We start from the raw sequence: 56,347 nt of genomic DNA on the forward strand, positions 1-56,347 counted from the left end.
GGCGGCTCGCCCCGCCGCAGCTCGCGCGCGATGCCGAACAGCGCCGCGCTCCAGGCCGCGGCCAGCAGCGCCCAGCCCCAGGTGCCCTGAAGGGTGACCAGCGCGAATGGCGTATAGCTGCCGGCGATCAGCAGGTAGATGGCGCAATGGTCCACCCGCTGCCAGAACAGCTTCATTCGGCCGCGCGTGCTGTGGAAGAGGGTGGAGGCACCGTACAGCGCCACCATCGAGAGCCCGAACACCAGCGCGCTGGCGGTCCTGGCCGGGTCGTTGCCGGGCACCGTCTTTGTCAGCAGCAGGGCGGAGCCGGCCGTGGCCAGCATCAGGCCGAGCAGGTGGCTGTAGCCGTTGAAGCGTTCGCCTTGGTACATGGTGTCACCTCGAAGGAATGCATGGAGTGGGCCTCGGTTTTGCTGCGCCGTCGTGACACATCAGACAACGAAGGTCACGGCTGCACATCAACCGTTGGCCTTAGACCTCCTGCATGTTGAGGACCGCCGAACGCACTGGCCCTCCGGCTTGCCACTGCGCCGGCGATGCCCTAAGTTCCCGGAGAACAAGCCGACCAGGAGACAGCCATGCCCCGCTTCGACACCGTCCGCATCGACCAGGATCCGCAGCACCCGCGCATCGCGCGCCTGCTGCTCGACCGCCCGGAGAAGCTCAACGCCATCGGCAACACCACGCCGGCGGACATCCGCCATGCCGTCGAGTGGGCCCAGGCCGAGGACGAGGTGCACGTGATCGTGGTGGAGGGCGCGGGCCGCGCCTTCTGCGCGGGCTACGACCTGGGCGAGTACGCGGAGGGACGCGACCTCGAAGGCCAGCCCGACCATCCTTGCCGGCAGGAGAAGAAGCCCTGGGACCCGATGCTCGACTACGCCGCGATGAAGGCCAACACCGAGGACTTCATGTCACTGTGGCGCTGCACCAAGCCCACCATCGCCAAGGTGCACGGCTACGCGGTGGCGGGCGGCAGCGACATCGCGCTGTGCTGCGACCTGCTGGTGATGGCCGACGACGCGAAGATCGGCTACATGCCCACGCGCGTGTGGGGCTGCCCGACGACCGCCATGTGGACCTACCGCCTCGGCGCGCTGCGTGCCAAGCAGCTGATGTTCACCGGCGACACGATCAGCGGCACCCAGGCCGCCGAATGGGGCCTGGCCAATTTCTCGGTTCCGCCGGCCGAGCTCGACCAAGCGACGCTGCAGCTGGCGCAGCGCATCGCCGGCGTGCCGAGATCGCACCTGATGATGCACAAGCTGGTGGTCAACCAGGTGTGGCTGTCGATGGGCCTGGAGCAGAGCCAGATGTTCGCCACCGTGTTCGACGGCATCACGCGGCACAACCCCGAAGGCATGTGGTTCCGGCGCCATGCCGAGGTGGAGGGCTTCAGGAGCGCGGTGGCTTGGCGCGACAGTGGCCGGCCTATTCCCGAGGGCGACGAAGCGCGCGCCTTGGTGGCCGAGCTCGAGGCACGCCTGGCACAGGCGCGCGCCGCCGCCTCAGCGCGGCAGCAGGGCTGACAGGCCCTGGCCGGCCAGCAGCCCGCCGAGCAGCAGCATCACAGAGCCCACGAAGGCGTCGAGCCAGCGCCACGCGGCCGGCCGGGCGAACAGCGGCGCCAGCAGGCGGGCGCCGGTGCCCAGCGTCGCGAACCAGCCCGCGCTGGCCAGCGCGCTGCCCGCCACGAAGGCTGCCTTGCCGGCCCCCGGCTGCTGCGCGCCGACGGCACCGACCAGCAGCACCGTGTCGACGTACACGTGCGGATTCAGGAGGGTGAAGGCGGCCGTCTGCGCCATCACGCGCGAGAGCGGACTGGCGGCGCCGGCGTGCGCGGCATGCAGCGCGCCGGGCTTCAGCGCACGCCGCCAGGCCAGCGCCGCATAGACGAAAAGGAAGAGGGCGCCGCCGATCGTCAGCGCGGGGGCCAGCACCGGCAGCCGCTCGAGCACCCGCCCCATGCCGACCACGCCGAGCGCCACCAGGAGCGCGTCGGCGACGGCGCAGAACAGCACGACCGGCAGCGCATGCTCGCGCCGCAGTCCCTGGCGCAGCACGAAGGCGTTCTGCGCGCCGATGGCGACGATCAGGCCCAGGCTGAGGGCGAAACCGGTGGTGAACGAGGGAAGGAAGCTGAAGCTGCTGGCCATGCACCGATGATTGGCGCCACGGCAAAATCAGTCCAGTTAACTTTTCTGCAGCTGCATTAGGAATACTTCATTGCTGGACTATCTCTCCCTCTCGGCAGTGGCGCAGGTGGTGCGCGAGGGCAGCTTCGAGCGCGCGGCGCGTGCCCTGCACGTCACGCCCTCCGCGGTGTCGCAGCGCGTCAAGCAGCTGGAGGATCGGTTGGGCCTGGCGCTGGTCGTGCGCGGCTCGCCCTGCGTGGCTACCGAGGCGGGGGCCTGGCTGTGCCGCCATGTGGAGCAGGTCGACATGCTCGAGCGGGAGCTCCACCGCGCCATGCCCGCGCTCGGCGCCCTGGACGACGCCGCCCGGCGCCTGACCCTGCGTGTGGCCGTCAATGCCGACAGCCTGGCCACCTGGTTCATTCCCGCCCTCGCCGCCTTCAGCGCGCGCGAGCCGGCCCTGGTGGATCTCAGCGTCGACGACGAGACGCACACGGCCGAGTGGCTGCGCTCCGGCACCGTGCTGGCTGCCGTGACCTCCAATCCCAAGCCCGCACAGGGCTGCCGCAGCGTGCCGCTGGGCCACATGCGCTATCGGGCGACGGCGAGCCCGGCGTTCAAGAAGAAGTATTTCGCCCGCGGCGTGAGGGCCGAGGCGCTGGCCGAAGCACCCAGCCTGGCGTTCAGCCGCAAGGACAGGCTGCAGGCGCAATGGCTGCAGGACGTATGCGGCGAGCCGGTCGAGGTACCGCGGCATTGGCTGCCGTCGAGCGAGGCCTTCGTGGCGGCCAGCGTGGCCGGCATGGGCTGGGGGATGAATCCCGCAACGCTGGTCGCGCCGCACCTGCGCGACGGCAGCCTGGTGGAACTGGTGCGGGGCGCGGAGTTGCAGGTGCCGCTGTACTGGCACCACGTGCGGCTGAAGATCCCGATGCTGGAGCGGCTCACGCAGGACGTGCTCGCGGCCGCGCGCGAGGGGCTGGAGCCGTAGGGCCGCGCTGCCTGATCAGGCCCACCAGTGCCGCACGGTGATGGCGATCACGCGCGCCGCCTGCCGGCGCAGGTCGTCCGAAGGCGGGCGCTGCACCGGCGCACGCCGCGGGACGGCGGGGTTGGGGATCAGGAACAGGTGTCGACCCCGCGCCGAAGCGGAGGCGGGTGGATGGAGGGTTTGCATGCCGTGCCTTGGATTTTTCTCGGGAAGGCAGGGCATCTTAGCTGTATAAAAATACAGTGTCATGACAGCCTCCTGCCAAGGCCTCGCACGGCTCGCAAGAAGAAGAGGTCGAGCCGCCCTCAGCCGGCGCTGCGCCGCACCTGCACCGTGGCTTCCAGGCCCTCGTAGGCCTCGGCTTCGCCGAACCAGCTCCCGCTGATCGGCGCCGCGAGGGCAGGGTCGCGTGCCACGCCGACGCGGATCAGCTGCCCGCTGCCCATCAGCAGGTTGTTGGTCGGATCGAAGGCGACCCAGCCTGCACCCGGGAGGTAGGCGTGCAGCCAGGCGTGGGTGGCGCCCGCCCCGGTGATCGTCTCGCCCGGCGCGGCCTCGCCGTCGTCGAGCGCGGCGTCGTAGAGGTAGCCCGAGACGAAGCGTGTCGCCACGCCGAGCCGTCGTGCGGCCTCCATCATCAGCAGCGCGTAGTCGCGGCAGCTGCCGCTGCCCAGCGCCAGCGTCTCCAGCGGGGTCTGCGTGCCTTCCTCGTCGCGCGCCGAGTACTGCAGGCTCTGGCCGATGTGCGCGTTCATGCGGGTCAGGACATCGAGCGTCCCGTTGGGCTTGTCGATGTGCAGGAACTGGTGGGCCCAGCGGATCAGCGTGCCTTCGGGGTCGTCGTGGTGCGGACGCAGGTAGTGCTCCAGGTCTAGCCGGTCCTGCACCGAGTAGGCGAAGGGCAGGTATTCGGCCATCGGCTCCAGCGTGAGCACGTCCGGCGGCGCCGACACATGCTCGATGGCGAACGAGCACACGATGCGCAGCTCCGTCGCCTCGCCGATCGGCTGCACCAGCGCGATCGAGTTGGAATACGGATCCTGGATCATGCGCACATGCGCGTCGGGGCTGACATGCAGGTCGGTGGCGAGCACCCGCAGGTCGTGGCTGTCGCGCGGCCTGAACATCACGCGGTGCAGGCCGAAGCGCACCGGCTCCTTGTAGCGGTAGACGGTAGTGTGGGTAATGTCGTAGCGGGTGGCCATGGCGGAATGATTGTCCTGCCGGCGGATGACACGCTGCCCGTTCGCGGACGCTCAGCCGGACGGCGCATTGTGGCGCCGACCGGCCGGCCCGCGCTGCGCATCGAGGGCCCGGGCCTGCGCTGCCGGCAGCGCCAGGGGCTCGCCATGCCAGCGCGCCGCCAGGAGCTCGGCACACAGCGCCGCGAAGCTGAGGCCGCGCGAACCCATTGCGGTGCACAGCCAGGGGCCGGCCGGCGCATCGGGGCTCATCGGGCCGACCAGGGGACGCCGATCGCTGGAGGCGCAGCGCACGCCGGCCCAGGCCTGCAGCTCGCCGTGCTCGAACAGCGGCGCGAGCTGCCGCGCTGCCTCCGGGTGCAGGCGCGCGAGCCGCTGACGGTTGGCCTCGGTGTCTTCGCTGCGAAGCCCGGTTTCGTCGTCGTCGCGATCAAAAGTGGCGCCGCTGAGCCAGAGCGCGCCGCCGGGAGCGGGCACATGGGCGATCAGGTGGCCATCGCCGTTGACCGGCATCGGGGGCAGGCGCATGCCCTCGGCCATGCGTCCCCAGGCGAGTTGACCGCGCACCGGCTGCAGCGGCATCGCCGGCGCAAGCGCGGCGCTCTGGTGGCCGGCCGCGATCACGACGCGATCCGCTTCGACCAGCAGCTCGCCTTCGGCATCGCGCAAGACCCAGAGGCCCGAATGCCCAGGTGAAACCTCGATCCGGGCAACGCGGCTTCCCGTCCGGATGCGAATGCCGGGCTGAGCCAGCCAGGCCTCCACCAGGCGCGCAGGGCGCACCCAGCCGCCACGGGCATGCCAGATGCCCGCCGCATCGGCGGGCAGGCCGGCCTCGCGCAATTGCTCGGGCGACGCATGCCAGGACTCGTTGGGCCCGTCGGCGCTCCAGCTTTCCGGCAGGCGGGCCAGCCCGGCGCTGCGGCGCTCGAGCACGCCGCTCGCGCGCCAATCCGTGCCCTCGGCCAGCAGTGTCCTGGCCTGCTCCCAGGTGGCCCGCACGCCGGCGCGGATCAGCCGGGAGAGCAGGGCGTCGTCGGGCGAAACATGCGGCGCGAGCACGCCCGCGGGCAGGCCCGATGCGCCGGCCGCAGGATGCGCGCCGGCCTCCAGCACCTCCACCTGCCAGCCGCGCCGCGCCAAGCTGGCGGCGACGGCCGCGCCGGCGAGGCCCGCACCGACCACGGCACAGCGGCCCGGCGCCGAGACCGCCTCCGGATCCGGCACCTGCCGACGCAGCGGCCAAGACGGATCGAACACGCCCTGCAGGCAATCGCGCTTGGGCGGCAGGCCGGGGGCCTTTTGCAGCCGAAAGCCGCAAGGCGCCAGCGCATCGCGCACCGGCCGCGCCACGCTCCAGGTCGCCAGCCGCGTGCCGCGGCGCGCGAAGCGGGCCACGGCCTTGAGCGTCTCGGCCGACCACATCTGCGGATTGCGCTCGGGGCTGAAGCCGTCCAGGAAGATGCTGTCGGCCTCGAAGCGATGGTGGGCGCGCAGCATGGCCTGGACATCGCCGACGCACAGGGTGAGCAGCACCCGGCCGTCTTCGAAGACGAGGCGATGGAAACCCGGAAGCAGGCCCGACCACTGCGCCGCCAGAGCCTCGGCCAGCGGCGCGAGCTCGGGCTGGCTTGCCGCGGCGCGCAGGAGATCCTCGCGTCCGACCGGGTAGGCCTCGATCGAGACGAAGTGCAGCAGCGCAGGACGCAGCGGGTCCTCTCGCCAAGCCTGCCAGCTCGTCAGAAATGAAAGGCCGAGCCCGAAGCCGGTTTCGAGAATCCGCCATTGGGGCTGGCCGCCCCAGGCCTCCGGCAGGCCGCAGCCGCCGAGGAACACATGCCGGGCCTGCGCCACGGCACCGCTTTCGGAGTGATAGATGTCGCCGAAGCGCTCGCTGTACGGCACGCCGTCCGCACCCCAGGCCACCGGCTCGGCCACCGCGCGAGGCCGGGATCAGTTCGACGGGGGTACGTAGCCCTGCGCGACGTCCGCGCCTTCGCCGAAGAAATGCTTTTCCATCTGGCGTGCCAGGTACTGGCGGGCGCGCGCATCGGCCAGGTTCAGCCTGTTCTCGTTGACCAGCATGGTCTGCTGCTTGAGCCACGCGGCCCAGGCTTCCTTGCTGACGCTTTCCCAGATGCGTTTGCCGAGTTCGCCCGGGTAGGGCGGAAAGTCGAGCCCCTCGGCCTCTTTGCCGAGCTTGATGCACTGGACCATGCGTGCCATTTGGATGCCTCTTGAAGGGGTGGGGGGTTGCTTAGTTGATTTGGCTATTTAGAACTGAGAACTCAGTCGTTCCAGTTTCTTTATGCCCTATCCAGAATTCGAAGCCTCACTGTTATGCCTTCCTGAAGCACAAGACCATGAGCTACCGCCGCGACTTTATCAAGCTTTCCCTCGCTGCCGCCGCTTCGTCCGGCATCGCCCTGACGGCATTGCCGTCGTTCGCGCAAGGCGTGACGCTGCTCAACGTCTCCTACGACCCGACCCGAGAGCTCTACGTGGACTACAACAAGGCCTTTGCCGCCTACTGGAAGGCAAAGACGGGCCAGGAGGTCACGATCAAGCAGTCGCACGGCGGCTCGGGCAAGCAGGCGCGCTCGATCATCGACGGCATCGATGCCGACGTCGCCACGCTGGCGCTGGCCGGCGACACCGATGCGCTGGTGAAGCACGGTGGCCTCGTCAAGGCCGACTGGCAGAAGCGCCTGCCGCACAACTCGGCCCCCTACACCTCGACCATCGTCTTCCTGGTGAAGAAGGGCAATCCCAAGGGCCTGAAGGACTGGGACGACCTCGCCAGGCCCGGCGTGCAGGTGGTGACCCCCAACCCCAAGACCTCCGGCGGCGCGCGCTGGAACTACCTGGCGGCGTGGGAGTTCGGCAAGCGCAAGTACGGCGGCGATGCCCAGGCCAAGGAGTTCGTGGGCAAGGTCTTCAAGAACGTGCCGGTGCTCGACACGGGCGCCCGCGGCTCCACCATCACCTTCGTCCAGCGTGGCGTGGGCGACGTGCTGCTGGCGTGGGAAAACGAGGCCTTCCTGGCCTTGAAGGAATTCGGCCCCGAGAAGTTCGAGATCGTGGTGCCCTCCATCAGCATCCTGGCCGAGCCCACCGTGACGGTGGTCGACAAGGTGGTCGACAAGAAGGGCACCCGCGCCGTGGCCGAGGAGTACCTCAAGTACCTCTACTCCGACGAAGGCCAGAACATCGCCGGCCGCAACTACTATCGCCCGACCTCCGAGAAGGCGAAGGCCAGGTACGACAAGCAGTTCCCGAAGCTCACGCTGTTCAGCATCGACCAGGCTTTCGGCGGCTGGGCGAAGGCTGACAAGGAGCACTTCGCCGACGGCGGCTCCTTCGATCAGATCTACGCACCCACCAAGTGAGCGGGATCGCGCCATGCATCCCTGCATCACCGAAGACACTTCGCTCGAAGCGCCGCCGCGCCCGCTCTGGCGCGCGTTGCGCGATCTTGCGATCAGTGTCGCAGTGGTCGGCGCCATTGCGCTGATCGCGACCTTCCTGGGCGCGACCCCCGCCCATGCGCACGACAGGAACGAGCTGCGCACGGCTACCCCTACCAGTCAGCAGCTGCTGCAAGGACGGTTTTTCGATCCTGCCGCTGATTCCAACTCGAAGGAGCTTTCCATGTCCATCCAGGCGATCAACGTACGCAACCAGTTCAAGGGCAAGGTCCGCGAGATCATCCGCGGCGACGTGGTCTCCGAGGTCGATGTCGAGACCGCCTGGGGCATCGTGACGTCGGTCATCACTACCCGCTCGGTCGACGAGCTGCAGCTGAAGGTGGGTTCCGACGTGGTCGCGCTGGTGAAATCCACCGAGGTATCGATCGCCAAGCTATAGGGCCTGTCGACAGGCCTGAAGTCCCCACCGGCCGCGGCCGGCGCTCATTTGCCGTAACAATGGGTGCCACCAAGGAGAGAGCCATGGCCGGATTCGAAGTGAGTGAGATCGTGGTCGCGCTGCGCGAGGCGCGCGAGGAATGGCGTGATGCCCAGAAGCGCTCGCGCGAGCCGGGCAGCCGCGAGTTCCCCTCGCGCGATGCGCTGGCCGCGATCGTGGAATCGCTGAAAGGCGCGCTGTTTCCGATGCGGCTCGGCCCGCCCGAGCTGCGCCACGAGGGCGAGGACTTCTACGTCGGCTACACGCTCGAATCGGCCCTGCTGTCGCTGCTGGTGCAGGCCCGGCTGGAACTGCGCTACAACGCGCGCCATCAGCCGCGCGAAGCGGCCGCGATCGAGGACGAGGCACAGCAGGCGGTGCACGACTTCGCCGCGGCGCTGCCCGCGATCCGCCGGCTGCTCGACGGCGACGTGCTCGCTGCCTACCAGGGCGATCCGGCGGCACGCAGCGTCGACGAGGTGCTGCTGTGCTACCCGGGCATCCTCGCGATGATCCATCACAGGCTCGCGCACCAGCTCTACGCGCTCGGCCTGCCGCTGCTGGCGCGCATCGTGGCCGAGCTCGCGCATGCGCAGACCGGCATCGATATCCATCCCGGCGCACATATCGATGCCGGCTTCTTCATCGACCACGGCACCGGCGTCGTCATCGGCGAGACCACCGTGATCGGCAAGCGTGTGCGGCTCTACCAGGCGGTGACCCTCGGTGCCAAGCGCTTTCCGACCGACCCCGACGGCAAGCTCCAGAAGGGCTTGCCGCGGCATCCGATCGTGGAGGACGACGTCGTGATCTATGCCGGCGCCACCATCCTCGGGCGCGTCACGCTGGGGAAGGGCGCGGTCATCGGGGGCAATACGTGGATCACCGAGGACGTGCCGGCTGGCGCCAACATCACCCAGGCGAACCTGCAGAAGGCGGGTTGCGATTGAGTTGCGATGCTCAGAGGATGTCCATATTCAGCGTCAGCGTGGCCACACTCGAATCGCTCACACTCGAATCGACCCTGCCATGAGGCTTCATTGCCGTCGGCGCAGCGGCGCGAATCTCCCGCAGGATCGACCCCGTGAAAAGTTCGACGTATCTGTCACGGCTCGCGGGCATGAACTGGGCTGCGACGTCCAAGGGAACGTGGTACTCGTCCCTTTCCACCCACACCGACAGGCGCATGTCATTCAGTTGCGTCGGGCAGGGTAGGCCACATGCCCGCAACAAGCCTCGGATGCAGATCTGCATGATGGCGCCACCTCCTCGTCGGAAGGGTACATGTCAGTCATGTCGTATGCGAATCCGCCAAGGAGCTGGATTGCCTCCCTGTCCACGCCGTGCTCTCCGAACTTGAGTTTCCGCTCCTCGAAACCCTTGACGTAGTTCTTCAGTTGCTCGTGGTGACTCCGGAGTTCGTCACCGCTCGCAAAAATGAACTGCCTTCTGCAGTCCTCGGCGAGCTTTTTCAACGCAGGCCATAGCTTCGTGTCGACGATCGACAACGAATCAGTGCCGTAAAAGTCCGTTGCGCTGTGCCGGTCCGCGGAAGTCTTGAATTTCCCAAAGTGATCGGCGTTCTCCGTTGCGTTGACTTGCGCGATGTGACGGCGGATTGCCGCAACGTCCCGGATGATTTCGGTCAAAGGGGCGCCCGCCCGCCAGCGTTGTTCCACCCAAGCTTCCGCGGCGCGGCACCAAGTCGCCCAGCGTTGCTGATTGATGTCTACCTTGCCGCCCGCCACGCCCACTCCGTAAACGCGCGCCTGGCATGTATAGGACTGGCTGATCCCTCCATGCAGCTGATCTTCGAAGTTGCCCTGGGTGAGCAAGCGGAGCTCGAAGACCCGTCCGTCCGGACGGCCGACCTGCTGCGGACTCGCAAGTTCCGCGAGCTCCCGGTGAAGGGATTCGATCCTGCCCGGGTCCGCGCAGAGTGCCTCGGTCAGGTGCGCGAGGTTCGGCGTGTTGAGAAGCCCGGCCGGTGCGAGCGAGTCGAAAATGCCCGAGATGAACACTGCCTCACGGGCCGGAGCGTGTTGAGCCAATCGGGCGAGCAATTCCAGGGCCTGGGCATCCGCATCGACCCCGCCGTGCGCACGCTCCCATGCGACGCGAATGTCTGCAGGGTTGCAACGCGAAGTCGCTCGATGCTGCTCACCGGGCATGTGCATCAGCAGCGTTTTTGGGGGAGGTGCAGTGGTGGAGTGCATACGACAATCTGTATCCAGATGGCCTTTCAAGTTCCTCCCTGTCCCATCTGCGCGCGAGCGCAGCTTTGAGCAGCAACGCTACGGGCCAGCGGCCTTGACTTGGTGACAGCCGCCGTTGTGCTGTAGAAACGGTTTACCTGGAAAGGGCAGTCCATGCCGTTCCGCCCATCCACTTTTGCAAGGAGCTTTCATGAGCCAAACCCGAATCGCCGTCATCGTCGGCAGCCTGCGCAAGGATTCGTTCAACCGCAAGCTCGCGCTTGCCATCGCGCACCTCGCACCTTCGGACTTCGCCTTCGAGCATCTGCGCATCGACGACCTGCCGCTCTACAACCAGGACGACGACGGGAACCAGGCGCCTTCGGTCAAGCGGCTCAAGACGGAGATCGCGGCCTCGCAGGGCCTGCTGTTCGTCACGCCGGAGTACAACCGGTCGATGCCCGGTGTGCTCAAGAACGCAATCGACAACGCCTCACGACCCTATGGGCAGAGCGCGTGGGCCGGCAAGCCGGCAGGCGTGATCGGGATCTCGGTCGGTGCCATCGGCACGGCGCTCGCGCAGCAGCATCTGCGCAACGTGCTCGCCTATCTCGACGTGCCCACCATGGGCCAGCCCGAGGCCTTCATCCAGAACAAGGAAGGCCTGTTCGACGACAAGGGCCACATTGCCGAAGGCAGCAAGAAGTTCCTCCAGAGCTGGGTGGACGCCTATGTGGCATGGATCAAGCGGCACGGCAGCTGAACAGCTGAGAGTTGCCTGACAAGGCCCCCATGAGCGCAGGCGCCTTGCGCGCCCGCGGCATTCATCAGGCTGCGAGGGCGGCGCGGTCCTGGTTCGCGGCTTCGCCCGTCGCTGCCAGGATGTCGGCACGCGCAGCGCTCAGCGCAGCGGCCTTGGGCGCGTCGCCCATCGCCACCCCCTCGGCGCGTACGAAGCGCACGTCGGTGATGCCGAAGAAGCCGAGGATGGCTTTCAGGTAGCTTTCCTGGTGTTCCATCGCCTGGCCGGCTTCGCTGGTCGAGTAGATGCCGCCGCGGCTGGACGCCACGATCACCGTCTTGCCGCCGGCCAGGCCGACCGCGCCCTTGTCGGTGTAGCTGAAGGTGCGGCCGACTTGCGCCAGACGGTCGATCCAGGCCTTGAGCTGGGTCGGCACGCTGAAGTTGTAGAGCGGCGCGCCGATCACGATCACGTCGGACGCCAGGAACTGGCTCACCAGGCGCTCGGAAACGGCATTCTCCCGGCGCTGCGCTTCGGTGGGGCTGGCTTGCACGCCCACCTTGATGCCGAGCGCATCGGCATTGAAGTGGTTGGGGGTGTCGACGGCAAGGTCGAGGTACTCGACGGCCGTGTCAGGGTGGTTCTTGCGCCATTCGGCCACGATTTCGGCGGTGAGCTGGCGGGAGACGGAGTTCGCACCCAGGACGCTGGAATCGACGTGCAGCAGTTTCATGATCAATCGCTTTCTTTCGACAATGCGCCGGCACAGGGATCGGTCGGCATGAGGTAAGTCTATTTTTGAGTCGACTGGTTGATAAGACGGCAAAATTCACACAGATTGTCCTGCTGGTGGAACAATGACGGCCATGCAGGACCTCAACGACATGGTTTTCTTCGCCGAGGTGGCCGAGCGTGGCGGCTTTGCCGCCGCAGGGCGGGCCCTCGGCATTCCCAAATCCCGGCTCTCGCGCCGGGTCGCCGAACTGGAAGCGCGCCTCGGCGTGCAACTGCTGCAGCGCAGCACCCGGCAACTCTCGCTGACCCCGGCCGGCGAGCTCTACCTGCGGCACAGCATCGCCATGCGCGATGCCGCTGAGGCGGCCGCCGAAGCCATCGCCGAGGTGCAGACCGAGCCGCGCGGGCTGGTGCGCATCAGCTGCCCCATCTCGCTCGCGCAGAGCAACTTCGGCGTGCTGGTGTCGCAGTTCATGCGGCGCTATCCAGCGGTGCAGATTGAAATGCGCGTTCTGAACCGGGCGGTCGACCTGATCGAGGAGGGCATCGACCTGGCCCTGCGCGTGCGGCCAGTCATCGAGGACAGCACAACGCTGGTTGCCAAGCAGTTCGCCATCTCCCGGCCCGTGCTGGTGGCCACCCCGGAGCAGTTGCGGCGCCAGGGGCCGGTTCGCACGGTAGACGAGCTCGCGCGCCTGGACACCGTGGCCCAGTCGGCTTCCGACGGACGCGTCAGCTGGTGCCTGGAGGGTCCAGGCGGCGCGACACGCACCGTGCAATTCAGGCCGCGCTATCTGGCGGACGATCTGCGGACGCTCAAGTTCGCAGTCGTGGAGGGCGTCGGCGCCAGCATTCTGCCGGGCTACATGTGCAAGGAAGACCTCGAGCTGGGCCGCTTGGTCGAAGTCCTGCCGGAGTGGAGGCCTCCGCCGGGCATTCTGCACGCAGTGTTTCCGTCTCGGCGGGCGCTGGTGCCGGCGATCCGGAAGCTGATCGACTTCCTGGACGAGCACGCCGGCGCAGAGGGGTTCGAACTCATGGTCTGAAGATCTGCTTATTCGCTATGTGCCATATTCAAACAAGTAGATATTCGTTTGGCTTTGAAGCAATGCTCCGCAGAATCGGCGCTCCTTCCCTCAAAGGCAAGAAGAAAGCGAGCGACCATGGCAACCCTGCGCCTCGGCGACACGGCCCCCGATTTCACCCAGGACTCCAGCGAGGGCCCGATCGACTTCCACCAGTGGGCCGGCGACGCATGGGTCGTGCTGTTCTCGCATCCGGCCGACTTCACGCCGGTCTGCACCACCGAGCTGGGCAAGACCGCGGCACTGGCGACCGAGTTCGCCAAGCGCGGCGTCAAGCCGATCGCGATCAGCGTCGACCCGGTGGACAAGCACCATGAATGGATCGGCGACATCAACGAGACGCAGAACACGACCGTCAATTTCCCGATCCTCGCCGATGCCGATCGCAAGGTGGCCGACCTGTACGACCTGATCCACCCCAAGGCCTCGACCACGGCCACGGTGCGCAGCGTGTTCATCATCGACCCGAAGAAGGTGATACGCACGACCATCACATACCCGGCCAGCACCGGGCGCAACTTCGACGAGATCCTGCGTGTGATCGACTCGCTGCAGCTGACCGACAGCCACAAGGTGGCGACACCGGCCAACTGGCGCGACGGCGACGAGGTGGTGATCATCCCCAGCCTGCAGGACCCGGCCGAGATTGCCCAGCGCTTCCCCAAGGGGTACAAGGCCGTTCGGCCCTACCTGCGCCTGACGCCGCAGCCCAACCGCTGAACGAGTGAACGCGTGAGCACAGCGACCCTCATCATCGTGCCGGGCTGGCGTGACTCCGGCCCGGGCCACTGGCAAAGCCTGTGGGCCGAGCGCATGCAGGGCGCGCTGCGGGTGGTGCAGGACGACTGGGTCACGCCCAAGCGCGAGGCGTGGGTGGCCTCGCTCGAGAAGCTGGTGCTGGAAAGCCCCGAGCCGGTGGTGATCGTCGCCCACAGCCTGGGCTGCATCGCGACCGCGCATCTGCCCGAGGCGGCCGCGGCCCGTATCCGTGGCGCGCTGCTGGTGGCGCCGGCCGACCCGGAACGGCGCGCGGCGCTTGCCGACTTCGCGCCCGTGCCCCATGCCACGTTGCCGTACCGCAGCATTCTGGTGGCCAGCAGCAACGACCCCTATTGCCCGGTGCGCCTGGCGGGCGCCTATGCCCGCGCCTGGGGCAGCGAATTCGTTCGCATGCAGAATGCCGGCCATATCAACGTCGATTCGGGGCATGGCGAGTGGCCTTTGGGCCTGGCGCTGCTCCAGTCGCTGACGGACGAACCCAGCGCACCGATGGGCGACCGTGCCCCATACGAACCATTGGCAACCTTATGACTTTCAAGACGACGAAGACGATCATTGCCGCCTTGGCGCTGGCGGCTGCCGCCGGTGCCGCCTCGGCGCAGACCCTGCTGAACGTGTCCTACGACGTGGCGCGCGAGTTCTACAAGGACTACAACGCGGCCTTCGTGGCGCACTACAAGAAGACAACCGGCAAGGACGTCAAGATCGACCAGTCGCACGCCGGCTCCAGCGCGCAGGCGCGCGCCGTGGCTGACGGCCTGGAGGCCGACGTGGTGACCATGAACACCACCACGGACATCGACTTCCTCGCCAACGCGGGCGTCGTCGCCAAGGACTGGCCCAAGCGCTTCCCGCACAATGCGGCGCCCACCACCTCGACCATGCTGTTCCTGACGCGCAACGGCAACCCGAAGGGCATCAAGGATTGGGACGATCTCATCAAGCCGGGCGTCCAGATCGTGATCGTCAATCCCAAGACCGGCGGCAACGGCCGTTATGCCTACCTCGCGGCCTGGGGCTACGTGAAGAAGAAGGGCGGCACCGATGCGCAGGCCGCCGAGTTCGTGGGCAAGCTGTTCAAGAACGTGCCTATCCTGGCGCGCGGCGGGCGCGATGCCACCACCGCCTTCCTGCAACGCAATATCGGCGACGTGCTCATCACCTTCGAATCGGAAGTGGTCTCGATCGACCGCGAGTTCGGCACCGGCAAGGTCGATGCGGTCTATCCCTCGATCAGCATCCTGGCCGAGAACCCGGTCGCGGTAGTCGAGCGCACGGTAGCGAAGAAGGGCACCGGCGAGCTCGCCAAGGCCTACCTCGACTACCTGTACTCCGACGAGGCCCAGGAGATCGCGGCCAAGCACGCGCTGCGCCCGCGCTCGGAGGCCGTGCTCAAGAAGGACGTCGCCACCTTCAAGCCGCTGCAGCTCTTCACCGTGCAGGAACTGTTCGGCAGCCTCGGCGAGGCGCAGAAGGTGCACTTCAACGATGGTGGGCAGTTCGACAAGCTGTACACGCCCGGCGGAAAGTAAATGAGTGGAGCTTTGTCTTCGGCGCTGCCGTCCTCGGCAGCGCCCTTGCCGCGTCCGGGCAACACCGGCGTGTCGCGGCGCGTGCTGCCGGGCTTCCATCTCACGCTCGGCTTTTCGATCTTCTATCTCTGCCTGATCGTACTGATCCCGCTGTCGGCACTGGCCTTCAAGACCTCCTTGCTGAGCTGGGAGCAGTTCTGGACCGCCGTGACCGCGCCGCGGGTGATGGCCTCCTACCGCCTGACCTTCGGCGCCTCGCTGATCGCGGCGCTGGTCAACCTGGTGTTCGGCCTGCTCGTGGCGTGGGTGCTGGTGCGCTACAAATTCCCCGGCAAGCGCATCGTCGACGCGCTGGTCGACCTGCCGTTCGCGCTGCCCACCGCCGTGGCCGGCATCTCGCTGACCGCGCTGCTCGCGGGCAACGGCTGGATCGGCCAGTATCTCGAGCCGATGGGCATCAAGCTGGCCTTCACGCCGGCAGGCGTGGTGATCGCGCTGATCTTCATCGGACTGCCGTTCGTGGTGCGCACCGTGCAGCCGGTGCTCGAGGACACCGAGAAGGAACTGGAGGAAGCCGCCACCAGCCTGGGCGCGACGCGGCTGCAGACCTTCATCAAGGTGATCCTGCCCTCGATCATGCCGGCGCTGCTGACCGGCTTCGCCATGGCCTTCGCCCGCGCGATCGGCGAATACGGCTCGGTGATCTTCATCGCCGGCAACATGCCGATGATCTCGGAGATCACGCCGCTCATCATCATCGGCAAGCTGGAGCAATACGACTTCGCGGGTGCCACGGCGGTCGCGCTCGTGATGCTGGTGATCTCCTTCGTGCTGCTGCTGGTCATCAATGCGCTGCAGGCCTGGCAGCGGCGGCGTGGGGCGTCGGCATGAGCACTACCCGCACCGTTCGCCGCGCCCAGGCCGGCACCACCGAGTCACCATGGGTGCGCTTCACCCTGATCGGTCTGGCGCTGGCCTTCATGTTCCTGTTCCTCGTGCTGCCGCTGGCCGCGGTCGCGACCGAGGCCTTGCGCAAGGGCGTCGACGCGTACCTCGACGCATTGAAGGAGCCCGATGCCTGGAGCGCCATCCGCCTCACGCTCATCACCGCTGCCATCGCGGTGCCGATGAACCTGATCTTCGGCGTGGCTGCCGCCTGGGCCATCGCGAAGTTCGAGTTCCGCGGCAAGGCGCTGCTCACCACGCTGGTCGATCTTCCCTTCGCGGTGTCGCCGGTCGTCGCAGGCCTGATCTACGTGCTGGTCTTCGGCGCGCAGGGCTGGTTCGGCCCGTGGCTCGCGGCGCACGACATCAAGATCATCTTCGCCGTGCCCGGCATCGTGCTGGCCACCGTCTTCGTGACCTTCCCCTTCATCGCGCGCGAGTTGATTCCGCTGATGCAGGCGCAGGGCACCGAGGAGGAGCAGGCCGCCATCGTTCTCGGCGCGACAGGCTGGCAGACCTTCCGGCGCGTGACCCTGCCCAACATCAAGTGGGGGCTGCTGTACGGCGTGATCCTGTGCAATGCGCGCGCCATGGGCGAGTTCGGCGCGGTGTCGGTGGTCTCGGGCCACATCCGCGGCCAAACCAACACCATGCCGCTGCACGTCGAAGTGCTCTACAACGAATACCAGTCCGTGGCCGCCTTCGCCGTGGCCTCGCTGCTGGCCATCCTGGCGCTGGTCACGCTGGTCATCAAGTCGGTCATCGAATGGCGCCACGAGCGCGAGATGAAGGCCCTGGCCGAGCTGCCGCCCGAGCAGCCGCTTGCCGCCGCGCGCGCGTGAGGAGAAACACACCATGAGCATTGAAATCCGCAACGTCAGCAAGCAATTCGGCGACTTCCACGCGCTGCGCGACGTCAGCCTCGACGTCGCCTCCGGGGAGCTGGTCGCGCTGCTGGGCCCTTCGGGCTGCGGCAAGACCACCTTGCTGCGCATCATCGCGGGCCTGGAGACGGCCGACGCCGGCAGCATCCTGTTCGCCGGCGAGGACACCACCGACGTGCACGTGCGCGAGCGCCAGGTCGGCTTCGTGTTCCAGCACTACGCGCTGTTTCGCCACATGTCGGTGTTCGAGAACGTGGCCTTCGGCCTGCGTGTCAAGCCGCGGAGCCTGCGCCCCAGCGAGGCGCAGATCAAGGCCAAGGTCCACGAACTGCTCAAGCTGGTGCAGCTCGACTGGCTGGCCGACCGCTATCCGGCCCAGCTCTCGGGCGGCCAGCGCCAGCGCATTGCCCTGGCCCGCGCGCTGGCGGTCGAGCCCAAGGTGCTGCTGCTCGACGAGCCCTTCGGCGCCCTCGACGCCAAGGTGCGCAAGGAACTGCGCCGCTGGCTGCGTCGGTTGCACGACGAGCTGCACGTCACCAGCATTTTCGTCACGCACGACCAGGAGGAGGCGCTCGAAGTCGCCGACCGCGTGGTGCTGATGAACAGCGGCCGCATCGAACAAGTCGGCTCGCCTCAGGACGTGTGGGACCATCCGGCCAGCCCCTTCGTCTACGGCTTTCTCGGCGACGTCAACCTCTTCCACGGCCGCGCGCACGAAGGCGAGGTGCATGTCGAAGGCATCCGCATCGATTCACCCGAGCACCGGGAGCTGCAGAACGGCAAGGCCCTGGCCTATGTGAGGCCGCACGACCTCGACATCGAGCGCTACGTGCCCGGCGCCAGCGGCATCGTCGCGACCCTGAGCCGCGCCATCGTGGTCGGGCCGATCGCGCGCCTGGAACTCGAACCCGTGGAATCGAATCCAGACAATCCTGGTTCCGGAACCATCATCGAAGCGCAACTCCCTGCGCAACAGTTCCGGGACCTGGGCTTGAGCGAAGGCGAGACGGTGGTTGCCACGCCGCGCCGGGCCCGCGTCTTCGTAGAGGGGCACTGATTTGTTCGACTGGTATTTCCGGGCGCCGCGCCGCGCGCTCGCGCTGATCTGCGCTGCCTGCGTGGGCATGCTGGCCTTCGGGCTCTATCTGCAGCACGTGGTGGGCCTCGAGCCGTGCCCGATGTGCATCGTGCAGCGCTATGCGCTGATGCTGGTGGCGGTGTTCGCCGGCCTGGGCGCCCTGGGCAGGAGCCGCGGCCTGCAGGTCACCGGCACCACGCTGGCGCTGGTGATGGCCGTCGGCGGCGCCTACACCGCTGCGCGCCAGAGCTGGCTGCAGTGGTATCCGCCCGAAGTCGTGTCCTGCGGGCGCGACCTCTACGGGATGATCGAGACCTTCCCGCTGAAGCGGGCGCTGCCGCTGATCTTCCGGGGTGGCGGGGACTGCACGCAGATCGACTGGACCTTTTTGGGCCTGTCGATCGCGAACTGGTCCTTTATTGCCTTTGTGGTCTTCGGTCTGCTGTTGCTGGGCCTTCTGTTCTCGCGTGGCCCACGCCCCGATGCCCTGAGCGGCAGGGCGTCGAAGGCGGCGTGACTGGGCGCGCGTCAGACCTCGACGCCCTCACTCTTTTTCTCAACGTTCAGGCGGCCTGAGAAGGTCGCCTCGATTCCGTCGGGGATCGATAGTTTCAGCACTCCTCTGCTAGCCTCATCGCCGTCGACGATGAAATCCGCCTTCCAGTGAATTCCAAGGACATTGTTCTCGGGCAGCGACAGCCAGTCCTGGACTTCGTTAGCCACTGCATAAGTTTGCCAATCAATCGAGATCTTGTAGTTAATTCCATTTTTTTCGGAATTGACATGGGAAAGTTTCCATTTGCATGCCCCCATGCCCTGGGTTGAAATTCTTTCGTGGCTTCCGTCGCTCTTCTGAAGCATCAGCGGCCCGTCGAATGTTGTTGCATTGGTGCTGGTGATCATTCTAAAAGGAACACTTTCGCCTCCCGGGTCGGCCAAGCAATGAAACAGCGGACTCAATGTGGTCTGATTAAGAACTGAAGAGAGCACCATGGTCGTGTTGGGGTCTTCTCCCGCAAATGCTTTAACCGCGTAGGCAACGGATATGTTGCGCGGGCCTTGCTGATCAGTTCCCTCTGGTAATTCGTTGGATTTGAATACAGTGCCTGGTTCGGTCGGAATCTCGTAGTTGAATCGCCAGAAATCAGCAATCGCTTGCTTGTGAACGGTGATCCGGCCGATCTGTTCCTTTCCATATAACAAGCTATTTGCTTTTGCGCGCTCAAGCATGTCCGCGATGGTTGATCCGGCATCGCCGCTTGCCTGCGAAGGCAGGTCGGGGTATTTGGAGAAGGCGGGGACTATGTGGAGGATCTGACTTCCACTCAAATTGCCGTTTTCATCTACAATTGCGCCCTCCGGCAAATTAGCATAAATGAAATTGGATTTGAATTTGTTCAGGTAACTGCTGAAGTCGGCGGGCGAGTTCATTGCCAAGCCGGTAAGCGCGCCGAGGGATGCATAAAATCCTTCTGGCTGGGTGAGAAGCTTGTGGAGTGCATTCAGTTGCCGGCCGAGTTCAAGCATGCCCTCGCGTTTTGCTTCTGGGCAGCTATCGATGAATTCCTTGTTGGCGAGGAGATTGATGCTGAATTTTAATTTCTTGAAGTTATCGGTCAACTCTATCGTGGCCTCTTCCATTCTTTTGTCCTGCGGTCTGCCGTCGAAAACTTCTTTCAGCAGCTTGTTTATGTTTCTGTCGAAATTAAGGCTGAGGTCAATAATTTCTTCGTATTCGTGCGAGGTGTGGAAAGGGCAATTGGGCAGATTTTCCTCGATGAAGGCCGTGGTTTTGGCTCGAAGCTGCTTGCGATAGTTTCCGCCGCTCAGTTCATGAGCTGCACCTCGAATGTCATTCATTGCCTTTTGCAAACCATTTGCCAATGGCGACGCCTTCTCGTTTTGAGATGAAAACGGCGTTCGCGCCTTGCCGGTGTCGAAGTCAAGCTCGATTCCCTTGAAATATTTTTCTGCGAAGGCTTGCTGATGGAGCTCAATCTGTTCGGATAACATGGATTTCAGATCTCCCACCATCAGCGGGGCCGCGTCGACTACGAAATTGGCTTCATCGAGTTCTTTCGTTATAAATCCGCTTGTTATCGAGGCATGCAAGGCTTCGTTTTGTCCTGCGCCATTTGTTCCTGTGATTGTCAAGATGGCCCGACGCGCGGCAATTCTCCGAGCCAGGAATTGCTTAGGGAACAGTGCTTGCTTGAATCCAGTCCCCTTGCCTTTGCTTATATAGAGGACGAGCGAACCGTCTTTGTTCGTTTTTGCGTGAAGCACGCGCTTGTCTTTTGCGCTATTCAGGAAACTCTGCAGTTGGTCGACGGTTGCAGTAGCGACGGGAAGCGAATGTATTTGAGGCATGACGTTTGACCGTGAAAATGAGGTGTGCGATCGGTTTTCTCAGCCTTGGTTGGTAACTGGCTGGCAGCGGCAGTAGCAGAGTGCCGCGCTTGTTTTTGATCCAAAAATTCTGTCCTCTGCCGTTAAGCAAGGGAGTTCGGGCTCAAAATCTCCGCTCTGGCCTGCTCCTGCTGCGCGCCACGTGCGACAACTTCTCGTCATTCCCGCGCCCGAGCAATAAAAAGCTCGAAGTCCGACTGAAAATCCACGACTGAAGGCTCTGCAACTAGGATGTGGCTACAGAGTTGAAATTCACCGCCCGGCTCGGCGAGGGCCATCGCCCAGCCTTTCGAGGCGTGCTCGACGGACGTGAGCATCATTAAGAGTTCGCAGGTCGCGAGCCGGTGCTCTTCAGGAGGGCGGCCCAGGTCCGTTTCGAGACTGAGCGTGCCCCGATCCTCATCTAACTCTGCAAGGACGATCGAACCATCCTCCAACTCGATCGCCCAACGGGGCGCGTCAGCCTCCTGGACGATGCTTTCAATGCGCTGATCGCTTTCGCCCAGTTCGACCAGGAGCCGGGCCGTTTGTCTTGAATCCATGTTCATAAATACCTGCTTGCGGAGTGACGGTAGCACCGCGTGCGCTGTGCATTCACCATCACGAATTGACCACCCTGTAAACTTGGAACCCTTTGTGACCGGCTTTCTCTTGGCCTTTGTAACAGCCACTCAATCGAAAGTTCGATGTCGAGACGAAAAAAGTCATGCATGGTTAAGAGCGGCTGAGCTAGCCAGTAAACTTTAAGAGAACTCTGGCGATTTCTTCTTATTTTCTGAAGCAACAAAAGATGTTTTCAAGCGAGCCGAGCAGTGGGATGCTGTGGTGCTGGACATGACCTCCCCGCCGGCCCAAGTCATCGGTGGCGGTTCTCGGTACCCTGATCCTGAGTGTGTTTTTCAGCCGTGAGTGAAGGGCTTGAGATTCATGACGCCAACGTTGCCGATCGCGCGGCGCACTTCGTAAAGTGGACCATCCAAGTGACGGGGTCGGCGCTATAGCGGCCAAGCCTGTGCGGCACGGCGAAAGGGCTGCCAATCCACTGGCCGGGTATCAAGCCGTGGCCCCCCTCCTGCTGTGAGGCCGCGACAACGCCTTCCGGCGTCGAGAACCAGTTGATTGCGGGCCCGTTCTCCTATCGCGGCGGCAGGAGCCAGGGTTGCTCAAAGCGGCAGCGTGTCGAAAGCCGCGTAAGAGGTCGCCAGCCAGCTCTTGACGCGCTGGCGCTCCAGCAGCCCGAGCGCGTTGGGGCCCTCTCGGTCGTTGACCGCCTTCCAGAAGCTGGTGTTGCGCGCATCGATCTTGCGCATGCTCGCATCGTGCAGGCGGGGCAGGGCGACTACGCGCGCCCCACTCGCAATGGCCTTGCTGAGCGACTGCGAGCCGAGCAGCAGGGCGAAGTCGTTGCCGCGGCCGTAGTTCTGCACCACGATGTAGTTGGGCCGATTGCCGAAGGTATCGATCAGCGTGCCGAGCAGGTCGCTCGAGTCCTTGCCGTCGTCCAGCACGTGCCAGAAATTGACCGTCACGCCGAGCCCGGCGAAGACGTCGAAAAGCTCCGAATCCTTGATCCAGCGCGCCAGCGGCGCCAGCGTCTGCGCCGCGAGGTCGACGATCACGCTCTGCTGCGGATGCGTCTCGAAGCCGTTGACCACCGTGTCCAGGCCCTCGTAGCTGTCGACCACCACCGGCGAGGCGAAGCCCTCGTAGAAGCGGGTGAAGGAGCTGTGCGATCGATCGGTGTCGAAGCCCACGAAGGGCTTGCTGTGGTCGATGAAGTACTGCGCCAGGACCCGGGCGGTGACGGACTTGCCGACACCGCCTTTTTCGCCGCCGATGAAGTTGATGGAGCTCATGGGTTCGTGGAAGAGGAGGTGGTTGAACGCCGAGGCATTCTAGGGGTGAGCAACAGTGACATGCGACTGCTACGTTGGTTGTCACCCCCGTGCTCACCCCATCCTTAACGCTGTGGTCTCCAAGTGGGATCATGCCGAGTGACTGACCGACCGTCTCGCTCAGTTGAGCATAAATCGGTCGGACCCCTGTTTGAACCTTGCCTCTGCGTCGGTTGGTAGGTCCAAGGTCAATTTGAATTGTCACCGTGGTCGGGAGCTCGCTGGCGCGCGCGTCTTATGTATCGCTTTCAGTTATCGCTAGGCGGCCCGAGTACTCTGCCTGAATACCCGTTGGGAGCTTGACAGACAGGATGCTATTTCGAGCCGCGTTTCCGTCAACAAGAATCTCGGTTGATGCGTGAATGCCGAGTACACTATTCTTATTCAATGGAACCTCGCCTTCATGGCCCCGTCTAGCTTCGGCATACGTTGGAAAGTCAACTGCAATCAGAAAATCGGCGCCCACACGTGAAATCGTAAATTTAGTGGCGCCGAACTGCTTCGCAACAACGGGTTTCGTTTCGCCTCTACTATCCATGATAGTGACCTCGGGAGCAGGCTCATGTTTACCTTCGGTCTTGGACTTGAACATTTTTAGAGCGGATTCTTGCCCGTAGACCACGAATGCCAATAACTCGGGAGTCGCCTGAGTCAGAAGCGAAGAAAGTGCAAGCGCAGTGTTGCTGTTTTCTTCTGGCGTAGCATCTTCATCGCTAACAAAGTCCAAAAGAGTCCGTGCAATCTGCCGCGAACGAAGCACCTCATTGGCTGTCTTTCGATAGTCTTCTGAGTAATTGTGATATGCCAGATATTCGTCCGCGTCCGCTTTGGTGGGTAAAGGTAAGTCCTTTACGGTCCCGTCGGTGTTTTTAAATTCGTAGTTCAGTCGATGAAAATCAGCTCTAGCAAGACTGGCTACAAGTATTCCGTTTAAGGGCACCGGACGATCGATCTGTCTTGCTGCTTCAAAGTCTAGAAATTTGCCCAATTTTTCGGAGATTGCATCTTCAAGGTGGGGGGCTGGGGTATCGGAAGTGACAGGGTACTTCGTAAATTTATACCGCCCGGACAAATTTCCTTGTTTGTCCAAAATGGCGCCTGCAGGAAGTCTTTTACGAATGCGATCAAGTTTGGCCTCCGCCTTCTGTCCCAAGCCGTAGGCGATCCTTTTTTTCGCGGAACGATCGAGAGTTGGCAGTTCGGCCATCCCCGGAAACCTGCGAGGCGAGAGCGTGCCAGAGGTGAAGAGCTCATCGCCTGACGACGATTGCTCGCGGATCTGGATTGGCTGCGTTTCGCCGCTTGAGGAACTTTTTTTCTGCGGAGTGATGATCTCAGTCAAGTTCTTTTTCGCCGGGCTCCGCACCAGCGTTTTAGCAGCCTCCGGTCTGGCCCCGCGGATCCCGGTTGTTTCCGTCAGTTGAAACCGCAACGCCAAAGCATCGTCGCTGGCAAGTTGAGATGAAGAACCTTCGGACCTTGTATCGTGTAATTTAATCGGAATAAAAGATGCGGGCTCTGTGGGCCGAGTTGGGAATTTCGCCCCCTCATCAATACTAAACGTCACATGCTCTTCAGAAGTTCTTTGTTCTGTTCGGTCTTCGACATCGCAACCCTGTGGCAAAACAGGTAGTTGAGTGTGAGGCGAAAAGGTACTGGTTTCCCTTGGCGAGCCCATCAATATCTGATGACTTTCTGCTTTCTCTCGTTTTTTATCTCGAGGACTGCGAATGATGGTTGCAAGCGGTTTTTTTTGCGATGGAGAGGCCGAATCGAGTATATCCTTTTGGTTTTTTTCTGACTTCGGACGGCGGCTGAGTCGGCTAAAAATGGAAGGGCCTGTAGGGCCTGTATTTTGCGATCTCATAACAAAATGGATTAGTAAAAGATGGATGAAAAGAAAACCTTGCTTATGGCTCTGAAGGTTCGTCGCGGTATGACCCGTTGGTCTGCTGCATCGCCACGATGTAAAAGCCTCTATGAATCGCTGAAGCCTTTGTGACCTGGTTTGCTCATTGGTCAGTAACCCGCTGCAAACGAAGGTTCCGCTGTCAAAGAGGCCCAGAGTTGACCTTTTCTGAGCCATCGAGAAGAAAGGGCTGGAAAGCAACTTCGCCTCAAATACAGCGAGGAACCGCGTATTTTTCGTTGGCTCTGGAAGCCATTGCCCGCCGGCTTGGCTTGCAGCAGCGTCAGGAATCGGCAAACCAAAGTACTCGTGAAAATCGGGGGGCCGGGATCGAACATGATTTCTCGGGCGCCGCAAGGGTCGCCATCGCCAGGCGACGATCGCCTGTCACTGTCCAGGCTTGATCTTGCTCGAAAAAGGGATGGCGGTGCGCTGGCCGATATCAATGAGGAACCACATCTGCGAGGGGCAGTCCGGACCTCAATTGATGCCGATAGGTTCGAGTGTGATGAATTCCTGGTTCACCATCTCTACCTTCCCGCCCACCTCGACCGCTACCTGTTTAGAGGTCTTTTCTCGTGAGATGACCCTGAAACTCGTGTTCGGCAGGCAGAGGACTTCGGACTCGCTCAAGTTGTCTGTCAGGGTCGAGATGTCGCGCCAACGCGGGTCGTCAACCGGAATGTCGATGAACTTCAGCAAAAAGCGTCCAGTGAACTTTTGCTCTGCGACCTTGGTTAATTTACTGGTGGAGACGAATGCCGGGTCCGTATAAACGTCACCTGGCTTGAGGCTGTCATCGAACAGGTAGTTCGTACCGCGGAAGAGCTCCGTGCCGGGCGGCAGCGGCGGCAGCTTGGCAAAGCCTCTTTCGCACGCCTTCACCAGGCTCTCGAAAGTTCCCGGCGGAGCGACCTCGTTGTCTTTCCCGAAAGTAGAGTCCGGCTTCTGCCTGAGAGATTGCTGGACGTAGGAAAAGCCAACCTGCCCATACCACCTGAGACCGACGGCCGCGTCAAAGGGCACGTCGTACGTCTTGATCGTCTTTAGCGCATCGTCATCCTTGAGCAAGCTCGACAGGTAGCTCTCAAGGACACGTGGAAGCAGGTCAACCAAATGCTCGCCGCCCTTCAAGGCATCCTTGTAAAGATCGGACTTGTGCAGGATTTCCGCTGGGCTCTTGATCCGGCGCCCTGGGATTAAATCAAAAAATGTTTTCTTTGGTCGCTGCGACACATCGTGCTGGTTTGAATCTGTCAAGGGAGCAAGTGAATGGCCAGACTCCGTCGCGTTTAGTGGAGATTCGGAATTGCTTGAGAGCTCTATGGTCGATTTAAATTCCCGGGGTATGGATTGCACCTTTTCCCGTTTTAGCTGTAGATTCGGGTTGCGTCTCTTTTCCTTCAGTGCATCCAGTTTTCTTTGATGCGGTGATTTTTTCGGTTCCCACCGCGGTTTGGTCGGAATTTGTCCGCCTGAGGTGGAAAGTTGTTCGATATTCACACCGGTATTTTGTGCCGAATTGGCGTCGATCTGAGTATTTTCACTTGACTGTTCGGATTCGGAAAGGCTTGAAGCCTTGTTTTCGACAGTTGCCGATCTCTCTTCGCTGCTCGTTGCCGATTCTTCTTGTAGAGTGCTGGAGGATGACGATCGATTCGGATTTGTATCGAGGATTTTTGTACGAGGAGCTGCCTTTAGGAATTTTCTTTTAGGGATGACGGTGGATAATTTGGCCGAGGATGATGTATTTGCATCTCCCGTCGGCTTTTTTACCTCCGGAGACGGAACGCGGCGCGTGGGAGTCGCCGGCTGAAACTTGGTCAAACGATTGCTCATAGTCTGAATTGATTACCTGCTTGCAGATGAGGCGGCGCGTGCTTGGACGCCACGATGAAACCCCCTGTGGACTTCGGAAGCAGCTGTGACTCGGCTTCTTCAATGATCAGGAACACTCAGGAAACCAAAGTTCCATGGCTTGGCCGGTTCATGGACGACCCGTCCTTGAAACATTGTGGAGAGGGAATCAGGAGCAAATTTGCAGGGGTACGGCGCGGCGAGGCGGACTTAGCGCCGGCTTCGGAAACCTTTGTTAATCTGATTTTTGGTGAAGAATGCGAATCGTTGGTGGAAACGAAAGGTTTCACTGCAAAAGACAAGGGCAACAACCTACCTTTGAACCATCGCAAAGAAGGGCCCGAAGTTCCCCAGCAGCCAGTTCTGGCTGAAATCCAGCGCCGCGCGCCGGTACTTCTCATCGGCTTGCGCGGCCATCAGGTCCAGCCGCGCCACGACCTTCGAAAGCTCGCGATCCACCACGAGGTTGCGCCCGCGTTCGCTGATCTCCGTAGCCAGCAGCAGCGGCTGGCCGTCCTGGCCAGTCTTCGAGCCGATGAGCCACAGCGAGATCTCGACGTTGCGCGCCGCGCGGTAGCTGTTCTCCGCGTTGACGCCGTCGAGCATGGTCTGCTCCCAGGTGCCACCGTTGGCGTGCTTGAGCAGCGACGCCCAGCCGACCACCAGCGCCGCGACGCGGTCGCCGTCGTACGGCTTGGGCTGGGTCTCGAAGGCGAGGCGGATGGCGTCGATGCCGGTCGCGCCGCGCAGCTGGGGCAGGGGGATGTCCTGCGAAATGGCGTCCCAGGTGCGCTGGGTGGCGTCCTCCGCGCTTGACGCCCACTTGCGCCATTCGCGCGGATTGCGCCGGTACAGCGAGAGCTGCACGCGCCGGATCGACTGCAGGTTGTCGCGCACGGCGAGGTTTGCGATGCGGTTGGCGCCTGATTGCAGCCACTCGTTGTTGCCATAAGGCTCGGCGCGCTCGGTGCTGGCGCAGCCCGAAAGGCCGAGGATCGTTGCGGCCAGGCCGCCTGCGAGGACGGCGCGGCGCGCGAGAGGGGAAGACCGGAGGGATTCGCTCATGGCCTGCACGTTATCATCGCCGCCTCGGGCAGCGAGCCGATCCCGGAGGATCAGATCGGCCAAATATTCCCTTACAAATCAATACCTTGGCATCAACCTAGGCCAGACCCGCCGTGCGTCTCAACTCCATCAAGCTCTCCGGCTTCAAGTCCTTCGCGGAACCCACCAACTTCCTCCTGCCTGGCCAGCTGGTGGGCGTCGTGGGCCCCAACGGCTGCGGCAAGTCGAACATCATGGATGCGGTACGCTGGGTGCTCGGCGAATCGCGCGCCTCCGAACTGCGTGGCGAGTCCATGCAGGACGTGATCTTCAACGGCACCACCACGCGCAAGCAGGCCAGCCGGTCGAGCGTCGAGCTGGTCTTCGACAACGCCGATCACCGCGCCGGCGGGCAGTGGTCGCAGTTCGCCGAGATCGCGGTCAAGCGGGTGCTGACGCGCGACGGCAATTCGAGCTACTTCATCAACAACCAGCCGGTGCGTCGCCGCGATGTGCAGGACGTGTTCCTGGGCACCGGCCTCGGCCCGCGCGCCTACGCGATCATCGGGCAGGGGACGATCAGCCGGATCATCGAATCCAAGCCCGAGGAGCTGCGGCTCTTCCTCGAGGAAGCCGCCGGCGTCTCCAAGTACAAGGAGCGGCGCCGCGAGACCGAGAACCGGCTCGGCGACACGCGCGAGAACCTCACCCGCGTCGAGGACATCCTGCGCGAGCTCACCAGCAATCTCGAGCGGCTCGAGAAGCAGGCCGAGGTCGCCACCCGCTACAACACGCTGCAGGCCGATGCGACGCGCAAGCAGCACCAGCTGTGGTTCCTCAAGCGCGGGGAGAGCGAGGGCGACCAGGCGAAGGTCAAGGCTGACGGCGAGAAGGCCATCAACGACCTCGAATCGCGCATGGCCGATCTGCGCCATGTCGAGTCAGAGCTCGAGACCGTGCGCCAGGCGCACTACGCCGCCGGCGACCAGGTCAACCAGGCCCAGGGCAAGCTGTACGAGGCGAGTGCGGAGGTGGGCCGGCTGGAAGGCGAGATCCGCTTCGTGGTCGAAGGCCGCCAGCGGGTCGAGCAGCGCCTGGTGCAGCTCGGCGAGCAGATCGCGCAATGGAACACGCGCCGCGAAGACGCCGAGGCCGAGATCGAGACGCTTGCCGGCCAGGGCGTGAATGCCGAGGAGCAGGCCGAGCTGCTGGCCGCGCAGCTCGAGGAGCACGACGCGCGCATGCCGAGCCTCGAAGAAGCGCAGCAGCGCGCCCAGGACGAAGCCAATGCCCAGCGCGCGAGCGTCGTCCAGGTGCAGCAGCAGATCCAGGTGCTGGCCGCCGACCAGCGCAACATCGAGGACCAGACCCGCCAGCTCACGCTGCGCGCCGAGCGTCTGCGCAGCGACCAGAACGCACTGGCCGCGCCCGACGAGGCCCGCCTGCGCGAGCTGCAGGAGCAACTGGCTGCCGCGCAGGAAGCCGCGAGCGAAGCCGATGCGCGCCTGCACGAACTGCAGGAAGCCGTGCCGCAGCTCGACGAGGACCGCCGCGGCAAGCAGCAGGCCGTCAACACCGAGGGCGCGCGCCATGCAGAGCTGTCGGCGCGGCTCGAAGCCCTGAAGGCGCTGCAGGAAAAGGTCAAGACCGACGGCAAGCTCGCGCCCTGGCTGGCCAAGCACGGCCTCGAGGGGCTGCAAGGCCTGTGGAGCCGCATCCATATCGAGCAGGGCTGGGAGAACGCGCTCGAGGCCGCGCTGCGCGAGCGCCTCGGCGCGCTCGAAGTCAGCCGCCTCGACATGGTCCGCGCCTTCGGCAGCGATGCACCGCCGGCCAAGCTGGCCTTCTACAGCCCGCCCACGGCGGCCGCGCCGCAAGCCTCGGGCGCGCTGCCGCGCCTGGCGGACCTGCTGCGCCTCGGCGACGCGGGCCAGCAGGCGCTGCTGGCCGACTGGCTGCACGGCTGCTTCACCGCGGCGACGCTCGAAGAAGCCCTGGCCCAGCGCGACAAGCTGCAGCCCGGCGAAGCGATCTTCGTCAAGAGCGGCCATGCGGTCACGGCCCATAGCGTGAGCTTCTACGCGCAAGATTCCGAGCAGGCCGGCCTGCTCGCGCGGCAGCAGGAAATGGAGAACCTTGAGCGCCAACTGCGCGCCCAGACGCTGATCAGCGAGGAAGCCCGCACCGCGCTGGCGCGCGCCGAGGCCGCCTACGGCGATGCGGCGCAGCGCCTGGTCGCGGTGCGGCGCGAAGCGGCCGACACGCAGTCGCGTGCGCACGAGCTGCAGGTCGAGACGCTGCGCCTCACGCAGCTGGCCGAGCAGACGCGCGCGCGCAGCGAGCAGCTGTCCACCGACCTTGGCGAGGTCGAGGCGCAACTCGAGGAGCTGCAGGAAAAGCGCGTCGCCGCCGACGGCCGCTTCGAGGAACTGGACATGCAGCTGGCCGACAGCCAGGAGCGCCATGCCCAGCTCGACGAGCGCGTGATCGAGGCCGGCCGCGCGCTGTCCGCCAGCCGCGAGCAGCACCGCAGCCTGGAGCGTCAGGCGCAGGAGGCCGTCTTCGCGCAGCGCACGCTGGAAGCGCGTCGCGCCGAGCTCAACCGCGCCATCGAGACGGCGACCCAGCAGGTCGTGTCGCTCACCGAAGAAGAGGAGCGCGCCCGCGCCGAGCTCGGCAGACTGTCCGACGCGGCTGCCCAGGCCGGGCTGCAGGACGCGCTGGCGCTCAAGCTGGAGCGCGAGGCCGCGCTGGGCGCCGCGCGCAGCCAGTACGACGACCTCACGCTGAAGCTGCGTGCCAGCGACGAGCGCCGGCTGCAGCTGGAGCGCGAGCTCGATCCGCTGCGCCAGCGCATCACCGAGCTGCAGCTGAAGGAGCAGGCCGCGCGCCTGGGCTTCGAGCAGTACCAGCAGCTGCTGGTCGATGCCGAGGCCGACCTCGATGCGATCGCGCGGTCGATCGAGGAGGACAAGGTCCGGCTCACCGGCCTGCAGTCGGAGATCGACCGTCTCAACCGAGAGGTCGCCTCGCTGGGCGCCGTCAATCTCGCAGCCCTCGACGAACTCGCGGTGGCAAGCGAGCGCAAGACCTTCCTCGACGCGCAGTCGGCCGACCTGAACGAGGCCATCAACACGCTGGAAGACGCGATCCGCAAGATCGACGGCGAAACGCGCGAGCTGCTCGGCGGCACCTTCAAGATCGTCAACGAGCACTTCAGCCGCATGTTCCCCGAGCTCTTCGGCGGCGGCAACGCCAGGCTCATGATGACCGGCGACGAGATCCTCGACTCCGGCGTGCAGGTGATGGCCCAGCCCCCCGGCAAGAAGAACCAGACCATCCACCTGCTGTCGGGCGGCGAGAAGGCGCTGACCGCGATCGCGCTGGTGTTCGCGATCTTCCAGCTCAACCCCGCGCCTTTCTGCCTGCTGGACGAAGTGGATGCGCCGCTGGACGACGCCAACACCGAGCGCTACGCCAAGCTCGTGACGGCGATGAGCCGCGAGACCCAGTTCCTCTTCATCAGCCATAACAAGATCGCGATGGAGATGGCAGAGCAGCTGATCGGCGTGACCATGCAGGAGCAGGGCGTCTCGCGCATCGTGGCGGTCGACATGGAATCGGCCGTGTCGATGGCCGAGGCCGCGTAGGCACCGGATGAGCAACCTCACCGTCGCCCTTGCCATCCTTGGCGGCCTCGTGCTGGCCATGGTGATCGGCTACAACGCATGGATGTCGCGCCGCAACGCGCCGCGCCAGCCCGATGCGCCGGACGGCGATCGGCCCGAAACGGCGTCTGCGCCACTCAGCCGCGATGAAGAGCCGGTGCTCCACTTGACCGGCCACCCGGTTGCGGGCGCCGAGCGCCACGAGCCGCTGTTCGACCCCGACCTGCCCGCACCCAGCGCGCTGCCGATTCCGACGGCCGACCGCCGCGGCGGGCTGGACCCGCTGATCGACGTGATCGCGCCCATCACGCTGGACGGCCTGGCGTCCGGTGACGCAGCCATCGCTGCCATGCCGGCTACGCGCCGCGCCGGCAGCAAGCCAGTGGCGATCGAAGGCCTCAACGAACACACCGGCGAGTGGGAGCCGCCCGCGCCCGGCCAGCGCTACGGCGCCTTCCAGGCCGGCGTGCAACTGGCCAACCGCACCGGGGCGCTCAACGAGATCGAGTACTCGGAGTTCGTGGTCAAGGCCCAGGCCTTCGCGGACGCCGTCAACGGCGCGCCCGAGTTCCCCGAAATGCTCGACGAAGTTGCACGGGCGCGCGAGCTCGACCTGTTCGCGAGCGCGCACGACGCCCAGCTGAGCTTCGTGCTGCGGGCGCTGCACGCCGCCTGGAGCCCGGGCTATGTGCAGCAGAATGCAGCGCGGCTGGGTTTCGTCGCCGGCATCATTCCCGGCCGCATGGTGTTGCCGGCGAGCGAGCTCGGCCTGCCGCCCATCCTGGGCCTGTCCTTCGACACCCAGGCCGCGCTCGCCGACGACCCGGCCCAGTCCGCCATCCGCGAGCTCACGCTGAGCCTGGACGTGCCGCAGGTCGACCGCGCCGAGCGCCCCTTCGCGCGCATGCGCGAAACGGCCGCGACCCTCGCGCGCGAGATGGACGGCGTCGTGACCGACAGCGACGGCCAGTTGCTGCGCGAGGAGACGATGGACGCAATCGGGGCCGACCTCGAGCAGCTCTACGACACTCTCGACTCGCGCGAGCTGTCGGCGGGCTCGCCGCTGGCCCGGCGACTGTTCAGCTAACCTCGCCCCTGATTCCGGAGATTTCGATGACACCACGCGAGGAAGCGGCTCGCGAAGCCGCCGCGCTGGGCGAGCAGCTGCGCCGCCACGCCCATCTCTACTACGTGCTCGACACGCCCGAGCTGCCCGACGCCGAGTACGACCGCATGTTCCAGCGCCTGCAGGCGCTGGAGACCGAATACCCCGAGCTGCGCACGCCCGACTCGCCGACGCAGCGGGTGGGAGGCGCCGTGCTGCCAGGCCTCACGCCGGTACGGCATGCCGTGCCGATGCTGTCCATCCACACGGAAACCGACACCACGGCGGCCGGTGCCCTGGCCTTCGACGCACGGGTACGGCGCGAACTGGGCCTGGGGCCGGACGCGCCACCCGTCGAGTACTCGGCCGAGCTCAAGTTCGACGGCCTGGCCATCAACCTGCGTTACGAGAACGGCGTACTGGTGCAGGGCGCCACCCGCGGCGACGGCGAAACGGGCGAGGATGTGACGCAGAACCTTCGCACCATCGGCCAGATCCCGCTGCGCCTGGCGGGCGAGGCACCGCCGGTGCTGGAGGTGCGCGGGGAGGTCTACATGCGGCGCGATGCCTTCGAGCGGCTGAACGAGCGCCAGCGCGAGCGCGGCGACAAGACCTTCATCAACCCGCGCAACACCGCGGCCGGCGCCATTCGCCAGCTCGATCCCGCGCTGGTGGCGCAACGGCCCTTGAGCTTCTTCGCCTATGGGGTGGGCGAGGTGGTGGGTTGGACGCAGCAGCCGGCCACGCACAGCGGCATGCTGGATGCGCTGGACGCCTTCGGCCTGCCGGTGTCGAAGGAGCGCGCCGCCGGGCCGGGCGCCGACACGCTGGTGGCCTTCCACGCACGCATCGCAGCGCAGCGCGACGAGCTGCCCTACGACATCGACGGCGTGGTCTACAAGGTCGACAGCCTGGAGCTGCAGCGCCGGCTGGGCTTCAAGAGCCGCGAGCCGCGCTGGGCCGTGGCCCACAAGTACCCGGCGCAGGAGCAAACGACCGAGGTGCGGGGCATCGAGGTGCAGGTGGGCCGCACCGGCAAGCTCACGCCGGTGGCGAAGCTGGCGCCGGTCTTCGTGGGCGGCGTCACCGTGACCAACGCCACGCTGCACAACGAAGCCGAGGCCCGGCGCAAGGATGTCCGGGTGGGCGACACCGTGATCGTGCGGCGTGCGGGCGATGTGATCCCCGAGGTCGTGGGCGTGGTGCCCGAGAGCGCGGCACGCCCGCCCGAGCAGCGCGGACCCATCTTCACCATGCCGGAGAAATGCCCCGTCTGCGGCTCCGATGCGCTGCGCGAGGAGGGCGAGGTCGACTACCGCTGCACCGGCGGCCTGTTCTGCGGCGCGCAGCGCAAGGAGGCCATCCTGCATTTCGCGGCGCGGCGCGCCATGGACATCGAGGGCCTGGGCGGCAAGCTGGTCGAGCAGCTGGTGGATAGCCAGTTGGTCCGCACGCTCCCCGACCTCTACAAGCTGGGCCTCACGACACTGGCCGGCCTCGATCGCATGGCGGACAAGTCGGCGAAGAACCTGGTCGATGCGCTCGAGGCCTCCAAGAAGACCACGCTGCCGCGTTTTCTCTTCGGGCTCGGGATCCGGCATATTGGCGAAAGCACCGCCAAGGACCTGGCCAAGCACTTCGGCAAGCTCGACGCGATCATGGACGCGAGCGAGGAGCAATTGCTCGAGGTCAACGACGTCGGCCCGGTGGTGGCGAAGAGCCTGCGCACCTTCTTCGACCAGGCACACAATCGCGAGGTGGTCGAGCAGCTGCGCGCCTGCGGGGTGACCTGGCAAGAGGGCGAGCCGGCTGCGCGCGCGCCCAAGCCGCTCGCGGGCAAGACCTTCGTTATCACCGGCACCCTTCCTACGCTCAGCCGTGACGAGGCGAAGGACAAACTGGAAACGGCAGGCGCCAAGGTGGCCGGGTCGGTCAGCAAGAAGACCGATTTCGTGGTCGCCGGTGCCGAGGCCGGGAGCAAGCTCGACAAGGCACGCGAGCTGGGCGTTGCCGTTATCGACGAGGCGCGGATGCTCGGAATTCTCGAAAACGGGCTCTAAGCCGTCGAGCCAACCGAGCTTTACCGGGGGTTACCGAGGTTCATCCGATAGAAGTCAACAAGGTCTACAAAGGAACCGTTGACAGAAGTACCTACCAGGAGTCCATCATGATCATGAATCTTCGGCTATGGGGTGTTGGCGCCGTCGTCGGCGGTGCGGCCCTGCTGGGCGGCTGCGTGTCCGTGCCGGGAGGCTCCTACGGGTACTCCGACCCCTATCCCTACTATGCGGACCCAGGGCCGGTGGTGGTCCAGCCGAACGTCTACATCGACGGTGGCTACTACTCCCGTCCGCGTTATCCCTACCCGTACCGGTACGACCACGGGCGACCCGGTTACTACCCGCGTGCGGGCCATCCGCGTCCGGGCTGGAGCGGGGCCCGCCCCGCCGTTCCCGTGCCACCGCCGCCAGGCCTCGGCCCGCGGACCGGCGGCGTCGCCGGCACGCAGGTGCCGATTCCTCCGGGGCGCAGTGCGCGCGAGATCGACCGCATGTTGAGCTCGCCGGACTCGCGCCACCAGACGCCCCCGTGATGCGGCCCGCGCGCCGTGCACGGTCGCGATAATGGCGGCCATGACGGTACGCGAGATCCTCAAGATGGGCGACCCCCGCTGCTGCGCATCGCGCAGCCTGTCGTCGCCTTCGACACCGACGAGCTTCACCTGCTGGTGCGGGACATGTTCGAGACCATGCATGCGGTGAACGGGGCCGGGCTCGCCGCGCCGCAGATCGGCGTCGACCAGCAGCTCGTGATATTCGGCACCGACACCGTCAATCCACGCTATCCGGATGCGCCGGCCGTGCCGCGCACGGTGCTGGTCAATCCGGTCATCACGCCGATCGGCGATGAGGAGGAAGAGGGCTGGGAGGGCTGCCTCTCCGTGCCGGGCCTGCGTGGTGTGGTGCCCCGCTTCGCCCAGATCCGCTATACCGGCTTCGACCCCTACGGCGATCCCATCGATCGCACGGTCAGCGGTTTTCATGCGCGCGTGGTGCAGCACGAGGTCGATCACCTGCTGGGCAAGCTCTATCCGATGCGGGTGCGCGATTTCTCGCGCTTCGGCTACACCGAGATCCTGTTCCCGGGCCTCGATGCGGCCGAAGACGAGTAGCGACGCTCAGTTGTAGCGCCCGCCGCTGCCGCCGATGCTGAAGCGCCCGGCACCCATGAAGGCCACGGCCACCGCGCTGAAGAAGAACATGCCCTGCAGCTCGAGCTCCCAGCCGCCTTGCTTGTTGAGCATGCCGAGCTGCTTCATGTGGACCAGCCAGACTGCGACCAGCATGTTGATGGCAACGATCCACGCCGCCGGCCGTGTGTAAAGGCCGATGATCAGCAGGACCGGCGCAACGATCTCGCCGACATAAACCAGGTAAGCCAGCGCGCCCGGCAGGCCGTGCGAAGCCAGCATGTTGGACACGGAGCCCACGCCGGTGTTGATCTTGGCGATGCCGTGCAGCAGGATCAGGATGCCCAGGGCCACGCGGAGGATGAGCTTGCCGGTGTCGTCGGAACGGATCATGTCGAAGCCTTTCTGTTGTTAAAAAAACAGGGCGATTGTGGTCGATTCCGGGCACGGCTTCCTGCCCGTCCTCTGACGGGCTGGGGAGACTCTCAGGCGCTCAGGCCGCCAGCGCCTCGAGCAGCTCGGTCTCGATCGTCGCCTGCGTGCGCTGGCCCTGCAGCTCGGGCCCGCTGATCAGGAAGGTGTCCTCCACCCGCTCGCCCAGCGTCGTGATCTTGGCGAGCTGCAGGTTGAGGTGATGGCGCGCCAACACGCGTGCCACCGAGTACAGCAGGCCGACGCGGTCGCTCGCCGAGATGTTGAGCAGCCAGCGCTGTGCCTTTTCGTCGGGCAGCAGGCTGACCCGTGGCTTGATCGGGAAGCTGCGCACCCGGCGCGATACCCGGCCCTTGCTGGGCGAGGGCAGGGGACCGGCCTCGTCCAGCGTCTTGGCCAGGCCGGTCTCGACCATGTTGATCAGGTCGCGGTAGTGCTCGGGAATGAAGGTGGTGACGACCTGGAAGGTATCGAGCGCGTAGCCGTTGGTGGTTGTGTGCACCTTGGCGTCGAGGATGCTGAAGGAGGACTGGTCGAAGTAGCCGCAGATGCGTGCGAACAGATCGGGCTGGTCGGGCGTGTAGACCACCACCTGCAGTCCTTCGCCCACCGGCGAGAGCCGGGCGCGCACGATCGCGGGCGCATGCGGGTCGACCGGCACGTTCCTGGGCGGCACGTGGCGCGACAGCTGCTTGGTATGCCAGGCGATCTCGGAGGCGTCGTGGCGCATGAAGTAGCCCACGTCCAGCGTCTCCCACAGTGCCTTGTGCGCCTCGAAGGGCTGTGCATGCAAGGCCAGCTGAACCAGTGCCTCGCGCTTGCGCGCCTCCACTTCGGCGCCCGGGTCGGGCATGCGGCCGCCCAGGGCGCGCAGCGTCGACCGGTAGAGATCCTCGAGCAGCTTGCCCTTCCAGGCGTTCCACACGCGCGGCGAGGTCCCGCGGATGTCGGCGATGGTGAGGAGGTACAGCGCCGTCAGGTAGCGCTCGTTGCCGACGCGCTTGGCGAAATTGCCGATCACCTCCGGGTCGCTCAGGTCCTGCTTCTGCGCGACCTGGCTCATCACAAGGTGCTCGGATACGAGGAACTCGATCAGCTTGGTGTCCTCGCGCGGGATCTCGTGCTGGCGGCAGAAGCGCCGCACGTCGCGCGCGCCCAGCTCCGAATGGTCGCCGCCGCGGCCCTTGGCGATGTCGTGGAAAAGGGCCGCGACGTAGAGGATCCACGGCTTGTCCCAGCCCCCGGCGAGCTGCGAGCAGAAGGGGTACTCGTGCGCGTGCTCGACGATGAAGAAGCGGCGCACGTTGCGCAGCACCATCAGGATGTGCTGGTCGACCGTGTAGACGTGGAACAGGTCGTGCTGCATCTGGCCCACGATGCTGCGGAACACTCGCAGGTAGCGGCCCAGCACCGAGGTCTGGTTCATCAGCCTGAAGGCGTGCGTGATGCCGCGCGGCTCCATCAGGATGCGCATGAAGGTCGCATGGTTCACGCGGTCGTTGCGGAACTTGCTGTCCATCACATGGCGTGCGTTGTAGAGCGCGCGCAGAGTGCGCGCCGACAGGCCGTTGACGCCGATGGTCTTCTGGTAGAGCAGGAAGGTCTCGAGGATCGCGTGCGGATCCTTGATGTACAGGTCGTCGCTCGCGACCTCGATCAGGCCGCCCTTCTCGAAGAAGCGGTCGTTGATGCGGGTGGCCTGCTCCTCCTGGGGATTCAGCCGGTCGGCGATGTTGAGCAGCAGGATCTGGTTGAGCTGCGTCACCGCCTTGGCGGCCCAGTAGTAGCGCCGCATCAGCGCCTCGCTGGACTTGCGCTGCGACTCGCCGACATAGCCGAAGGTCGCGGCCACGGCGGTCTGCAGGTCGAACACCAGGCGGTCCTCGCGCCGGTTGGCGATCAGGTGCAGGCGGGCGCGGATCAGGCTCAGCAGGGCCTCGTTGCGCTTGATCTGCTGCACCTCGAAGGGGGTGGCCAGCCCGTTCTTCGCCAGGTCGTCCCAGCGCCTGCCGAAGCCCGCGGCCTTGGCCACCCAGAGGACGGTCTGCAAGTCGCGCAGCCCGCCCGGCGATTCCTTGCAGTTGGGCTCCAGCGCATAGGGCGTGTTTTCGTACTTCTGGTGCCGGTGCCGCATCTCCTGCATCTTGGCCGCGAAGAAGGCGTGCGGATCGATGCCGGCGAGGAAGCTCTTGCGGAAGGCTGCGTAGAGCTTCTTGTCGCCGGCGACGAGACGGGATTCGAGCAGCGAGGTCTGGACCGTGACGTCCTTCGCGGCCTCGGCCAGGCATTCGTCGACCGTGCGCACGCTGGAGCCGATCTCCAGGCCCGCGTCCCAGCAATGGCCGATGAAGGACTCGATGCGCGCCGGTTCGATCTCGGTCGCATGATCGGCCGGCAACAGCAGCAGCACATCGACGTCGGAGAAGGGGAACAGTTCGCCGCGCCCGAAGCCGCCGACCGCGACCAGCGCCAAGCGGTTGTCGAAGCCCGCCTCCTCCCACAGCGCGTTGAGCGCCTCGTCGGCCAGCGCCGCCAGCTGGCGCAGCACCGTGTGGACGCTGCGCGTCGGCGCGCGCGCGCTGCGTGCCTGGTCGTACAGCGCAAGCTTGTGCGTGCGGTAGGCGTCGCGCAGGGAAGCGATGTCCACCATGGCAGCCTGTCGAAGGCTGGACGCCGCCTTCAAGCCGAGGCGCTGACGAAGGCAGGCGGCGGCGGGCTGCCGGCCGAGAGCGTGAGCACCTCGTAGCCGCTCTCGGTGACCAGCACCGTGTGCTCCCACTGCGCCGAGAGCGAATGGTCGCGGGTGACGATGGTCCAGCCGTCGTACTGGCCGCCGCGGGCGTCTTCCTTGATGTCGCGCTTGCCGGCGTTGATCATCGGCTCGATCGTGAAGGTCATGCCGGGCTTGAGCTCGTCGAGCGTGCCGGGCTTGCCGTAGTGCAGCACCTGCGGCTCTTCGTGGAAACCGCGGCCGATGCCGTGGCCGCAGAATTCGCGCACCACCGAGAAGCCGTTGCTCTCGGCGAAGCGCTGGATGGCGAAGCCGATGTCGCCCAGGTGCACGCCCGGCTTCACCTTGACGATGCCGTGCCACATGGCCTCGTAGGTGAGGGCGCACAGGCGCTTGGCTGCGATCGAGGCGTCGCCCACGACGAACATCCGGCTGGTGTCGCCGTGCCAGCCGTCCTTGATGACCGTGACGTCGATGTTGAGGATGTCGCCCTTCTTGAGCTGCTTGTCGTTCGGGATGCCGTGGCACACCACGTGGTTGACCGAGGTGCAGATGGACTTGGGGTAGGGCACGCTCGAGGCGCCCAGGTAGTTGAGGGGGGCCGGGACCGCGCCCTGGACCTGCGTGATGTAGGCGTGCGCGAGCTTGTCGATCTCGTTGGTGGTCACGCCGGGCTTCACGTGCGGGGTCAGGTAGTCCAGCACTTCGGCTGCGAGGCGGCCCGCGGTGCGCATGCCGGCCACGCCCTCGGCGTCTTTGTAGGTGATGCTCATGGGCCGGAATTATCCCATCCGCCCCGCTAAAATTCCGGGCTTGGCGCGGATGGCCCCAGTCAGCGGCCGCCGCCTTCCTCTCCTGGTTTCCAATGCGGCCCGCGGCCGATCCGATCGTGACCTTGCCCCTGAATGCGCCCTCCCATCCCGTCGCCCCGTTGGTGACCTTCTTCGAGGGCGGCAGCGCGCTCAGCGAGTTCCGGGCCCGGCAACTGCTGCCGAGATTGCAGGCGATCGAGCCCCGCATCGCGAGCCTCTCGGCGCGCTTCGTGCACCTGGTCGCGACCGACCACGCGCTCGAAGGCGCCGAACGCGAGCGCTTCGCCGCCCTGCTGGACTACGGCGAGCCCTTCGAGGCGCCGGCCAAGGCAGGACCCACCCTGGTCGTCACGCCGCGGCTGGGCACCGTCTCGCCCTGGGCCTCGAAGGCCACCGACATCGCTCACAACTGCGGGCTGGCGCTGCGCCGCGTCGAGCGCGTCACGCAGTACCACCTGGCGCTCAAGGCTCCGCTGCTGGGCAAGGCGCCGGTGCTCGACGCCGACGGGCTGGCCGCACTGGCCGCGCTGCTGCACGACCGCATGACCGAATCGGTACTTCCCGGGCTCGACCAGGCGGCAGCGCTGTTCGCCGAGCTGCCGGGCCAGCCGATGGCGCAGGTGGATGTCCTGGCCGGGGGGCGCACGGCGCTGGTCGAGGCCAACACGCGCTTCGGCCTGGCGCTGGCGGAGGACGAGATCGACTACCTGGTCGACGCCTTCACCCGGCTCGGGCGCAATCCGAGCGATGTCGAGCTGATGATGTTCGCGCAGGCCAACAGCGAGCACTGCCGCCACAAGATCTTCAACGCCGACTTCGTGATCGATGGCCAGCCGCAGCCGCAGAGCCTGTTCTCGATGATCCGGCACACCGAGCGCCAGAACCCGCAGCACACGGTGGTGGCCTATGCCGACAACGCCTCGATCATGGAGGGCTCGCGGGTCGAGCGCTTCGTCGCCGCCTCGGCCGCCGGCCGCTACGACAGGCAGGACGCGCTGAACCACGTGCTGATGAAGGTCGAGACGCACAACCATCCGACCGCGATCTCGCCCTTTCCGGGCGCCTCCACCGGCGCCGGTGGCGAGATCCGCGACGAGGGCGCCACCGGCCGCGGCTCCAAGCCCAAGGCCGGGCTGACCGGCTTCACCGTGTCGAAGCTCTGGCCCGCCGAGGGCAGCTACGGCAAGCCCGAGCACATCGCCAGCCCGCTGCAGATCATGACGGAGGGCCCGCTGGGCGGGGCGGCCTTCAACAACGAGTTCGGCCGGCCCAACCTGCTGGGCTACTTCCGCGAGTACGAGCAGGCCATCACGAGCGACCGCGACACGCTGCAGCGCGGCTACCACAAGCCGATCATGATTGCGGGCGGCCTGGGCAGCATCGATGCGGGTCAGACGAAGAAGATCCAGTTCCCCGCTGGCACGTTGCTGATCCAGCTGGGCGGCCCGGGCATGCGCATCGGCATGGGCGGCAGCGCGGCGAGCTCGATGGCCACCGGCGCCAATGCGGCCGAACTGGACTTCGACTCCGTGCAGCGCGGCAATCCCGAGATCGAAAGGCGCGCGCAGGAGGTCATCAACCATTGCTGGCAGCAGGGCGCGGCGAACCCGATCCTGGCGATCCACGACGTGGGGGCAGGCGGGCTGAGCAACGCTTTCCCCGAGCTCACCAACGACGCGGGCCGCGGTGCGCGCTTCGACCTGCGCGCCGTGCCGCTGGAGGAATCGGGCCTGGCGCCGAAAGAGATCTGGTGCAACGAGAGCCAGGAGCGCTATGTGCTGGCGATCGCGCCGGAGTCGCTCGACCAGTTCAAGGCATTCTGCGAGCGGGAGCGGTGCCCGTTCGCGGTGGTGGGGGTGGCAACCGAAGAGCGGCAGCTGATCGTGGCGGACGAGGGCACCCCGCCCGTCGACATGCCCATGGACGTCCTCCTGGGCAAGCCCCCCAAGATGCTGCGCGATGTCCAGTCGATCCAGCGCAAGTTCAAGCCTCTCGAGCTCACCGGCGTCGACCTGCAGAAGGCCGCCATCGAGGTCCTCTCCCACCCCACCGTCGCCTCCAAGCGCTTCCTCGTCACCATCGGCGATCGCACCGTCGGCGGCCTCAGCCATCGCGACCAGATGGTCGGCCCCTGGCAGGTGCCGGTGGCCGACTGCGCCGTGACCCTGGCCGACTACAAGGGCTTCGCCGGCGAGGCCATGAGCATGGGCGAGCGCACCCCGCTGGCTGCGCTCGACGCCCCGGCCTCGGGCCGGATGGCGGTTGCCGAGGCCATCACCAACCTGCTGGCCGCGCCCATCGATCTCTCGCGCGTCAAGCTCTCCGCCAACTGGATGGCGGCCTGCGGCGAGCCGGGCGAGGATGCCGCGCTGTACGAGACGGTGAAGGCCGTGGGCCTGGAGCTGTGCCCGGCGCTCGGCATCTCGATTCCCGTCGGCAAGGATTCGCTGTCCATGCGCACCCAGTGGCAGTCGCAGGGCGGGCAGAAGAAGGTCAGCTCGCCCGTGAGCCTGATCGTGACCGCCTTCGCCACCCTGGCCGACGTGCGCGGCACCTTGACACCGCAGCTGGATGCGACCGAGCCCGACAGCACGCTGGTCCTGATCGACCTCGGCCGCGGCCGCCAGCGCATGGCCGGCAGCATCCTGGCCCAGACCCTGGGCCAGAGCGGCGACCTGGCGCCGGACCTCGACGACCCGCAGGACCTCGTCAGGCTGGTCGCGGCCGTCAACGCGCTGCGCGCCGAGGGCAAGATCCTCGCGATGCACGACCGCAGCGACGGCGGCCTGTTCGCCGCCGCCTGCGAAATGGCCTTTGCCGGCCATGTGGGCGTCGCGCTCAACATCGACCTGCTGGTGACCGAGGGCGACGGCATCAGCGACAGCCGCGCCGAGTACGGCGATGCCAAGAACTGGGCCGGCCAGGTCAGCGCGCGTCGCGAAGAGCTCAGCCTGAAGGCGCTCTTCAACGAAGAGCTCGGCATGCTGCTGCAGGTGCGTACCGCCGAGCGCAACGAGGTGATGCAGACGCTGCGCGCGCACGGCCTCAGCACCCACAGCCATTTCGTCGGCAAGACCAGGCCAGACGCCTCGGCCATCGAGGCCGGCAAGAGCAAGGTGGAGGTCTGGCGCGATGCCAAGGCCATCTTCAGCGCCAGCCTGCACGACCTGCACCAAGTGTGGGACGCGGTGAGCTGGAAGATCTGCCGCGAGCGTGACAACCCTGACTGCGCCGACGCCGAGCATGCCGCCGCCGGCGAGCCGCAGGATCCCGGTCGCCACGTGCACCTGGCGCCGGGCGTGGAGGAGAACGTCGCCGCGCCTTTCCTCAACCTGGCGCGGCCCAAGGTCGCGATCCTGCGTGAGCAGGGCGTCAACTCGCACGTCGAGATGGCCTATGCCTTCCACGAGGCGGGCTTCGAATCCTTCGACGTCCACATGACCGACCTGCAGTCCGGCCGGGCCGACCTGGCCGACTTCAAGGGCGTGGTGGCCTGCGGCGGCTTCAGCTACGGCGACACGCTGGGCGCCGGCATCGGCTGGGCGCGCAGCATCACCTTCAACCCCAAGCTGAGCGAGCAGTTCAGGGCCTTCTTCGGCCGCCCCGACACCTTCGGCCTGGGCGTATGCAACGGCTGCCAGATGTTCGCCGAGCTGGCCGACATCATTCCCGGCGCCGAGGCCTGGCCGCGCTTCACCACCAACCAGAGCGAGCGCTTCGAGGCGCGGCTGTCGATGGTCGAGGTGCTCGATTCGCCCAGCCTGTTCTTCGCCGGCATGGCCGGCAGCCGGCTGCCCATCGCAGTCGCGCACGGTGAGGGCTACGCGAACTTCAAGCACCGCGGCGATCCGGCGAAGGCCATCGCTACGATGCGCTTCGTAGACCACGATGGCCAGCCGACCGAGCGCTATCCGTTCAACCCCAACGGCAGTGCGGGCGGGCTGACATCGGTGACTACCGCCGACGGCCGCTTCACCGCCTTGATGCCGCACCCCGAGCGCGTGTTCCGCAACATCCAGATGAGCTGGACCTCGGGTGACCGCAGCGCGCTCAGCCCCTGGATGCGGATCTGGCGCAATGCGCGAAAGTGGGTGGGGTAGGCGCTTGCGCCCGCTCGATCGTGCACCTATGATGTGTATGAATCAGTGAATTCATACACATCATGCGAACGAACATCGTCATCGACGACAAGCTCATGAACGACACCTTGCGCGCCACGGGTCTGGGGACCAAGCGCGAGGTCGTGGAGCTGGGCTTGCGCACCTTGCTTAGGCTGCGGCAGCAGGAAGCGCTTCGGCGCTTGCGCGGAAAGCGCAACTGGCAGGGCGACCTGGCCGAGATGCGGACGGACAAGTGATCCTGGTTGATTCCAGCGTCTGGATCGACTATTTCAGGGGCACGGATTCGGTCGCGGCCGATCGTTTGGACCAACTGCTCCAGACGGAGCCGGTCGCCATCGGCGACCTCATCCTGGCGGAAGTGCTGCAGGGTTTCAGCAGCGAACGCGACTTCGCCGAGGCTCGAAAGCTGCTGACAGCGCTGGAAGTCGTGAACCTGGGCGGCGAGGCGCTTGCGATCGAGGCTGCACGGAACCACCGTCGCTTGCGTGCGCTCGGCTTTACGGTCCGCAAGACCATCGACACCCTGATTGCAACGTGGTGCATCGAGAACGATGCACCTCTGTTGCACAACGACAGGGACTTCGATGCATTCGAGAAGCACCTAGGTCTTCGGTCCTGCTGAGGCAGAGGCGATAGGCAAACAAAAACGCGGCCACTTGGCCGCTTTTTTGCGTGTGCTGTTGCGTGCGAGACGCACTGATATGCAACCCTGGCAAAAGCTGCGGCAGCCGTGAAGAAGGGGTTACAACCCGAGTTTGACCCCAGCCAGGCTGAAAATTAATGCGACAACAAAAAAGCGGCCCGCGGGCCGCTTTTTGCTGAGGCGTAGAGGCCTTATTCGACTTTGGCCTTCGCCCGCAGTTCTTCCTGGTACTTCTGCAAGCGCTGTTGCTGCAGCTGCTGCACGATCTGCGGCTTGACTTCTTCCAGCTTGGGCAGCTGGGCCTGGCGGACATCATCGACGCGGATGATGTGGTAGCCGAACTGCGACTTGACCGGGGCGGGGGTCGTCTCCCCCTTCTTGAGCTTGATCATCGCCTCCGAGAACTCGGGCACGAAGCTGGCGGGTGCGGCCCAGTCGAGGTCGCCGCCGTTGGCGCCGGAGCCCGGGTCCTTGCTCTGCTTCTTGGCCAGGTCCTCGAACTTGGCGCCCTTCTTGAGGTCGGCCAGGATCTTCTGGGCCTGGTCTTCCTTCTCGACCAGGATGTGGCGGGCCTTGTATTCCTTGCCGCCGTTGGCCGCGACGAACTTGTCGTATTCGGCCTGCGCGTCGGCATCGGACACCGCATTGGCCTTGCGATAGTTTTCGAACAGCTGGCGGATCAGGATGGCCTGGCGCGCCAGCTCGAGCTGGTTCTTGTAGTCGTCGGTGCCGTCCAGGCCCTGCTTCTGGGCTTCCTGCATGAAGATTTCGCGGGCGACCACTTCCTCGCGCAGCTGGCCCTGCATCTCGGGCGTGACCGGCCGGCCGGCCGCGGCCAGCTGCTGGGCCAGCACGTCCATGCGCGCCTTGGGCACGGGCTTGCCGTTGACGATGGCCGCGTTCTGCGCGAAGGCGGGAAGTGCAGCCAGAAGAGCGGCGGCGGCTGCGGCCTGCAGTAGATGTTTCTTCATAGAGGGGGAGGGTACTTTTGCCGCCCGGGAGGGCGGAAATCAAAGCGCTTCAAAGCGTCTCGATGGCGATGGCGTGAAGGCCCTGTGCGATGAAAAGTTGCAGCGCATCATACACAAGCCGGTGGCGTGCCACGCGCGGCTTTCCCTCGAAGAGAGGAGAGGCAATCCGCACCCGGAAATGGGTACCGTAGCCCTCGGCGTTGGCGCCCGCGTGCCCGGCATGGGCAGCGCTTTCGTCGATGACTTCGAGCATGGTCGGCTGCAGCGTGGCCCGAAGGCGCGCTTCCAGGTCGGCGGCGGTAGGAAGACTCATGCTGCGGGCTTGTCCGATTTCAGGTGCGGCGAGATGTACAGCCCCTGCGCCACCAGGAACACGATCGGGAACGCATAGCCCCAGAGCTTGAAGTTCACCCAGGCCTCGGTGCTGAAATAGGCCGCAACGTAGCCGTTGATCGCGGCCATGAACACGCAGTACGCAATCCAGGCGACGTTGAGGCGGCCCCACACCTGCACCGGCAGGTCGAGCTGCGCGCCCAGCAGCATCTTGAGGAAGTTCTTCTTGAAGACCCACAGCGCGAGGGCCAACGCCAGCGCCATGGCACCGTACAGCACGGTCGGCTTCCACTTGATGAAGCGGTCGTCGTGCAGGAGCAGCGTGAGCGAGCCGAAGAGCAGGATCAGCACCAGCGTGGCCTTCTGCATCGGCGCCAGGCGGCGCTCGGTGAACCAGACGATGCCCATCTGCAGCACGGTGGCCGCCATCAGCACGCCGGTGGCGGTGTAGATGTCGTAGAGCTTGAAAGCGCCGAAGAACAGCAGGATCGGGAAGAAGTCGAGCAGGACCTTCATGTTCAGCGCTTCTGGAAATCGAGCGAGGCGGAGTTCATGCAGTAGCGCAGGCCGGTCTCGGTGGGGCCGTCCGGGAACACATGGCCCAGGTGGGCGCCGCAGTTGGCGCAGACGTTCTCCGTGCGCACCATGCCGTGCGAGCGGTCGACGATGTTCTTGATCGCACCGGGTACCGCCTCCTGCGAGAAGCTGGGCCAGCCGCAGCCGGCATCGAACTTGGTGGCGGATTCGAACAGCTTGGCGCCGCAGCAGATGCAGTGATAGGTGCCGTCTTCCCAGTGCGCCTCGTACTTGCCGGTGAAGGGGCGTTCGGTCGCGGCATGGCGCGTGACCTCGAAGGCGCCGGGCTCGGCGCCTTTCTCGGCCAGGAGGGCCTTCCATTCGGCGTCGGTTTTCTGGACGGGTGCAGTCATGATGAGCAGCTGATTTCGATCGTGGAAGCCCAGTCGGGCGGGAAGCCGGCATAGGCCTCGTGGCCGGCATGGTCTTCAAATGGGGTTTCGAGCAGCTTCAGCAAGGTGGCCACGCCCGAGAAGTCCTTGCGCTGCGCCGATTCGATGGCCTGCTGGCCCAGATGGTTCCGGAGCACGAATTTCGGATTGGCGCCGCGCATCGATTGTGCGGCCGGGCCGGCCGGCACCTGCGCGTGGCGTTGCGCGAAAGACTGCAGCCAGCCGTCGATGCCGCTCCGGTCGAGGAACAGGTCACGCACCGCGGCAACGTCGCCGCCCGCCTTGTGGTCGGCCAGGCGGCGCCAGAAGATCGTGTAGTCCACCTTCTCCTGCGCCAGCAGCTTGAGCACGCCTTCGATGAGCGCGCGGTCGTCCGCCGCGGCCTCCGGCAGGCCCAGCTTGGCGCGCATGCGCGCCTCGTAGGCATCCGGGAACACCGTCTTGTACGACTGCAGCGCGGCGACCGCGACCTCCTGGTCGCCGATCAGCGGCAGCAGCGCCTGGGCGAGACAGAACAGGTTCCAGTAGGCGACGTTGGGCTGCTGGTTGTAGGCATAGCGTCCGCCCGTGTCGCTGTGGTTGCAGATGTGGCCCGGGTCGAAGCCGTCGAGGAACTGGAAGGGTCCGTAGTCGATGGTGAGCCCGAGGATGCTCATGTTGTCCGTGTTCATCACGCCGTGGCAGAAGCCCACGGCCTGCCACTGCGCGAGCAGCGCCGCGGTGCGCTCGCTCACCGCCTCGAGGAAGGCCGCGTAGGCGTTGCCGCCGAAGCGTTCGCTGTCGCGGCAAGCCGGATAGAAGCGGTCGATCACGAAATCGGCCAGCGCGCGCAGTTCGTCGACGCGGTTGGCTGCGGCGAAGTGCTCGAAGTGGCCGAAGCGGATGAAGCTGGGCGCGGCGCGCGTCACCACGGCCGCCGTCTCGATTTCCTCGCGCACCACTGGCGCCTCGGAGCCCGTCACGCACAGCGCACGCGTGGTGGGGATGCCGAGGGCCTGCATCGCCTCGCTGCAAAGGAACTCGCGGATGCTGGAGCGCAGCACCGCGCGGCCGTCGCCCATGCGCGAATAGGGCGTGCGGCCCGCGCCCTTGAGCTGCAGCTCCCAGCCGCTCGCGGTCTCGCCCAGCAGGATGGCGCGGCCGTCGCCGAGCTGGCCGGCCCAGACCCCGAACTGATGGCCGCTGTAGACCGTGGCCAGTGGCCGAGTGCCGGCGATCGGCACGTTGCCGGTGAAGGCGGCCAGGCCGTCTTCCGACTGGAGGCGGGCCTCGTCCAACCCGATCTCTCGCGCCAGCGCATCGCTGCGCCCGACCCAATAGGGATCGGGCAGCGGGGTGGGGCGCAGCTCGGTGAAGAAGGCGGGGCCGAGGGTGGAGAAACCGGCGGTCCAGTCGAGTCCGAGGTCGACCACGTCCGCTTCGTCTGCGAGGATGCTCATGGCGGGATTGTCCCGTACCGACCTAAACCCCGGGCCGCGCGGGCCATCGGCGCTCTCCAGCCTTTCTGTTTCCATTTGTTCAAGCAGGGCGCTGCGCGGCGGTTTCCCCGTCGCGAGCCGGTAGAGTTCGGCGTCGCGCTCCGTCGCGCCCCCCACATCCAGCTTTTCCCCTCCCATGTCCAGTCTCATCGTCCACGGCGGCACGCCCTTGCGCGGCCGGATCAGCCCTTCGGCCAACAAGAACGCGGTGCTGCCCGTGCTCTGCGCCACCCTGCTCACCCGCGAGCCCCTGCGCCTTTACGGGGTGCCCGACATCACCGACGTGCGCAAGATCCTCGAGATCTTCCAGGCCCTGGGCAGCGACGTGCGGCTCGACCGAGAGGCGGGCACGCTGGAGCTGCACCACCGCGACACGGCCTTCGACGCCGCCCGCCATCGGCTGCCGGAGGAGATGCGGTCCTCGATCATGCTGGTGCCGCCACTGCTCGCACGCTTCGGCGTGGCGCGGCTGGAGGACAACGTCAAGGGCTGCACCCTGGGGGTGCGCGAGATCGACCCGCACGTCGAGGTCTTCCGGCACTTCGGCGGCCACGTCGAACGCACCGAAGGCTCGCTGCTGGTGCGCCTGGCCGAGGGCATGCGGCCGGTGGACCACTGGCTGGACTACGCCTCCGTCACCACCACCGAGAACTTCGTGCTCTGCGCCGTCGCCGCCGCGGGCACCTCGACGCTGACGAATGCCGCCTCGGAGCCCCACGTGCAGGAGTTCTGCCGCTTCATGGCGATGCTGGGCGCACGCATCGATGGCATCGGCACCTCCAAGCTCACCGTGCATGGCGGCGCGCCGCTGGCCGGCGGCGAATTCCGCTTCGACGAGGACTTCCACGAGATCACCACCTTCCTGGCGCTGGGTGCCATCACCGGCGGCGAGGTGCAGGTGCGCAACAGCGCGCCGGAGCAGTTCCCGCTGATCGACCGGACCTTTGCCAAGTTCGGCGTCCGGATCGAGCACCGCGACGGCTGGTCCCAGGCCCACCGCAGCGGCCCGCTGAAGGTGCAGGCCCCGTTCACGGCCAACGTGCTGACCAAGGTCGAGGCCGCGCCCTGGCCGTATTTCCCCGTGGACCTGCTGCCGATCTTCATCGCGCTGGGCGTGCGGGCCGAAGGCAACGCGATGTTCTGGAACAAGGTCTACGACGGCGCGCTGGGCTGGACCGGCGAGCTCTCGAAGTTCGGCGCCCATGTGTTCTCGTCCGACCCGCACCGGCTGATCACCTTCGGCGGCGGGCCGCTGGCGCCGGCCGTGGTCGAGAGCCCATACATCATCCGCGTGGCGATCGCGCTCTTCATGGTCGCCGCGAGCATCGAGGGACGCTCGGAGATCCGCAACGCGGCGCCGATCCGGCGCGCCCATCCGCGCTTCGCGGAGAACCTGCGCAGCCTGGGGGTGCGGGTGGAGTGGGCGCAGGACGAGTAGGCGCCGGCGCCCCGGCATCTCGGCAGCAGCGTCGCGGGACCTGCCCGCGGGCAGCTCTGCGGGTTTTTGTCATTGTGGGATCGCCCGAACATTGAGTGAATCGCAGGTGCCGGACGGTCCGTTGCCACGGCCCGCGGCTTTCACGTTTTGTTGTTTGAAGGAGCCTTCCGATGCTGGGTTTGATGCAGGACCAACCGTTGCTGATCTCGTCGCTGATCGAGTTCGCCGAACGCCACAACGGCGACGGGGAAATCGTCTCCCGGCGGGTCGAAGGCGACATCCACCGCAGCAGCTGGCGCCAGATCGCTTCCCGTGCGCGCCAGGTCGCCAACGCGCTGGACCACGAACAGCTGATCTTCAGCGACCGCGTGGCGACCCTGGCCTGGAACGGCTACCGCCACCTGGAGCTGTACTACGGCGTCAGCGGCAGCGGCCGGGTGCTGCACACCGTCAACCCTCGGCTGCATCCCGACCAGATCGCCTGGATCGCCAACCATGCCGAAGACCAGATCCTGTGCTTCGACCTCACTTTCCTGCCGCTGGTGCAGGCAGTGCACCCCAAGTGCACCACGGTGCGCAAGTGGATTGCGCTGTGTGCTGCCGACAAGCTGCCGGCCGACACCGGCATTCCCAACCTGGTGAGCTACGAGGCCTGGATGGGCCCGCTGTCCGACCAGTACGACTGGCCGAGCTTCGACGAGAACTCGGCCTCGAGCATGTGCTACACGAGCGGCACCACCGGCAACCCCAAGGCCGCGCTCTACAGCCATCGCTCGACCCTGCTGCATGCCTATGCGGCGGCGCTGCCGGACGTGATGAACCTGTCCGCACGCGACGCCGTGCTGCCGGTGGTGCCGATGTTCCACGTCAACGCCTGGGGCATCCCGTATTCGGCCGCGCTCACCGGCTGCAAGATGGTGTTCCCCGGCCCGGCGCTGGACGGCAAGTCGGTCTACGAGCTGATCGAGAGCGAGCGGGTCAGCTTCGCGGCCGGCGTGCCGACCGTCTGGCAGATGCTGCTGGGCCACATGCAGGCGCAGGACCTGAAGTTCTCCACCCTCAAGCGCACCGTGATCGGCGGCTCGGCCTGCCCGCCGGCCATGATCAACGCCTTCCAGCAGCAATACGGCGTGGAGGTGCTGCACGCCTGGGGCATGACCGAGATGTCGCCGCTCGGCACACTGTGCACGCTGAAGAACAAGCACCTGTCGCAGTCGCCGGAACAGCAGACGTCGATCCGCATGAAGCAGGGCCGGGCCATCTTCGGCGTCGACATGAAGATCGTCGACGGGAACGGCAAGGAACTGCCCTGGGACGGCAAGGTCTCCGGCGACCTGCTGGTCAAGGGGCCGTGGGTCGTCAAGGAATACTTCAAGGGCGAGGGCGGCGATCCGCTGGTGCCGGACGCGCGGGGCCGTGGCTGGTTCCCCACCGGCGACGTCGCCACCATCGACCCCGACGGCTACCTGCAGATCACCGACCGCAGCAAGGACGTGATCAAGTCCGGCGGCGAATGGATCAGCTCCATCGACATCGAGAACATCGCTGTGGCGCACCCGGCGGTCGCGATGGCGGCCTGCATCGGCGTGCCACACCCCAAGTGGGACGAGCGGCCGATCGTGATCGTGGTGAAGAAGCCCGGCGCCGAGCTCACCCGCGAGGAGCTGCTGGCTTTCTACGGCGGCAAGACGGTGGCCAAGTGGCAGGTGCCCGACGACGTGGTCTTCGTCGACGCCATCCCGCTGGGCGCCACCGGCAAGATCCTCAAGACGAAGCTGCGCGAGCAGCTGCGCGACTACAAGCTGCCGGAGTGCTGAAGCCACCCGATCCTACCGGCGGGTAGCACCAGCGAGGTGCCACCTGTCGCGTGGGTGATAGAAACCGCCTCCGCGGCCGTGCGCTTACGGGCATTCCCTGACGGGCGGGGGTACAAAGAACAGTAACCTCATGTCGCATTGCAGCAAGACCAGGAGACACAAATGAAGTTCGCTCTGAGACTCGCAACCGCGGCCGTCCTCGCCGCCACCGCCACCGCCGCCCTGGCCCAGAAGGGCGAAACCGTGAAGATCGCCTGGCTCGATCCGCTGTCCGGCCTGATGGCCGCGGTGGGCACGAACCAGCTCAAGACCTACCAGTTCCTGGCGGAGGAGTTCAACAAGAAGAACGCCGCCGGCGTCAAGTTCGAGATCATCGGCATCGACAACAAGCTCAGCCCGCAGGAGACCACCAACGCGCTGCGCTCGGCCCAGGACCAGGGCGCACGCTATGTGCTGCAGGGCAACGGCTCCGGCGCGGCGCTGGCCATCATCGATGCGCTCGAGAAGCACAACGCGCGCAATCCCGGCAAGGAGGTGCTGTACATCAACTACGCCGCCGTCGACCCGGACCTCACCAACAGCAAGTGCAGCTACTGGCATTTCCGCCTGGACGCCGACACCTCCATGAAGATGGAGGCGCTGACCACCTTCATGAAGGACCAGCCCGACGTCAAGAAGGTCTACCTGCTCAACCAGAACTACTCGCACGGCCAGCAGGTCGCAAAGTTCGCCAAGGAAAACCTGAAGGTCAAGCGGCCCGACGTGCAGATCGTCGGCGAGGACTTGCATCCGCTGGCGCAGGTGCGCGACTTCGCCCCCTACATCGCGAAGATCAAGGCCTCCGGCGCCGACACCGTCATCACCGGCAACTGGGGTTCCGACCTGGCACTGCTCATCAAGGCGGCCAACGACTCAGGGTTGAACAACGTCAAGTTCTATACCTATTACGGCACGGTCAGCGGCACCCCGACCGCCATGGGCGCTGCCTCGGCCGGCAAGGTGTACCAGGTGGCCTACGGCCACTACAACATGGGAGGCGACATCCAGCGCCTGGCCGAGGAGTTCAACAAGAAGTTCAACGAGGACCTGTACACCTCGTCCGCCTACACCGCCTTCCTCATGTTGACCGAAGCCTTCGTCAGGGCCAAGTCGACCGACCCGGTGAAGGTGGCGGCGACGCTGGAAGGCATGAAGTTCAAGAGCTTCAACGGCGAGGTCGAGATGCGCAAGACCGACCACCAGCTCCAGCAGGGCCTGTACGTCGCCAGGTGGGAGAAGGCAGAAGGCAAGTACAAGGTCGATGCCGAGAAGACCGGCTACACCTTCGTGCCCGTCAAGTACTACGAGCCCTACGTGGCCAGCACGCCGACCTCCTGCCAGATGAAGCGGCCCAGCCCTTGATGGCTTGACCAGGCCCCAGCAGTGCGGTCGAGGCCCGACTTCAACACTCGGGCCTTTTTCTTTTCTCCTTCCCCCTGATTTTTTTCCTTCCCCCTGAGGAACGATGAACCTCGAATTCTTCGTCATCTCGCTGCTCAACGGCGTCAGCTACGGGCTGCTGCTGTTCATGCTGAGTTCCGGCCTGACGCTGATCTTCAGCATGATGGGCGTGCTCAACTTTGCGCACACCAGCTTCTACATGCTCGGCGCCTACGTGGCCTACACGCTGTCCGGGATCATCGGCTTCTGGCCGGCCCTGTTCATCGCACCACTGCTGATCGGCGTGCTCGGCGCCGGCTTCGAGCGCTACAGCCTGCGGCGCGTGCACAAGTACGGCCACGTGCCCGAGCTGCTCGTGACCTTCGGCCTGTCCTACCTGATCCTCGAGCTGGTGCAGCTGGTGTGGGGCCGTTCGACCGTGCCCTATGGCCTGCCGCCGCAGCTGCAGGGGCCTTTGTTCACGCTCTACGGCACCCAGTTCCCCAAGTCGCGCTCCTTCATCATGCTGGTGGCGCTGCTGATGCTGCTGTCGGTGTGGCTGCTGCTGACGCGCACCCGCATCGGCCTGGTCATCCAGGCCGCGCTCAAGCACCCCGAGATGGTCGAGGCCCTGGGCCACAACGTACCGCGCGTGTTCATGCTCGTGTTCGGCGGCGGCGCGGCACTGGCGGGCCTGGCCGGCGTGGTGGGCGGCAACACCTACGTCACGGAGCCGGCGATGGCGGCCGCAGTCGGCTCGATCATCTTCGTGGTGGTGGTGGTCGGCGGGATGGGCTCGCTGGCCGGGGCCTTCCTGGCCTCGCTGCTGATCGGGATCATCCAGACCTTCGCGGTGGCGATGGACCAGTCGCTGGCCACCGGCCTGCAGGCGATCGGTGTGGCGGTGAGCGAGCAGACCTTCGGCTACGAGCTGCTCAAGCTCACGATCTCGCAGGTGGCGCCGATCCTGCCTTATCTGTTCCTGGTCCTGATCCTGATCTTCAGGCCCAAGGGCCTGCTCGGCACGCGGGAAGATTGAAGATGAGCACAACGCACAACAGCCTCGAGCAGGCGCAGCCGGCTTCGGTCCCTCCGGTGGTCAGCGCATCCGGCGCATCCAGGAAGGCCACGCCGTACTACCGCTTCAAGCCCTGGAACATCGGGCGCTACCTGATCTGGACCCTGTTCGCGCTGGCGCTCATCGCCGCGCCGCACGTGTTCCGCAGCAGCCTGGCGCTCACCATGCTCTCGCAGATGGGCTATCTCATCATCATCTGCCTGAGCTACAACATCCTGCTCGGGCAGGGCGGCATGCTGAGCTTCGGCCACGCGGTGTACACCGGGCTCGGTTCCTTCATCGCCATCCACGCGATGAACCTTGCGAGCAAGGACGGCTGGCCCATACCGCTGGTGCTCATTCCTGTGGTCGGCGGGCTGGCCGGCATGTTCTTCGCGGTCCTGTTCGGCTTCGTCACGACGAAGAAGTCGGGCACCACCTTCGCGATGATCACGCTGGGCATCGGCGAGCTGGTGGCCGCGATGTCGCTGATGTTCCCGACCTTCTTCGGCGGGGAGGGCGGCGTCACCACCGATCGGGTCTACGGCACGCCCTTGCTGGGGCTCAACTTCGGCCCGCAGATCCAGGTCTACTACCTGATCGCGGTGTACTGCTTCGTGTGCACGGCGCTGATGTACGCCTTCACCGGCACGCCGCTGGGCCGCATCCTGAATGCGGTGCGCGACAACCCGGAGCGGGTGGAGTTCATCGGCTACAACACGCAGCGGGTGCGCTACTTCGCCTTCATCATTGCCGGCTTCTTCGCGGGCGTGGGCGGCGGGCTGGCGGCGATCAACTTCGAGATCGTCAACGCGGCCGACAGCCTGAACGCGATCCGCTCGGGCGGCTACCTGCTGTTCACCTTCCTGGGCGGCGCGACCTTCTTCTTCGGGCCGATCATCGGCGCGGTGCTGCTGGTGTTCGCGTCGGTGCTGCTGTCGGAGCTTTCCAAGGCCTGGCAGCTCTACTTCGGCCTGGTGTTCGTCTTCATGGTGATGTTCGCGCCGGGCGGCATCGCGAGCCTCATCATGATGAACCTGCGGGTCGCGAAGTTCGGCAAGTTCAACCGCCTGTGGGGCCTCTACGGTGCGTTTGCACTGGCGGCCATTCCGCTGGTGGCGGGCGCCGCCGCGGTGATCGAGATGATCTATCACATCCAGCTCAACTCCGCCCTCGGGCCGACGTTCAACTTCTTCGGCGTGACGCTCGACACCGCCGGCTTCGCCAGCTGGGCCATCTCGGTGGCGCTGCTGGTGGTCGGCGTGGTCCTGATCGAGCTGGTGCGCCGCCGCTTCGTGCAGGTCTGGGGCAAGGCCCAGGAGGAGATCGAGGCCGAGATCAAGCGAAGGGAGGCGGCATGACCGCAGCGCAGAACCGCTTCAAGCAAGGTCGCGCCCCCTTGGGGGGCAGCGCGGACACGACAGTGCCGAGCGTGGGGGCCCTATGACCCATGCACTCGAACTGAAGGCACTGCGCAAGAATTTCGGCAAGACCGAAATCATCCGCGGTGTCGACCTGGCGGTGGAGGCCGGCGACCGCATCGCCATCATCGGCCCCAACGGCGCCGGCAAGTCCACGCTGTTCAACCTGATCAGCGGGCGGCTGGAGCCCACCAGCGGCGAGGTGTTGCTCAACGGGCAGCGCATCGACGGCAAGAAGCCCTTCGAGATCAACCGGCTCGGCCTCTCGCGCAGCTTCCAGATCACCAACATCTTCCCCAAGCTCAGCGTGTTCGAGAACCTGCGCTGCGGCGTGCTGTGGAGCCTCGGCTACCGCTACACCTTCCTGCGCTTCCTCTCGAACCTGGACGACGCCAACGAGCGCGCCGAGGAGCTGCTGCGCCAGGTCCACCTCGAAAAGAAGCGCGACGTGCTCGCGGTCAACCTCACCTACGCCGAGCAGCGCGCGCTCGAGATCGGCGTCACCATCGCCGGCGGCGCCGGCGTGATCCTGCTGGACGAGCCCACCGCCGGCATGAGCAAGACCGAAACCGCGCACTTCATTGCGCTGATCAAGCAGGTCACGGTGGGCAAGACCCTGCTGACCGTCGAGCACGACATGGGCGTGGTCTTCGGCCTGGCCGACAAGATCGCGGTGGTCGTGTACGGCGAGGTGATCGCCTTCGACACGCCCGCCGCGGTGCGTGCCAACGCGCGCGTGCAGGAGGCCTATCTCGGGTCGGCCGTCGCCGATGCGCAGACCGGAGGGCACTGACATGCTGAAACTCGAAGACATCCACGCCTACTACGGCAAGAGCCATGTGCTGCATGGCGTTTCCTTCGGCGTCAACCCGGGCGAGATCGTGGCACTGCTGGGCCGCAACGGCTCGGGCCGCTCGACCACCGCCAAGGCCATCATGGGCCTGGTGCATGCAGAGGGCGGCCTGCACTGGAAGGGGCAGGACATCCTGCGCCGCAAGGCCTACGAGATCGCGCACATGGGCATCGGCTACGTGCCCGAGAACCGCGACATCTTCCCCAAGCTCACCGTGCACCAGAACCTGATGCTCGGGCAGAAGGGCACCGGCAAGGGAAGCCGCTGGTCCTTCGACGACATGTACGGCATGTTCCCGCGCCTCAAGGAACGCCAGCACACCGAGGCCGGCGTGCTCTCGGGCGGCGAGCAGCAGATGCTCACCTTGTGCCGCACCCTGATGGGCGACCCCGACCTGATCATCATCGACGAGCCCACCGAAGGCCTGGCGCCCAAGATCGTCGAACTGGTCGGCCAGTACCTGCGCACGCTCAAGGACAAGGGCATCTCGGTGCTGCTGATCGAGCAGAAGCTGACCATCGCCATGGCGATCTCCGACCGCGCCCTCGTCATGGGCCACGGCAGCA

At 65.5% G+C, this 56,347-nt stretch carries 51 protein-coding genes and 1 pseudogene (2 of these 52 running past the window's edge); 29 read left to right on the forward strand and 23 right to left on the reverse strand.

The features are described 5' to 3' along the window. On the reverse strand, positions 1-371 hold the 5' portion of the coding sequence (gene trhA, locus ACMGEZ_RS05880) for a PAQR family membrane homeostasis protein TrhA (RefSeq protein ID WP_436821304.1). Its footprint begins 244 nt before the window's first position; the window shows 371 of its 615 coding nt (coding positions 1-371); it begins with the start codon at positions 369-371; its stop codon lies off the left edge, out of view. 207 nt (positions 372-578) lie between these two features. Between trhA and ACMGEZ_RS05885 the strand changes: the two genes are divergently transcribed. Beyond that, on the forward strand, positions 579-1,529 hold the full coding sequence (locus ACMGEZ_RS05885; protein ID WP_436821305.1) for a crotonase/enoyl-CoA hydratase family protein: 951 nt from the start codon (positions 579-581) through the stop codon (positions 1,527-1,529). Here the strand turns inward: ACMGEZ_RS05885 and ACMGEZ_RS05890 are convergent. Then, positions 1,509-2,156, reverse strand: a complete 648-nt coding sequence (locus ACMGEZ_RS05890; protein ID WP_436821306.1) for a LysE/ArgO family amino acid transporter — start codon at positions 2,154-2,156, stop codon at positions 1,509-1,511. The two genes, ACMGEZ_RS05885 and ACMGEZ_RS05890, sit on opposite strands and share 21 nt — an antisense overlap. Positions 2,157-2,226: 70 nt before the next feature. On the opposite strand from ACMGEZ_RS05890, the gene ACMGEZ_RS05895 reads away from it, so the two are divergent. Continuing rightward, a complete protein-coding gene (locus ACMGEZ_RS05895; RefSeq protein WP_436821307.1) occupies positions 2,227-3,126 on the forward strand; it encodes a LysR family transcriptional regulator ArgP in 900 nt (299 codons plus the stop codon). Positions 3,127-3,141: 15 nt separating this feature from the next. Here the strand turns inward: ACMGEZ_RS05895 and ACMGEZ_RS05900 are convergent, their stop codons facing one another. From ACMGEZ_RS05900 to ACMGEZ_RS05915, 4 genes are all read right to left on the reverse strand, one after another. After that, entirely contained in the window at positions 3,142-3,312 is a 171-nt protein-coding gene (locus ACMGEZ_RS05900) for a hypothetical protein (RefSeq protein ID WP_436821308.1), read from the reverse strand. Between the two features lie 119 nt (positions 3,313-3,431). Further along, positions 3,432-4,331 carry a transglutaminase family protein gene (locus ACMGEZ_RS05905; protein ID WP_436821309.1) on the reverse strand — a complete coding sequence of 300 codons (900 nt, stop codon included), beginning with the start codon at positions 4,329-4,331 and terminating at the stop codon, positions 3,432-3,434. A 51-nt stretch (positions 4,332-4,382) separates the two neighbouring features. Beyond that, entirely contained in the window at positions 4,383-6,266 is a 1,884-nt protein-coding gene (gene mnmC, locus ACMGEZ_RS05910) for a bifunctional tRNA (5-methylaminomethyl-2-thiouridine)(34)-methyltransferase MnmC2/FAD-dependent 5-carboxymethylaminomethyl-2-thiouridine(34) oxidoreductase MnmC1 (protein WP_436821310.1), read from the reverse strand. Between the two features lie 15 nt (positions 6,267-6,281). Further along, entirely contained in the window at positions 6,282-6,554 is a 273-nt protein-coding gene (locus ACMGEZ_RS05915; protein WP_436821311.1) for an oxidative damage protection protein, read from the reverse strand. A 137-nt stretch (positions 6,555-6,691) separates the two neighbouring features. Between ACMGEZ_RS05915 and ACMGEZ_RS05920 the strand changes: the two genes are divergently transcribed. The 3 genes from ACMGEZ_RS05920 to epsC all read left to right on the forward strand — a co-directional run bounded on the left by ACMGEZ_RS05920 (position 6,692) and on the right by epsC (position 9,184). Next, positions 6,692-7,717 carry a sulfate ABC transporter substrate-binding protein gene (locus ACMGEZ_RS05920; RefSeq protein WP_436821312.1) on the forward strand — a complete coding sequence of 342 codons (1,026 nt, stop codon included), beginning with the start codon at positions 6,692-6,694 and terminating at the stop codon, positions 7,715-7,717. A 262-nt stretch (positions 7,718-7,979) separates the two neighbouring features. Next, complete coding sequence (locus tag ACMGEZ_RS05925) at positions 7,980-8,195, forward strand: TOBE domain-containing protein (RefSeq protein ID WP_007829250.1); 216 nt, start codon at positions 7,980-7,982, stop codon at positions 8,193-8,195. Positions 8,196-8,278: 83 nt separating this feature from the next. Beyond that, entirely contained in the window at positions 8,279-9,184 is a 906-nt protein-coding gene (gene epsC / locus ACMGEZ_RS05930) for a serine O-acetyltransferase EpsC (protein ID WP_436821313.1), read from the forward strand. Between the two features lie 10 nt (positions 9,185-9,194). Here the strand turns inward: epsC and ACMGEZ_RS05935 are convergent, their stop codons facing one another. Beyond that, positions 9,195-9,422 carry a hypothetical protein gene (locus tag ACMGEZ_RS05935; RefSeq protein ID WP_436821314.1) on the reverse strand — a complete coding sequence of 76 codons (228 nt, stop codon included), beginning with the start codon at positions 9,420-9,422 and terminating at the stop codon, positions 9,195-9,197. A gap of 5 nt (positions 9,423-9,427) precedes the next feature. Then, on the reverse strand, positions 9,428-10,450 hold the full coding sequence (locus ACMGEZ_RS05940) for an immunoglobulin domain-containing protein (RefSeq protein WP_436821315.1): 1,023 nt from the start codon (positions 10,448-10,450) through the stop codon (positions 9,428-9,430). Positions 10,451-10,640: 190 nt separating this feature from the next. On the opposite strand from ACMGEZ_RS05940, the gene ACMGEZ_RS05945 reads away from it, so the two are divergent. Beyond that, entirely contained in the window at positions 10,641-11,192 is a 552-nt protein-coding gene (locus ACMGEZ_RS05945) for an NADPH-dependent FMN reductase (protein ID WP_436821316.1), read from the forward strand. Positions 11,193-11,256: 64 nt separating this feature from the next. Here the strand turns inward: ACMGEZ_RS05945 and ACMGEZ_RS05950 are convergent, their stop codons facing one another. Beyond that, a complete protein-coding gene (locus ACMGEZ_RS05950; protein WP_436821317.1) occupies positions 11,257-11,904 on the reverse strand; it encodes an FMN-dependent NADH-azoreductase in 648 nt (215 codons plus the stop codon). Between the two features lie 133 nt (positions 11,905-12,037). Between ACMGEZ_RS05950 and ACMGEZ_RS05955 the strand changes: the two genes are divergently transcribed. The 8 genes from ACMGEZ_RS05955 to ACMGEZ_RS05990 all read left to right on the forward strand — a co-directional run bounded on the left by ACMGEZ_RS05955 (position 12,038) and on the right by ACMGEZ_RS05990 (position 18,727). Beyond that, positions 12,038-12,952 carry a LysR family transcriptional regulator gene (locus ACMGEZ_RS05955; protein WP_436821318.1) on the forward strand — a complete coding sequence of 305 codons (915 nt, stop codon included), beginning with the start codon at positions 12,038-12,040 and terminating at the stop codon, positions 12,950-12,952. Positions 12,953-13,069: 117 nt separating this feature from the next. Beyond that, positions 13,070-13,711 carry a peroxiredoxin gene (locus ACMGEZ_RS05960; protein ID WP_436821319.1) on the forward strand — a complete coding sequence of 214 codons (642 nt, stop codon included), beginning with the start codon at positions 13,070-13,072 and terminating at the stop codon, positions 13,709-13,711. A 12-nt stretch (positions 13,712-13,723) separates the two neighbouring features. Continuing rightward, positions 13,724-14,302 carry an RBBP9/YdeN family alpha/beta hydrolase gene (locus ACMGEZ_RS05965; protein WP_436821320.1) on the forward strand — a complete coding sequence of 193 codons (579 nt, stop codon included), beginning with the start codon at positions 13,724-13,726 and terminating at the stop codon, positions 14,300-14,302. Further along, positions 14,299-15,303 (forward strand): sulfate ABC transporter substrate-binding protein, encoded by a 1,005-nt coding sequence (locus ACMGEZ_RS05970; protein ID WP_436821321.1) that lies wholly within the window; start codon positions 14,299-14,301, stop codon positions 15,301-15,303. Before ACMGEZ_RS05965 ends, ACMGEZ_RS05970 begins: the two co-directional genes overlap by 4 nt. After that, on the forward strand, positions 15,304-16,194 hold the full coding sequence (cysT, locus tag ACMGEZ_RS05975) for a sulfate ABC transporter permease subunit CysT (protein WP_436821322.1): 891 nt from the start codon (positions 15,304-15,306) through the stop codon (positions 16,192-16,194). Next, the gene (cysW, locus tag ACMGEZ_RS05980) at positions 16,191-17,090 is read left to right on the forward strand and encodes a sulfate ABC transporter permease subunit CysW (RefSeq protein WP_436821323.1); all 900 of its coding nucleotides are present in this window, start codon (positions 16,191-16,193) and stop codon (positions 17,088-17,090) included. Before cysT ends, cysW begins: the two co-directional genes overlap by 4 nt. A gap of 13 nt (positions 17,091-17,103) precedes the next feature. Further along, positions 17,104-18,189, forward strand: coding sequence for a sulfate/molybdate ABC transporter ATP-binding protein (locus ACMGEZ_RS05985; protein ID WP_436821324.1), 1,086 nt, complete (start codon positions 17,104-17,106; stop codon positions 18,187-18,189). 1 nt (position 18,190) lies between these two features. Beyond that, the gene (locus ACMGEZ_RS05990) at positions 18,191-18,727 is read left to right on the forward strand and encodes a disulfide bond formation protein B (RefSeq protein WP_436821325.1); all 537 of its coding nucleotides are present in this window, start codon (positions 18,191-18,193) and stop codon (positions 18,725-18,727) included. An 11-nt stretch (positions 18,728-18,738) separates the two neighbouring features. Here ACMGEZ_RS05990 and ACMGEZ_RS05995 read toward each other — a convergent pair whose 3' ends face one another. The 6 genes from ACMGEZ_RS05995 to ACMGEZ_RS06020 all read right to left on the reverse strand — a co-directional run bounded on the left by ACMGEZ_RS05995 (position 18,739) and on the right by ACMGEZ_RS06020 (position 27,345). Beyond that, entirely contained in the window at positions 18,739-20,580 is a 1,842-nt protein-coding gene (locus tag ACMGEZ_RS05995; protein ID WP_436821326.1) for a hypothetical protein, read from the reverse strand. A gap of 197 nt (positions 20,581-20,777) precedes the next feature. Then, a complete protein-coding gene (locus ACMGEZ_RS06000) occupies positions 20,778-21,167 on the reverse strand; it encodes a type III secretion system chaperone (RefSeq protein ID WP_436821327.1) in 390 nt (129 codons plus the stop codon). A gap of 615 nt (positions 21,168-21,782) precedes the next feature. Continuing rightward, positions 21,783-22,475: a P-loop NTPase family protein gene (locus ACMGEZ_RS06005; RefSeq protein WP_436821328.1), complete on the reverse strand. Its 693-nt coding sequence runs from the start codon at positions 22,473-22,475 to the stop codon at positions 21,783-21,785. Between the two features lie 274 nt (positions 22,476-22,749). Beyond that, the gene (locus ACMGEZ_RS06010; protein ID WP_436821329.1) at positions 22,750-24,720 is read right to left on the reverse strand and encodes a hypothetical protein; all 1,971 of its coding nucleotides are present in this window, start codon (positions 24,718-24,720) and stop codon (positions 22,750-22,752) included. A 183-nt stretch (positions 24,721-24,903) separates the two neighbouring features. Beyond that, on the reverse strand, positions 24,904-26,250 hold the full coding sequence (locus ACMGEZ_RS06015; protein ID WP_436821330.1) for an ADP-ribosyltransferase family protein: 1,347 nt from the start codon (positions 26,248-26,250) through the stop codon (positions 24,904-24,906). A gap of 342 nt (positions 26,251-26,592) precedes the next feature. After that, on the reverse strand, positions 26,593-27,345 hold the full coding sequence (locus ACMGEZ_RS06020) for a hypothetical protein (RefSeq protein WP_436821331.1): 753 nt from the start codon (positions 27,343-27,345) through the stop codon (positions 26,593-26,595). A gap of 113 nt (positions 27,346-27,458) precedes the next feature. Here ACMGEZ_RS06020 and smc point away from each other — a divergent pair, with 113 nt between their 5' ends. The 5 genes and pseudogenes from smc to def all read left to right on the forward strand — a co-directional run bounded on the left by smc (position 27,459) and on the right by def (position 35,269). Continuing rightward, entirely contained in the window at positions 27,459-30,974 is a 3,516-nt protein-coding gene (gene smc, locus ACMGEZ_RS06025; protein ID WP_436821332.1) for a chromosome segregation protein SMC, read from the forward strand. Between the two features lie 7 nt (positions 30,975-30,981). After that, a complete protein-coding gene (locus ACMGEZ_RS06030; protein WP_436821333.1) occupies positions 30,982-32,079 on the forward strand; it encodes a cell division protein ZipA C-terminal FtsZ-binding domain-containing protein in 1,098 nt (365 codons plus the stop codon). Positions 32,080-32,105: 26 nt separating this feature from the next. Then, positions 32,106-34,157 carry an NAD-dependent DNA ligase LigA gene (ligA, locus tag ACMGEZ_RS06035; protein ID WP_436821334.1) on the forward strand — a complete coding sequence of 684 codons (2,052 nt, stop codon included), beginning with the start codon at positions 32,106-32,108 and terminating at the stop codon, positions 34,155-34,157. A 107-nt stretch (positions 34,158-34,264) separates the two neighbouring features. Continuing rightward, positions 34,265-34,690: a hypothetical protein gene (locus ACMGEZ_RS06040; protein ID WP_436821335.1), complete on the forward strand. Its 426-nt coding sequence runs from the start codon at positions 34,265-34,267 to the stop codon at positions 34,688-34,690. 40 nt (positions 34,691-34,730) lie between these two features. After that, positions 34,731-35,269: pseudogene (gene def, locus ACMGEZ_RS06045) on the forward strand (peptide deformylase). Between the two features lie 6 nt (positions 35,270-35,275). Here def and ACMGEZ_RS06050 read toward each other — a convergent pair. The 3 genes from ACMGEZ_RS06050 to map all read right to left on the reverse strand — a co-directional run bounded on the left by ACMGEZ_RS06050 (position 35,276) and on the right by map (position 39,223). Further along, a complete protein-coding gene (locus tag ACMGEZ_RS06050; protein ID WP_436821336.1) occupies positions 35,276-35,680 on the reverse strand; it encodes a DoxX family protein in 405 nt (134 codons plus the stop codon). Between the two features lie 100 nt (positions 35,681-35,780). Next, positions 35,781-38,369 carry a [protein-PII] uridylyltransferase gene (locus ACMGEZ_RS06055; protein WP_436821337.1) on the reverse strand — a complete coding sequence of 863 codons (2,589 nt, stop codon included), beginning with the start codon at positions 38,367-38,369 and terminating at the stop codon, positions 35,781-35,783. 29 nt (positions 38,370-38,398) lie between these two features. Beyond that, positions 38,399-39,223 carry a type I methionyl aminopeptidase gene (map, locus tag ACMGEZ_RS06060; protein ID WP_436821338.1) on the reverse strand — a complete coding sequence of 275 codons (825 nt, stop codon included), beginning with the start codon at positions 39,221-39,223 and terminating at the stop codon, positions 38,399-38,401. Positions 39,224-39,339: 116 nt separating this feature from the next. Here map and purL point away from each other — a divergent pair, with 116 nt between their 5' ends. From purL to vapC, 3 genes are all read left to right on the forward strand, one after another. After that, positions 39,340-43,362: a phosphoribosylformylglycinamidine synthase gene (purL, locus tag ACMGEZ_RS06065; protein WP_436821339.1), complete on the forward strand. Its 4,023-nt coding sequence runs from the start codon at positions 39,340-39,342 to the stop codon at positions 43,360-43,362. 62 nt (positions 43,363-43,424) lie between these two features. Continuing rightward, a complete protein-coding gene (locus tag ACMGEZ_RS06070) occupies positions 43,425-43,619 on the forward strand; it encodes a type II toxin-antitoxin system VapB family antitoxin (RefSeq protein WP_436821340.1) in 195 nt (64 codons plus the stop codon). Further along, a complete protein-coding gene (vapC, locus tag ACMGEZ_RS06075; RefSeq protein ID WP_436821341.1) occupies positions 43,616-44,005 on the forward strand; it encodes a type II toxin-antitoxin system VapC family toxin in 390 nt (129 codons plus the stop codon). The genes ACMGEZ_RS06070 and vapC overlap by 4 nt, the downstream gene beginning before the upstream one ends. A 212-nt stretch (positions 44,006-44,217) precedes the next feature. Here the strand turns inward: vapC and ACMGEZ_RS06080 are convergent, their stop codons facing one another. Genes ACMGEZ_RS06080 through ACMGEZ_RS06100 form a run of 5 tightly spaced genes read right to left on the reverse strand, consistent with a single transcriptional unit; the run spans position 44,218 to position 47,737 of the window. Beyond that, positions 44,218-44,997 carry a peptidylprolyl isomerase gene (locus ACMGEZ_RS06080; protein WP_436821342.1) on the reverse strand — a complete coding sequence of 260 codons (780 nt, stop codon included), beginning with the start codon at positions 44,995-44,997 and terminating at the stop codon, positions 44,218-44,220. Between the two features lie 49 nt (positions 44,998-45,046). Then, positions 45,047-45,310 carry a BolA family protein gene (locus tag ACMGEZ_RS06085; RefSeq protein WP_436821343.1) on the reverse strand — a complete coding sequence of 88 codons (264 nt, stop codon included), beginning with the start codon at positions 45,308-45,310 and terminating at the stop codon, positions 45,047-45,049. Further along, positions 45,307-45,846 (reverse strand): septation protein A, encoded by a 540-nt coding sequence (locus tag ACMGEZ_RS06090; protein ID WP_436821344.1) that lies wholly within the window; start codon positions 45,844-45,846, stop codon positions 45,307-45,309. The genes ACMGEZ_RS06085 and ACMGEZ_RS06090 overlap by 4 nt, the downstream gene beginning before the upstream one ends. A gap of 2 nt (positions 45,847-45,848) precedes the next feature. Then, positions 45,849-46,259 (reverse strand): peptide-methionine (R)-S-oxide reductase MsrB, encoded by a 411-nt coding sequence (msrB, locus tag ACMGEZ_RS06095; protein ID WP_436821345.1) that lies wholly within the window; start codon positions 46,257-46,259, stop codon positions 45,849-45,851. Beyond that, on the reverse strand, positions 46,256-47,737 hold the full coding sequence (locus ACMGEZ_RS06100) for a protein adenylyltransferase SelO (RefSeq protein WP_436821346.1): 1,482 nt from the start codon (positions 47,735-47,737) through the stop codon (positions 46,256-46,258). The genes msrB and ACMGEZ_RS06100 overlap by 4 nt, the downstream gene beginning before the upstream one ends. 175 nt (positions 47,738-47,912) lie before the next feature. Here ACMGEZ_RS06100 and ACMGEZ_RS06105 point away from each other — a divergent pair, with 175 nt between their 5' ends. The 7 genes from ACMGEZ_RS06105 to ACMGEZ_RS06135 all read left to right on the forward strand — a co-directional run. Next, the gene (locus tag ACMGEZ_RS06105) at positions 47,913-49,214 is read left to right on the forward strand and encodes a UDP-N-acetylglucosamine 1-carboxyvinyltransferase (protein ID WP_436821347.1); all 1,302 of its coding nucleotides are present in this window, start codon (positions 47,913-47,915) and stop codon (positions 49,212-49,214) included. Between the two features lie 170 nt (positions 49,215-49,384). Further along, positions 49,385-51,031, forward strand: coding sequence for a 3-(methylthio)propionyl-CoA ligase (locus ACMGEZ_RS06110; protein WP_436821348.1), 1,647 nt, complete (start codon positions 49,385-49,387; stop codon positions 51,029-51,031). Between the two features lie 162 nt (positions 51,032-51,193). Beyond that, the gene (locus ACMGEZ_RS06115) at positions 51,194-52,432 is read left to right on the forward strand and encodes a branched-chain amino acid ABC transporter substrate-binding protein (protein ID WP_436821349.1); all 1,239 of its coding nucleotides are present in this window, start codon (positions 51,194-51,196) and stop codon (positions 52,430-52,432) included. Positions 52,433-52,535: 103 nt separating this feature from the next. Then, positions 52,536-53,489, forward strand: a complete 954-nt coding sequence (locus tag ACMGEZ_RS06120) for a branched-chain amino acid ABC transporter permease (protein ID WP_436821350.1) — start codon at positions 52,536-52,538, stop codon at positions 53,487-53,489. Between the two features lie 2 nt (positions 53,490-53,491). Further along, positions 53,492-54,868, forward strand: a complete 1,377-nt coding sequence (locus ACMGEZ_RS06125; RefSeq protein WP_436821351.1) for a branched-chain amino acid ABC transporter permease — start codon at positions 53,492-53,494, stop codon at positions 54,866-54,868. Between the two features lie 82 nt (positions 54,869-54,950). After that, positions 54,951-55,721, forward strand: a complete 771-nt coding sequence (locus ACMGEZ_RS06130; protein ID WP_436821352.1) for an ABC transporter ATP-binding protein — start codon at positions 54,951-54,953, stop codon at positions 55,719-55,721. 1 nt (position 55,722) lies between these two features. Next, positions 55,723-56,347: the 5' portion of an ABC transporter ATP-binding protein gene (locus tag ACMGEZ_RS06135; protein ID WP_436821353.1), read on the forward strand. 71 nt of this gene lie beyond the right edge of the window; only the first 625 of its 696 coding nucleotides appear in the window; its start codon is at positions 55,723-55,725; its stop codon lies off the right edge, out of view.

This window comes from Variovorax stachyos (assembly GCF_051400855.1).
Lineage (GTDB): Bacteria > Pseudomonadota > Gammaproteobacteria > Burkholderiales > Burkholderiaceae_C > Variovorax.

Excerpts from the sequence above, each read along its gene's own strand:
- ACMGEZ_RS05885 (WP_436821305.1), top strand. The coding sequence starts at position 579 with ATGCCCCGCTTCGACACCGTCCGCATCGACCAGGATCCGCAGCACCCG.
- ACMGEZ_RS05890 (WP_436821306.1), bottom strand. The coding sequence starts at position 2,156 with ATGGCCAGCAGCTTCAGCTTCCTTCCCTCGTTCACCACCGGTTTCGCC.
- ACMGEZ_RS05900 (WP_436821308.1), bottom strand. The coding sequence starts at position 3,312 with ATGCAAACCCTCCATCCACCCGCCTCCGCTTCGGCGCGGGGTCGACAC.
- ACMGEZ_RS05905 (WP_436821309.1), bottom strand. The coding sequence starts at position 4,331 with ATGGCCACCCGCTACGACATTACCCACACTACCGTCTACCGCTACAAG.
- ACMGEZ_RS05915 (WP_436821311.1), bottom strand. The coding sequence starts at position 6,554 with ATGGCACGCATGGTCCAGTGCATCAAGCTCGGCAAAGAGGCCGAGGGG.
- ACMGEZ_RS05920 (WP_436821312.1), top strand. The coding sequence starts at position 6,692 with ATGAGCTACCGCCGCGACTTTATCAAGCTTTCCCTCGCTGCCGCCGCT.
- ACMGEZ_RS05925 (WP_007829250.1), top strand. The coding sequence starts at position 7,980 with ATGTCCATCCAGGCGATCAACGTACGCAACCAGTTCAAGGGCAAGGTC.
- epsC (WP_436821313.1), top strand. The coding sequence starts at position 8,279 with ATGGCCGGATTCGAAGTGAGTGAGATCGTGGTCGCGCTGCGCGAGGCG.
- ACMGEZ_RS05935 (WP_436821314.1), bottom strand. The coding sequence starts at position 9,422 with ATGCGCCTGTCGGTGTGGGTGGAAAGGGACGAGTACCACGTTCCCTTG.
- ACMGEZ_RS05940 (WP_436821315.1), bottom strand. The coding sequence starts at position 10,450 with ATGCACTCCACCACTGCACCTCCCCCAAAAACGCTGCTGATGCACATG.
- ACMGEZ_RS05945 (WP_436821316.1), top strand. The coding sequence starts at position 10,641 with ATGAGCCAAACCCGAATCGCCGTCATCGTCGGCAGCCTGCGCAAGGAT.
- ACMGEZ_RS05950 (WP_436821317.1), bottom strand. The coding sequence starts at position 11,904 with ATGAAACTGCTGCACGTCGATTCCAGCGTCCTGGGTGCGAACTCCGTC.
- ACMGEZ_RS05955 (WP_436821318.1), top strand. The coding sequence starts at position 12,038 with ATGCAGGACCTCAACGACATGGTTTTCTTCGCCGAGGTGGCCGAGCGT.
- ACMGEZ_RS05960 (WP_436821319.1), top strand. The coding sequence starts at position 13,070 with ATGGCAACCCTGCGCCTCGGCGACACGGCCCCCGATTTCACCCAGGAC.
- ACMGEZ_RS05970 (WP_436821321.1), top strand. The coding sequence starts at position 14,299 with ATGACTTTCAAGACGACGAAGACGATCATTGCCGCCTTGGCGCTGGCG.
- cysT (WP_436821322.1), top strand. The coding sequence starts at position 15,304 with ATGAGTGGAGCTTTGTCTTCGGCGCTGCCGTCCTCGGCAGCGCCCTTG.
- cysW (WP_436821323.1), top strand. The coding sequence starts at position 16,191 with ATGAGCACTACCCGCACCGTTCGCCGCGCCCAGGCCGGCACCACCGAG.
- ACMGEZ_RS05985 (WP_436821324.1), top strand. The coding sequence starts at position 17,104 with ATGAGCATTGAAATCCGCAACGTCAGCAAGCAATTCGGCGACTTCCAC.
- ACMGEZ_RS05995 (WP_436821326.1), bottom strand. The coding sequence starts at position 20,580 with ATGCCTCAAATACATTCGCTTCCCGTCGCTACTGCAACCGTCGACCAA.
- ACMGEZ_RS06000 (WP_436821327.1), bottom strand. The coding sequence starts at position 21,167 with ATGAACATGGATTCAAGACAAACGGCCCGGCTCCTGGTCGAACTGGGC.
- ACMGEZ_RS06005 (WP_436821328.1), bottom strand. The coding sequence starts at position 22,475 with ATGAGCTCCATCAACTTCATCGGCGGCGAAAAAGGCGGTGTCGGCAAG.
- ACMGEZ_RS06020 (WP_436821331.1), bottom strand. The coding sequence starts at position 27,345 with ATGAGCGAATCCCTCCGGTCTTCCCCTCTCGCGCGCCGCGCCGTCCTC.
- ACMGEZ_RS06030 (WP_436821333.1), top strand. The coding sequence starts at position 30,982 with ATGAGCAACCTCACCGTCGCCCTTGCCATCCTTGGCGGCCTCGTGCTG.
- ligA (WP_436821334.1), top strand. The coding sequence starts at position 32,106 with ATGACACCACGCGAGGAAGCGGCTCGCGAAGCCGCCGCGCTGGGCGAG.
- ACMGEZ_RS06040 (WP_436821335.1), top strand. The coding sequence starts at position 34,265 with ATGATCATGAATCTTCGGCTATGGGGTGTTGGCGCCGTCGTCGGCGGT.
- ACMGEZ_RS06050 (WP_436821336.1), bottom strand. The coding sequence starts at position 35,680 with ATGATCCGTTCCGACGACACCGGCAAGCTCATCCTCCGCGTGGCCCTG.
- ACMGEZ_RS06055 (WP_436821337.1), bottom strand. The coding sequence starts at position 38,369 with ATGGTGGACATCGCTTCCCTGCGCGACGCCTACCGCACGCACAAGCTT.
- map (WP_436821338.1), bottom strand. The coding sequence starts at position 39,223 with ATGAGCATCACCTACAAAGACGCCGAGGGCGTGGCCGGCATGCGCACC.
- ACMGEZ_RS06070 (WP_436821340.1), top strand. The coding sequence starts at position 43,425 with ATGCGAACGAACATCGTCATCGACGACAAGCTCATGAACGACACCTTG.
- ACMGEZ_RS06080 (WP_436821342.1), bottom strand. The coding sequence starts at position 44,997 with ATGAAGAAACATCTACTGCAGGCCGCAGCCGCCGCCGCTCTTCTGGCT.
- ACMGEZ_RS06085 (WP_436821343.1), bottom strand. The coding sequence starts at position 45,310 with ATGAGTCTTCCTACCGCCGCCGACCTGGAAGCGCGCCTTCGGGCCACG.
- ACMGEZ_RS06090 (WP_436821344.1), bottom strand. The coding sequence starts at position 45,846 with ATGAAGGTCCTGCTCGACTTCTTCCCGATCCTGCTGTTCTTCGGCGCT.
- msrB (WP_436821345.1), bottom strand. The coding sequence starts at position 46,259 with ATGACTGCACCCGTCCAGAAAACCGACGCCGAATGGAAGGCCCTCCTG.
- ACMGEZ_RS06100 (WP_436821346.1), bottom strand. The coding sequence starts at position 47,737 with ATGAGCATCCTCGCAGACGAAGCGGACGTGGTCGACCTCGGACTCGAC.
- ACMGEZ_RS06105 (WP_436821347.1), top strand. The coding sequence starts at position 47,913 with ATGTCCAGTCTCATCGTCCACGGCGGCACGCCCTTGCGCGGCCGGATC.
- ACMGEZ_RS06110 (WP_436821348.1), top strand. The coding sequence starts at position 49,385 with ATGCTGGGTTTGATGCAGGACCAACCGTTGCTGATCTCGTCGCTGATC.
- ACMGEZ_RS06115 (WP_436821349.1), top strand. The coding sequence starts at position 51,194 with ATGAAGTTCGCTCTGAGACTCGCAACCGCGGCCGTCCTCGCCGCCACC.
- ACMGEZ_RS06120 (WP_436821350.1), top strand. The coding sequence starts at position 52,536 with ATGAACCTCGAATTCTTCGTCATCTCGCTGCTCAACGGCGTCAGCTAC.
- ACMGEZ_RS06125 (WP_436821351.1), top strand. The coding sequence starts at position 53,492 with ATGAGCACAACGCACAACAGCCTCGAGCAGGCGCAGCCGGCTTCGGTC.
- ACMGEZ_RS06130 (WP_436821352.1), top strand. The coding sequence starts at position 54,951 with ATGACCCATGCACTCGAACTGAAGGCACTGCGCAAGAATTTCGGCAAG.